Source organism: Vibrio hannami, from assembly GCF_029589055.1.
Taxonomy (GTDB): domain Bacteria; phylum Pseudomonadota; class Gammaproteobacteria; order Enterobacterales; family Vibrionaceae; genus Vibrio; species Vibrio hannami.
The window spans coordinates 1037536-1095206 of record NZ_JARQZP010000007.1 but is presented as its reverse complement, the minus strand read 5'-3'; the positions used below and the strand labels follow the sequence as shown (position 1 = coordinate 1095206).

The window sequence follows — 57671 nt, the reverse complement described above, 5'->3', positions numbered from 1 at the left end:
TTTGCATCGCTGATTGATGCCAGAAACTTCGCAATCATATCGACTTTATTTGCTTTAGTTATCTCCATCGCTATCTATTCTCTGGTTCTTAACTATGTATACCGACCAATACCTGTATTGCGCGAAACCATAAAAGGACTTTCTGAAGGGCAGATAGACCTAACTCAAAGGTTGGATGTGAAGGGCAACGATGATCTAACCCAGATTTCTAAAGGGGTAAATCAGTTCATCATCAACTTCCAGGCCATGATGAAAGATATCCAACAAGCATCGAAGCAAATGCAAGAAAACGTGACCCAATTAAGTCAAAGATCAGCAGAAAACGCCGATTATTTGCAAAAGCATGTATGCGAGACTGAGCAAGTAGTTGCAGCGATTGACGAGTTAAATTCTGCTGCAGAATCAATGGCATCTGACATTAACTACACAGCGCAAATTACACAGCAGGCGAATGATACCAGCATTCAATCTCAGCAAAATGTTGAAAGTGCTCAATCTATCGTTGAGTCTTTAATATCCGAAGTTTCAACTTCGTCTGAAAATGTACAGTTAATGAATTCAGAGACAGAGAATATCAATAGCATTTTAAACGTCATTGGCGGCATTGCAGAGCAAACGAATCTACTCGCACTAAATGCAGCAATCGAAGCAGCCAGAGCAGGAGAACAAGGTCGTGGCTTTGCGGTAGTTGCCGATGAAGTGAGAAGTCTTGCCAGCAGAACCAAAGAAAGTACTTCTGAAGTAGAAAGTGTTCTTGCTAGCTTGATAAGCAAATCAAACAACGTTGTAGATTCAATGAATACCACAAAATCACGCTGCGAAGATACGGCAATTAACGCCAGCGAAGTAGCTGAAAGCCTAGTTACCATGAACAACTTTGTGGACAAGATAAATAGTCTAAGTAGCCAGATTGCGACCGCAGCAGAACAGCAAAGCAGTGTAACCAATGAAGTAAGCAGCAACATGGCTGCAATAGGCAATATTGTTACCAAAGTTGAAGCCAACGGCAAAGAAGCACTTGATGACGTAGAGGACATCAGAAAAATCAACCAGAGGCTAGTGAACATCGTCGGACGATTTACGATTTAACAGGCAACCAAAATGGAAGCATTAGCCAGCGAAAACTCGCTGGCTTTTTTGTACAACACGCGAGGGGAAGAGCAAAAGGTTGGTATTGCCAGATTGATAGTAATCTCTTATACACATTTAACATAATATACCTTATCATGAATAACCTTTCTTACTAAAAAGCCCCTAAAAACAGGGGCTTATTTAATGTTTTCAGATTCTTAAATTGAGAAGACTAGGACGCAATTATCTTCATGAGGGCTTCTTTGGCTTTCTCACTATGCTGTCTTTCTGCAAGGTTAGAGAGAATCACTAGATCTTCATCCAGTTTTAAAATTCTTGCCATCATTATGGCGGTTTCTTCGCTCATAGCTTTGCCATTTCGCCAGTAAGAGACAGCTTGAGGACTAACATTCAATAATTTTGCAGCTGCATAGTCACTAGGCACGTCCATCTCTTCTTTGAACGCTTCTAAAAGTTCAATTGTAGTAATCATAACTACCTCCTAAAACAAGCATAAAACAGCCTCTTGAATGTTTCACTACTTAAGATGCCTCTTGAATAGGCTTTTTGATCCTCTATTCTGATCGGGTGTTTGCTCTTTTGGTCGGACGCGACGCTGGAATATTGGACAGGTCTTTTTATCTCAGTGCCGGCTAAAAGGGCGCCCTATTTTACATAGGGAGGCACAGGGTCATAACACAAGGAATCTACTCATGAACAGCAACCCTCAAAAACGTGATATCTCTTCAAACATTCACACCATCAATATAGTTCATAGATCTGCTCATTATCTGAACAACATCCATCTTACGCATGAAATACGCAGAAAATGTGGAGGTTTAGCATGAGTGAGTCATTCATGGTTGCCATTTACGCAGCAAGTTACACCTCAGAAAGTAGAGGTAAAATCTTTGTCAGTACCGTAGATGATGGAATCATTGGTGAAGGTCTAACCATTCTCTATGTGAAAAATACCTTAGATGCAAAAGAGATCTGCGATGAAGTCCAGGACATTAATGGAATGGAGATAGGAAAGCTAAGCCAAGCAATCGCTGAAATAGAAGATAGATGCAGAATGGTAAGGTTAGGGGGTTAATCATGAGAATCTCAGAATTTTTAGACCAGCTTTGGGACTATGACGACGATACGTTTATTGTATTTAACGGTATTGATTTTGATTTTGATGTTTACCATTCGGATACCGAAGAGGGTGACAACATTAAAGAGCCGTTTGTTGTACGCATCTGGATAGACCCTTGCATGTTTAAGATGAAAACCCGTTGGAAGGTTTCTACTGTCAAAAATAGACTGCGAATGCTACCTGGTGATATGGACATATCAGCTAATAACGACCAGACGTTTACGCTGGAATACTTATCGAATGCTGATGGTGACTGTCTCAACATCAAGGTTAGAGATTGAGGTTGCCTGAGTGAAAGACCTAACGCCATATCAGCAAGAACTCGTCAAATATAACCACCACTGTGAACAGAAGTGGAAGAACGGCGGCGTTCCTTCACTTCCTGCTGGCCTGTCGGATGTATTTAGAGTGTTCATGAAACATGGCGCACGGTCTAACATCGAAATCATTAGCCGTTTGGAGCGTAACCACGAAATATCTACATTTTTGCGTGGGAGCCGTCGCAAGAACTTTGATGCTGTAGCTATGTGGATTGTGGCTAACGTTGAAAAGGTAAACGGAACCTTCGCTAAGCAAGGAACTCAGCAACAAATAGCAGAACGCCTGGGCATTTCTCAGCCTACTGTCTCACGTATCTTAGAGCTAATGTGCAAGATGCGTGTTATTAAGCCTATATTCCCCAATCAAGAAGATCCAAGTTCAGGTAGTGCAGCTGTCGTAGGTGATAAGGGGGAATCCCTCTTAATCAGGTCTATGAAGTAACTACAGAGTTTGCGTATCTGGCAGGGACAACTGCAGGTAATAAGATGGTCGAGGCTATGTACAATGCAGACAAGGAAGCAGAAGCTCAAACAGGCTGGACACTTAAAGAACGCCAGCTGATTATCAGAAATACCGTATGGGAAAGCACCATAGCAAGGCGTTTGAGAGAGATTTCAACTAGTTGCTTCAATAAGGTCATTCAAAAGGCTACAGACCGCTCAAGGGCTGTACAGCTCATTTATCAGCGTATCAAGAAACACGAACCGGAGCTATTAAGGCCTGAGAACGTGCTCATAATGGAAAAACTCGTTAATGCACGGCTCGTATCGTGCGGATTCACCGCCAACTAAACTACCTTATCTGCTTCCTGCAGAGGCTCGCTAATATCCCCACTTAAGAATGTTAATAATATGTTTCATTTTGCTGAAGCATTTACCATATCTATAACCAAATATTGCCGTAAATGATGAATTAATGTGGCTCATGAGCTCCCTATGGTTATTTGGATTTAATGTACTGAATACAGAGTATGAGTGTTTACTGCATTGAACGAGATATATAGTGAATCTAACGGGGTATTAGCTGCATAACCTTACAGGTAATAAAAACAGAGAATCTATACATATAAATAGCTTTTAAAAGAAATAAGAATGAAGCGTCGCTTCTTGCTCGCGAGCGAGCTGGCTCCTTTGGACTGTAAGTCCAGGTGCAGAGCTCTATACATTCTCTGTGTGGTAAGTTCGGGGTCGTTTATCGCTTCGCGATGGTCTAGCAGAAAGAAGGGGCGAATTTTTAGCTATGGTGAATCGTTAATCTAATTGGATTAACTACATAACCTATTTAGGTTATAATTCAGGAAAGGGTCATAAAAAGTTAGAGTAGAGTATGCAAGCAGTAAGTGGAAACAAATTAACGGATTTTACCAGTCCACTGGTAAGTCTGTTTGGTGCAGCCAACTTTCTGTCCAGAGGGGCAAAGAAAGATGAATCTGTACAACTTGTATCTGATGGTTTTAACCAAATGTTCAACGGTCTTTTAACATTATTAAAAGGTGCGGAGCAAATATTGGATCAGAAGATTGACCAGGTACTTACTGAAGAACGCTCTGTTCTGACTGATGACGATATCGAAGGTTTCGCGCAGTTCAAAGAGCTTCTTAACGTAATGCGCCCAATGATTCTTGAAGATGAAGCTGGTTTACCAGAGGATTTCCGCCGTTCTATCGCAAAAGTCGTAGAGCGTGGTGAGATGCTCGCAAACCTTGAGAGGCAGTTTCGCGAGCAACCATCTGCAGATGTCGTTCCAATTGATATCGCAGCACTTCAAAAAGAGAATCAAGAAATAAAAGAAGATATCGGGGGTTGGACCGAAGCATGAGCCCGAAGTTTTTCCTCTCTAACCATGTAGACTGGACTACGCCCGAAAACAAAAAACTTGTCGAACAATTTAAACTCTACAAATCCGAAGGTGTTGTTCCGGACTCTTTTGGTAAAGATGCGTCTTTAACTAGACCTAGAGATGCGCTATATGCGGGAATTCAACATATGCACATCGGCCATTTCAACAAGGTTAATAACCAGTTTCATCGTACGTCGGATGATTGGCTTATCTATGCCGAAGGCCTATTTTCTGACTCATATCTGCTAATTGAAGTTCTATCTCCAGATGCGCATGATCGTTCCGAAAACTTAGAGGTTATGAGCCGATACATCAAGCTGGGTAACGCCTTTAGGAATAAATATTGATAGGTCTCACACAAAAGCTCTGTACCAGGGCTTTTGTGTGACTCATCTTTGATACAAACCCATTCTCACTTCTAATTCATAGAGTAATCACTTTACGTTGGGTATATATTAACCTCCGACCTGTCCATATTCCGGCACCAGTAGCTAGGTGACAATATGGAAATATCAAGAAATGCACTCAGAGAAGTGTTTGATAACCCTCCTCAAGGCTTTGGCTCCTTACTCAGAGAAAGAAAGTTATCTGTTGTTCTGGGGTCACTGCCATTTTTTCAGAAAAACATTTTTAATCAGTTACTCCCACCAGAAACCCGAATCCTTGCCTTTGATTACCAGGACAAAATTGATGGTGATTTTATTGCTGTACATACCTTACAGGCGTTAAACCTTCTTATCGATCGCACCGGTGCCAATACACCCGCCAAAATAGCGTTTAAAGCCTGCTCCGAAACGGAGTTCAAAGAGTTTATGAATGCTGCAGTTAAATGGGGTAATTGCGTTGTTATCGCAGAGCCTACCAATCTATTCCCTGAAATGGAGTTACCATCATGCGCTTAGGAATCTTACTGGGGCTGGCCGTTTGGTCAGCTGCTTTCGCATTTGCGTATTCTGCAGTCGCATTGATGCAGGAACGCGGCCACGAAACTGCTCAAAGAGTTGATGAGCAGCTAGGAACGAAGCACTGCAGCTGCTATTGCATCGACGAACTCGGCCAAGTGGAGTTGATACCGGCTCAACGTATCAACGAGTAAACCTAATCTTGCTAACGATGTGAATCAGGGGCAAGGCTTACCTACGGCGTGAGACAGGAGGGAATATGGGAATTATTAACGTGCAACGTGTTTGCCGTTGTCACGATGAAGAGTGTTACCGGAATTTTTGGATATCTCGCAATGCCTGGTCTGAGCCGTTTAACGGTTTTTGTCCTTTTTGTGGTGCAGATGCGAGTGAATTGCATGACCAAAATGATTTCCGGTTTGAGCAACGGCATTACCGCCTGGAGGATGAAACCAAAGAAGAGTACGAGCGTAGAACCAAGCGCAATACAACTGTTTTTGGGGATGTAACGCCCTAAACCAATACACCAACGTCGTGAGACAGGGGACTTATCATGGAATTATCCGAACTAAAGCCACTCATCAAAGAGGCAAACGAACTGGAATCTGAGCTTGATAAACTGCAGGCGCTTTTTCACAACGTGAGCATGAAACAGCTGTTAAAGAAACTGACTAAGCTCACTATGGCCGGTAACGTTAATCCCGAAACGCTCGGGCTTCCTGCAGACATCATGGATAAGGTGTCCAGGTATCAGCGATTAAACCGCACTATTCGCAATGTGATGGATCAGATTATTGAGGGTCAGTCTGATGCAAAATAGCCACAAACCTATCCAGGGCTATGCGCCTTGTCAGCATTGCGGAAAACCATCTCCAGTTTATCTACCAAGAGGTGGTCCACGTAAAAACACGTTTTACTACGTTTGCCCTGAGCACAGCAACGAGCAAGGCATAGGCGTACATGATTACTGCAAAACCTACATGACCAGCACGTTAGAAGAGTTTGCAGAGAAGTACGATGCTGAGCAAGAAAGCCAGGCATTAAAGACTGAGCTGGAGAACAGCGGAGCACTAATAACCGAAGTCGAAACAGCTTCAACCGATGAAACCAGTAATGACGCGGTTAAAGAGGAGATAACAGAGGAAAATCTACTCATAGATAACGATACCGGCGAAGCGGTTGAAACGGCTTCCCAAACCGATAAGAAAGACGGCTCAAACCAGTCTGCAAGTGGTATTGTGTTGGTTGTTATCTTTGGGTTGCTGCTTATTTGCGGTGGCGGTTATGCCCTTTACCGCAAACTGAAAAAGCCGGTTGAAAGTGTTAACACTTCCAACACCCCCAAACACCCGCCAAACCGCAGCCAGCAAAGCCTGAAACCGAACAGCCTAAAGGGGTTTTACTATGAGTGGAACGCTGGATATGAAGGGGATAGACATCCCCAAATTCATTCAGGTTGATGAAGACTTGTTGAGCGAAGCGGATGAACTGGACGGCGTAAAGGCAGAGGGCAGTGATTCAGACACAAATTCCGGTGGTTCTCCTGGTTCTGCAGTGCCATCTATTTTTGATGAAGACGAAGAAGACCTGGCAGGTGAGCTCATTGTCGAAGGCATAGAGATCGCCTTTCAGTTCTTTGGACATGAAAAATACGAAATAAGCGAAGGCAAGAAAGCCATGCTGGAAGGCTCTTATGCCAAGCTCGCGTCGAAGTATGGCAAGAAAGTACCTGGTTCGTTGGGTCGCTTTAAAGAAGAAATGGTGGTGATCCTTTTAACGCTGATTGTCTGCATTGGTGGGGCTCAGCAGTGTAAAAAGCTCAGAGAAGTCGATGCACTGGAAAAACCGGAGGCCGACAATGGCAATCAATCCTGATGATTCAATTAATGCTCGTCACGTTCTCTATTGTGCCGGTACTGGCGGCGGTAAAACCACAGCGATGCACCAGGCCGACAAACTCGGGCTTATTCCGCTAAACGAAGATGTGATGATATTCGACACGTACTCAACGTTTACACGCCTAGGTAAGCGCAAAGTATACCAGGCAGCCGGTGCAAAAGAGTTTATCAGCAAAATGGCGAAACTCAGGGCGCAGCCAAAACCTTTTGTTATTTCCTATGTTGGAAGGCGCACTCTGAGAGATTTTGAGTTTTTTCAGAAGTTAGCCTGGCAGTTCGCCGATGGTAAGCGGCCTTTGCACATCATCAATGAAGAGTTAATCCGCTTTGTCACCACCATTTCGAAGGCCGAAGGCCAGCTGGCAGAAAACTACCAGGGCGGACGTAAGTTTGGCCTGGTTTGTCATTCTATCTTTCAGCGGGGGCAGGAAGTACCCAAAACCATATTGAGAGGTTCGCAGATCAAGTGGGTTGGTAAGCAAGACGATTTCGCGGATGCCGAATACTGGTCTAAGCGCATTGATATCGCCACGGATGACATAGCGGGTCTGGTTGATTTGGAGTACTACATCAAGCGCCAGGGAATCAATAATGTGGTGCGCGGTAAGCTGGAGCCTATTTTCAGTTGAAACCGCGTCCTGCTTGGTTTGAGCGTTAACACCTCGGTTAACGCTCAACCAGTATCTAAACCGATTGCCAACCGATTAACTAACCGCATTCCATTGGGTTTAAACCGATTGGCAACCGATTCAAAACGGCCATTTTAACCAGATTTGTGTTGGTTCAATCACACTTCTAACGCAAGTTTTACCTAATAGGTTAACCGTTGAAATAGTGCTTTTCAGCCCTTTTTAGTGGTGGTTTATTGATGGTGTTTAAGCAATCAACAGCAAGTTGAGCAAGCAACTATGGCAGCAAAAAAAGCAGCCTGATCACTAAAGCACAGATGACTACAGCAGGAATTGCATTCGTGGTTGTCGTTCTTACGATTTGGGCATTAAACAACAATTCTTTCGTCAAAGATAACGCGGCGAAAGTAGGGGTATCGGTGTAATCATGGCAACTCAAACTGCAGCGCAAATGCGCCGATTAACCGCCGTCGCTCTGGGTGTTCTACGTGAAGTGAAAGGTGCTTACGCTCCTCGTTTAGAGCAGTGTGATCCATTCAAATCCGTAGGCTATTTTAAAAAAATGTATCCTGAATTTGACGAAGCTCAGACCATTGCCGGTCTGGAGATTGTCACTAACGTTCCTCGTGAATGTATTCAACGTATTTGGTTTGAATACACCGATGGCAGTGAGTTCTCAGGTTTTTACCCTGAGTTCCTGGTCGCGTCAGATGCCTATGATGGCAAATGGAGCGAAGAAGCCGTTGTAGCAGCTGAGGAAATATCGGGACAAACCCGCATCTTCATTGATTTTGCCAAAGAAGAACACCGTACCACTGATGGTATCCGTCGTGGTGAGCTGGTTGTTCTACCAGGTGAAAAAATCCGCATGGTGGTATTAACCGCTGGCAAGGGTGAATTTTATCCAGAAACATTGGAAATGTACGCGAATAAGCGTGTATTACCGGCTCAACCGGATCGCTATTTCGTGCCTCGTATCTGGCATGGTGAAATCAGCCAGACCGTAGCCGGTGAACAAACTCACAACTTCCCGCTAAAAGGTGCTAACCATCGTATCTGGCGTATGTGGCTTAAAACGTCCAATCTGCAGTCATTTGAGATCCTTCGTGACCGTAAGAAAGTGACCTGGGGCTATATCGACGACATCAAGTCGAACCTCCGCCGTCAGTCAGGGAAACAAATGCCTGATGGTTGGGTGGTGATTGACTTTGTTAACCACGGCTTTGCCACCGAAGGCGCTTTCGTACCGGTCTGTCTGGAGTCATTGCAGATTAAGCTAAGAACTGCAGCTGCAGAAGAAATACCGGTGTACTTCGAGTACGTCACTCAAAACAAAGAAATTCCAACTGGGGAATAAGGGCGGCGAGGTATGGAAGACGTATCAACCAACGAAGTTGAAACAGCTGTTTCCTCCTGGGACAAAATCGGGGGTGGTTTGGTCAGGCAGGAATGAACGTCATTGACGGTTATTTCGAAGTGGAGAAGGTGAAAGCGGAAAACGTCGAGCCTACCAAAGTGACCAATACTGCAAATCCGGCTCAGAGTCAGGTTGAAGCGGTTCAATCCTCGCAGACGATTAAAGAACAGGACAAAACCAAGCTGTATGCCGGTGGTGCCCTGGTCTTTATCGCCCTGGTTCTGGTGTTGATGTTCGCAACGCGGAGTAAATCATGATTTGGTTTTTGGCTCCAGTGGCGAGTCTGATTGGTGCAGCCGGTGGCTGGTATGTCACAAAAGAAACCGTGACAGATGTACTGGAAGCCAATCAGCAAGATACGCCACTTGTGAACGTGGGGAGCCAGAGCAATATGCAGACCAGTAGTGTCTTATTGGTGGTCGGTGTGGTGGTTCTGGCTTGGTACTTTTTTATCCGCAAAGGTAAAAAATAATGAGTAATTATCCTATTGCTGCCAATGGTGGCTATACAGGGAATGACAACTCTGCTTCTGATGGCGCGGTCAATATGAAGAACACGCAAAATCAGGTCATAGTGGCAAGTGAGAATAAAGCTTACGCCGTACTGTTCATTCTCTTGTGTGTGGGCGTTTGGTTCTGGAGAAAAGCATGATTGGTGCAGCAGCTGGAATGCTTGGTGGTGGTTTAAATACTGGCGGCGGGGCAGTGATGCCAAGCTCCAGTGCCACAGCAACAAATGGTGATTTTGGTGCAGCTGGACCAAATATCCAGGGCATGACCATCAACTCAGGCACCCCAACCGAAGATAAGGCCATTTATGGCGCTGTCATTGTCTTCATTGTTATTGCAGTGGCAATGGTATGGAAAAAATAGAGCGCATTTTCTGGTCTGCAGCACTGGAACGTAAACTCAGCATGGCGTTTGATAACATTCCAGCGCTGCGAGCTTCGCTCCGTAGTGGAGCAGAGCTATACGAGATAGACGATGAGCTTCATTATCATGATTCGTCCCGAAATCATGGCGGATGGTCAGGGCTGGGAAATGGTCTGGATGATCTCCTATGGCAAGAATCTCAATAAACACATCCCCGCCATATTAAGACGAATCAAAGAGAAAGATTTTAAGGCTGTTCGCTATCACTGTGCAGACACAGAGCGAGCAGTGGCAAGACTGGTACAACGTCATGGCGCTAGCGCTGTAGAAACCGTTTACCGATTTGAGTTAGAGGGGTTGAACCCAAATGGGCAGTAAATCGAATTCCAATCAAAGTACCACGTACAACACAACGACCAGCTACGAGTATAACCAGCTCGATGGCGGGGCGATTGAAGCATCGTTTGACTTTGCTGAACATGCCACAGACCGAGTGTTCGATTATGCCGAACTCAATACTCGTGAAAGTTTCGACTTTGCTGAAACCTTAGCCGAAGGTGCATTCAGTGCCATTGATGATGCGTATTCAAGAGCGAATCAAGCAACCAGTAGCTCTATCAGTCAAATGAGTGATTTGGTCAAGTCAACGCAAACACAGGGCGCAACTGACCTGATAGCGGCGAATCAGAAGACTACGTTGTACATGATGGCAGGTATGGCCGTGATGATAATCATGATCGCAGTGATATCGAGAGGCCGAAAATGAAGTCATTTTTTAAAGCCAATCAGCGACGAACTAACATACCTGGCAGTGGTGATTTTATCTATGTGGCTACTGCTCCAGGACAAATCACCATCCGTGTTGAAACCCGAAAGGGGCTCATTGAGTACGAACTGGGCGAACGAGATCAGGTATTGCTACCTAAAGGACTCGCGTTCTCGGAATACTCCGTTATCAATACCAGCGGCATTGATGGCGATATCGACATCATCACCGGCTACGGACAATTTGTCCCAAGTGGTGACAACATGCGCGTTGTTATTAAGAACGCCGACGGTACGCCTTTAGATGTTTCCGCGGTATTCGACGGCGCTCAGCCTGTTTATCAGAACCTGGGCTCGGTGTTTGTCGTTAAAGAAGAAGGTAAAAGCCTGGCAGCGCTACCAACCATCACCATTGATGGTAGCGCGCAGAGCATCCCTGAAAACAGCAGTCGTAAATCAATCATGCTGCAGGCTGGTGAAAGCAACGTCGAAGCCATTGTCATTGCAGGGTTCTACAAACTGCAGCCAGGCGAAGCCAAAGAGATAGAAGCGATTAACGAGCTCACGGTTACTGGTCATAACAATGACACTTTACGCGTGGGTGAGTTCAGTTAACGGAGGCAATCATGAGGCCTTATCAAATTGCCCTGGTATCGGTGCTTATTCTCTATCTCATGAGCCGAAATAAAGTCGTTAACAATGCTTTAAATAGCGACAGTGTAACAAGTGCATTGGAGAGTATTATGAGTTGGGTATTATCCCCAAGAAGCGAATCACGCATGGTTGGTGTAAAGGACGAACTCAAACAAGTGGTTCGCCTGGCACTGAAATATTCCCCTTATGATTTTGGGATCACCTCTGGCATGCGCACTGCAGCGCAGCAATATCAGTTATTTGTCAGTGGTAAATCCAATTGTGATGGGACAAACATCATTAGCCGTCACCAAACCGGACACGCCATTGATTTTGTAGTCTATGACGAAAACGGACAAGTTACCTGGGATATGGCGTATTACAAAGCCGTATCGGATGCCTTTAAGCGAGCAGCGAAAGAGCTCGACATTCAAATAACCTGGGGTGGCGATTGGGCTACTCTTCAGGATGGGCCACATGTAGAGCTCAAACAAGGCGTGTACGCATGATCACTTTTCTAACCGCTATTGGCACCGGAATTCTCAACCTGGTTAGCGCTAGACAGGCTGAAAAAAGCCGTAAAGCTGAACGTAAAGACCGTGTGGAAGAGGCCAAAGCGACAGCGCAAATAAAGCGCATTGAATCCGGTGATAACAATGCGGCCAGGCTGGACGAAATCAGCATGAAGGATAGGGGATGGAAGGATGATTACCTTCTATTGCTGACAACCATTCCAGTGCTGTTAGCGTTTGTGCCCGATTGGGCGCCATACATTCAACAAGGCTTTGATGCTCTGGAGGCGAGCGTTCCTGAGTATTACTGGTACGCACTAGGCATGATTTACATAGATACGTTTGGATTTAGACGAATGCTAAGAGTGGCCTTTGAACACTGGTTAAGTAAACGATTTGGAGGCGCAAATGGAAGTGTTAATTGACTCATTGATATCACGAGGCATTTCCCTGGATACCATTATCCTGGCGCTTTTCATGTGGAAGAGTATTTCATACCAGGCGAAAGTGAATCAGGCAGTGCTTGAGCGTTTAATTATCCTGGAAACTAAAGAGGAAATGAGTAATGGCCAAGAACCAGGACACCACAAATTACGCGTTAACTGACGCGGATTATTCACAGATTTCACAAGGTGAGTCGCAAGGCTCACTACGTCACATTAAAGGTGGTGCCATTTTATTGATAAAGGCAGCTGCCAAACCCGCCGTTGATGCTCCTTTCATGAGTATATTCAGACCAGGACAAGAAACGCCTTATTTTGGTTATAGCGACACTGTTCTCCTATGGGGTAAAGCTGTTTCTGGTAATGCAGAACTAACGGCCAGCGGAGCAGAGTAATATGCCAGTCGTTCGTCGAACCTTTGAAAGCATGATCCTGTTTTTTCAGAAGCTGTTTAGATGGGTGCTGTATTTTGATGGGAATACGCATATCAAATTCAAACCCATTACGTTATCAGGCGCTAATGGGTATTTCATTGAGTTTAAGTACAAAGGCACATCTATCGATTATCGTAGCGTGTTGATTAACTCCGCTACAGGCAAACGAATATGTCGCTTTAATCTAGGGGGGACATTTCGCTTTTACTCTCCGGATGAAGCATCAACCGTCACCGGTTCGATATCGGTAACGGATGATAAAGAGCATGTTATACGCCTTGAAGTATACAATGGAAGCGCCACGCTATTAATTGATGGTCAACTCGATCAACAGACCGCGAATGCGTCATGGAGTGAAGACCATGTGATTGACAGTAGTGCGCCAGCGGGACTAGCAGGTTACTTATACGACATTAACTTAAATGATGAGTATGAGTACATTATCGATGAAGGGGAAGGCGTAATTGCTTACAATTCCTTAGAGCCTGAGCTTCCGGAGCTCATTGACCTAAATAATTTAAATGCTCAGGTTCCGGCAGGGATGCAAGTGGTGCACATTGAAAACGGGATTGCGGTAGAGGTTGTGGACGAATCGGTTTGCCAGGCGTATCCGTCAGTGAAAGTTCCGGGTCTAACTTTAGCCGAGACTCACTTAGGTAAGGTGACTATCACAAGTAAAACTGATGGAATCAAAGGGTTCTACTCGGTTGGGCAAGTCACAGACACAAGCCAACGCCTAATTGGTGAAACAGTTGTCGATAAACCTGTCTACCTAGAAAAAGTAGTGTTTGATGCGGAAAGTACAGATATAAACTTCTACATCGACACGCCGACACCAACCAATGGAGATCGAATTGAGTTCACTCACATCAGCGCTAAACGGAGCACAGCTGGAAACATCGAAAACTCTCAATCTGGAAGCTGGCAAGAGGTGCAGCTATGAAAAACCTCTATTATAAATTCGTGAGCGCCCAGAACTACCTTGAGAGCTACCAGGAACGCTACCCACATGCACCGGCTAACCAGGATAAAACCGAATATTTAATTTGTGGGGAAGGGATGCTGAACGAAGACCAGATGAACGATTACAAGAAAAACAATGCCGGTTGGCAACCACAAGAAGAAACACCACTATAAAGCCCCGTTCTGGGGCTTTTACTTAGCTATCCACGCCTAAACTTATACAGACGCTTCTTATTGCGCATTATTAGCGCGTAACTGTCATTACTTGAAATCATCTTCGGAATATTGAGCTCACGCGCTGTAAACTCGCGGCCTGACGGCGTTATGAGCTTATCACCAACCACACGAAACCCAGACCAGGGCGAACTGGTAGGAAGATAACCACGATGCCGGATCATAAGCAGCCTGGCTTGCGCTACAGGCCATTTATTGATCGCTTTGTATCGATATAACGTTGGAACAGACACACCCAGGTAATCGGCTGCAGCTTCCATAGAATCGAACTCATAGAGCAGTATTTCGCTTAAATGTTCATTCAAATAGCCACACTGGTAGAGTTCGTCCCGCATTTTGATGCGTTGTAGTAGTTTTTTCATTGTGATCTACCTCTAAGAATCACGAATTTAGTTCAAAAAAATACAATTTTTTTGAGATTGATGATTTTGAGCGATACACACCACAAATGGTGCGAAAACGCCAAAATCAAGAGGTAGTAGAAAACGACTACTAAAATAATGAAAGATTTGAAGGGGATAGAAGGCTCTCGTTGATAATGAAATCAATAGAACCATATTTAACATAATATACCTAATACGCAGTAAGCATGTAGCGGCAAAGTTGTAATGTCTGGTTTGAGTAACCTTAAGAACATGTCCTAACAATAAAGGCAGCTTTCGCTGCCTTTATTGGTTTTGTTATTTAACTCTAAGCCTTTTTCTTTCCGAAACTCTTAAAACCCTGATGTGGGAATACGTTTCTTATGCGCTGCTGTATTTTGTTTGGTATTTCTTTCGAGAACTTAAGCTTCGCGCCGGAACGTGTCATGTAGACTTTCACCACACCGTCAAATGGTGTTCTGTGGCCAATTTCTTTGCAGTTGTGGCCAAAAGCATGAGGTAAATTTCCCTTATGGCCAACCAATGCTCCGTCTTTAAACGTCATTTTTAATACAGGCCTATCGACAGCAACCAACCAAATAACGACAACTGCGCCGATTAAAATTACGTACATCATAATATTTCTCCCTGACTAACTTGATAGCAGCTTGCTCAAATCTTCCTTTAAACTGCTTACAGTCTGATTAGCTTTTTCACTCTTAGAAGCTTCTGAAAGCAGATACTCAATAGCATCGGATAACGTACAATCCAGCTCATTCGCTCTGATAGAAAGCTTTTCCCAGACTCGGTAGTCCAGGTCGATAGATTTTTTCTTGGTATGCACTTGTTCGGCATTAAAGTGACGCTTCCGCTTTGCGCGAATGGCTTGTTTGAGCTTCTTATCCAACTCTTCGGACATGTGGTTCTCAATCCACTCAAGCACCTGAGTCGGTTCATGTTCGATTTGTTTTAAATGCTCTACGGCTTGAGAGTCTTCGCTGGTATCGATATATCTGGTAATGGTTTCTCCATCTCGCCACTTCTTCATGAGATATTGCCATTTCCAGCCACATTCAAGGTTTTCAAGTTGTTGATATTTCATCACAGATAGTCCATTAGCTCGCCTGGTGACAGCGTAACCCAAAACTAACATAAAGGACAGCACAAATATCAGCGATATGTCTCAAATTTATTATGTAGAGCTATGCTTTTTATATATAATCGCACTCTTTATCTGAACCCTAGCTAATTATGAACCAAGAAGACTGGCGCTCTGTCGTTCCTCAGTTTGCAGAATACAAAAACTCTATCGATCGTTTTGAAGAGTTAGATCCCCTATCCTTTATCGATTTACAACCAAGATTACGTTCTGCACTTGTTCGCTTTGAAGCACTACACAACTGGACAAAAGTACTTCTGGTTAACTCTCCCGATAACGCAATATATAGAAACGCTGTTATTGATGCATTGCACAGCGGGCACATTATTCCACCTGAAATCCCTGTAGTTAAAGCTGAAACGCTAGAGATCGAATCCATTCTTGGCCAATATAAAGTGCGTGATGGCGAAGTGGTGTCTACAACTCCTGGTTTGCTTAACAAGGCTAATGGTGGATATTTGGTTGTTTCAGCGAATTTGATTATGGCCAACCCATCTTCCTGGATGGTTCTTAAATCAGCGCTACTCGGTGAAGCCGTATCGCCTGTTAACGTAGATCCAAAACATATCGCACTGGAGCAACCTGCTCATCAGGTTGACGTAAAACTGATTGTTATCGGTGATCGTGAGCAAATGAGTGAACTGGATTATTTTGATTCAGATATTCAGTCGGGTTTTTGTATATTTAGTGAAATCGAGTTGGATCTAAAAATCGATACCAACGATATCGAGCGCTACTTAGGTTACGTAAAGTGGCTGTGTTCCAGTTTTAATCTACCGACGTTGTCCGAAGATGGCCTTCACCGGTTAATGACTGCAGGAGCACGCGAAACGGAAGAACAAAATTACATGCCGTTATCGTTGCAGTGGCATAACTCTATTCTTTCGGAAGCCGCATTAGAGTCAGAAAACCAGACTATTAACAGCGATCATATCGAAGCCGCTTTAGACAACAAATACTACCGCGAATCGTACCTTCCCCTTCGTGCCCTGGATGATATCTTTGATGGACAGGTAATCATTGAAACCGAAGGTGAGCAAGTTGGTCAGGTAAATGGCCTGACCGTTATTGATGTTCCCGGGCATCCGGTCTCTTATGGCGAACCTGCTCGAATCTCTTGTGTTATCCACTTTGGTGACGGTGATATCTCAGATGTAGAGAGAAAGGCTGAGCTTGGCGGAAACTTACATGCTAAAGGCATGATGATAATGCAGGCGTTTGTGAGTAGTGCCCTGAACCTGGATGAACCTCTACCCTATTCTGCCTCCATTGTATTTGAGCAATCGTACAGCGAGGTTGATGGAGATAGCGCATCGTTAGCGGAACTTTGCTCACTGGTCAGTGCTCTTTCCGAATGCCCAATTAATCAGCAAATTGCTGTTACTGGCGCTGTCGACCAGTTTGGTCGCGTTCAGGCTGTGGGTGGATTAAACGAAAAAATCGAAGGTTTTTATCATGTGTGTGAACATCAGGGCTTTACTGGTAACCAGGGTGTCATCATACCGAAATCAAACTTAAAGAATTTATCATTAAATAAAGAAGTTATAGAAAGCATTAAGGATAATGTGTTCCATATATGGTCTGTAGAAACCGTTGATGAAGCGGTCGAACTGATCACTGGAAAGGCACTACGTGGCGATAGTGAAGATACGATTCTGAACCGAATTTCAGAAAGAATCGATCACTTTGCTAATGGTGAGGTGAATGAAGGCTGGATTCAAAGAGTTAGAAGCTGGCTTTCATTTAACTGATCGGAGTTGTCTAGCTTACACCTGTTCACTAAGATGCACCTACTTACAATTGGAGTAATAAAATAATGCAAAACAGACGCAGTTCTTATAATCGTGAAGACCTTCTCGCATCTAGCCGTGGTGAACTATTTGGTCCTGGCTATCCACAGCTTCCAGCGCCTAACATGCTTATGATGGATCGTATTAATCTAATGAGCAAAACTGAAGGTGCATTCGGTAAAGGATATATTGAAGCCGAATTAGATATTACTCCAGATCTATGGTTCTTTGATTGCCACTTTCCAGGTGACCCTGTAATGCCTGGTTGTCTTGGCCTTGACGCAATGTGGCAACTTGTTGGTTTCTTCCTTGGCTGGATTGGTGGTGAAGGTAAAGGCCGTGCTCTTGGTGTAGGCGAAGTGAAGTTTACCGGTCAAATTCTTCCAACAGCGAAGAAAGTGACCTACCAAATAGATATGAAGCGTGTCGTTAACCGTAAGCTCGTAATGGGTTTAGCGGATGGTCGCGTACTAGTTGACGGCAAAGAGATCTACTCAGCAAAAGACTTAAAAGTAGGCCTTTTCCAGGACACGTCTTCGTTCTAAAGACTAATGATTTTACGAAGCGGCCTATCGAGGCTGCTTTTTTGTTAAGCATATATTTAGTTATAGTGCGCTAATGTATAAATATTTGACCCCTTTACGGGGTCATTCCTCATTAGTAGATTGTAGTATGGGGTTATTTATAGAGACCAGTGGCTTTATCATCTCTGGCTTCGCGCCATCCACCTAACCAAAACGACCTCGAATCAGATTGCTGATATGGACAATCATCCATAGATCTTCCATTTAAACCAGCTTTGTACCCCTGAGATTGAGCTCGTTCCAGGCGATCACGCTTCTGTCTCTTCATAGTGCAGTTCCTCATACATATGTGTTTCCTAACGTACTACTACGATACCGATATAGCCCTGTTAAGTTAGCTCGTATCGATATGACTTCCATATGGAGTTTTTGTTACTCCACGATTAAGAATGAGCGATCTGAAAATTGATCTCAAGCTTAAAAAAAAACAGGCTCACAATATGTGAGCCTGTTCCCTAATATGATGAAAAGTTATTTTCTTCGTCTAAAACCTAATAAACCAAGTAACGCGATAGACATTAAGCCAATACCGCCACCACTTCGACTTACGCTAGAACCATCATCAGATGCTCGTGCTGAAATATCGGCAGACGTAGCACCAGCAATCGGTACCAGTTTTACTGCAACAACAGTTTCTGTTTCGGTGCCACCACCACAGTAAGAGAAGTGAGCTGTGCTGTCGTAACCTGATGCACATTTAAGCGCTGTCGCTGAAATAACACCTGCGTCGTTAATTCCAGTCGCACTTACAACACGATATTTATTGTTATTGGTGTTGTACGTGCCACCGTTCGTCAGGTCATCAAGCCACCATGCACGGTTACTAAATACAGAACGACGGCTACTTTCTGAACCCGTTGCATCATATGGGTAGATATAGCCACGACGTTTACGAATCTTACCGTTTACTTCACGGTGGGTTTCCGCATCCACTTCACCAACGATTTCGTTATAGCTGTTGATAGCGTTGACTTCACCACCGGCACCAGAGAAGAAAATACTCTCCGACATATCATTGAAATACGAAGCAGTTGGGGTGTCTACATTTGCATCCGCTACAAACATCTTGTTAGCTGCCGCTCCATTTTCTGGAGTATCACCACGTAGTTTTGCTTCACCTACTACTATCAAGTTTTTGTTGATTGCTTTAGCTGTAGAATTGCTATATGTGTAGTCACCATTGATAGATACAGTTGCATTAGAGATACGTGTTGATGTCCAGGCATTCTGACCAACAGCAAACGTTGCAGTATTAGTATCCGTTGGACGGAAAACAGCCGCCTGCATCAGCATATTGTTACCATCACGATCGGTATTAAAGCCTGCCAATACAGGTAAAGTATCGTAGCTACTACCGCTTCGATCAGCTATAACCGCAGCTCGTACACTCGCCTGAGCGGTAGCTTCACTATAATTATCTACAGTCGGTTCGTTCCAGCTAGCTACAGAAAACTTGCTAGCAACTGCTAGTGGGCTGGTACCAAGTTCCCAGGCGAAAGCTCGAGTGGCAAATGCGAAGTTTTGACAGTTAGCTGATAATGCAGGATCTGCCTCACTAGTACAGGTACTTACGCTTCTGCCCCCATAGTTCTTATCACCATCGCCATAATTAAATGTAGCAACAGATGAACTACCAACTACGTAAGTTTTTGAATCGTAGGTAAATGAGTCGAACGCCATAGTACGACCCATTTGGTTAACTAGTTTCTGCTCAGCTGTATCGCTTGCCCAGGTCAAGCTAGTGTCAGGCTCCGGCTCAAGAACCAAGGTATCAGTACCATTGTTGAAGAAACCACGATGACGATATAATTGAACATAGTTTCCGGTATTGTAATAACCACTACTAGTGTTACCAATAAGGTTACCATCAGAATCAATTGTATTAACCACCTGGTCGATCGTACCGCTAACAGGAGTAGAAATACTGCTTGGCGCGCTTGAGCCTGCATCTGGTGTAAAACTAAAAGTAGAACCGTTTAAAAAAGCACTGTGATTCGACTTATAAGAGTTTAAATAAAATGCCTCTCGTTCGTTACGTAAACCACCAATGCCCGAATTTGTATCGCCATACCAATTTCGATTAGCCCAGCCTTCACACGTTGAATATTTCAACTGGTTATAACAGTATGACTCAAGATCGCCTAGATCCTGATAGTAAAAATGGTTGTCGATACCAAATGGTACTTCTTTCTTAAATGAAATACCTTCAGAGGCTTTTAATGTATCTCCCGCCAAATCGTACGCAGAACCAGTCCCACAGCTAGAACTAAAGCAGTTCGTCGAACCAGATGAAGCTTCAATAGCAGAAGCATGATATTCAGTACTCGTCGATGAAGGACTAACTTCCACAACTTGATAAAGGGCTGCATTAGCATTCGTGGCAGCAAGTACAACCGTTGCTACGGCAGACAATTTAAACGTTTTACTACTTTTCACTCTAAAATTCCTGTTGCATCGATTCAAGCTCTTCCCAGCGCTCAAAAGCGATTTCCAGCTCCTGTTCTAAGCTAGATAACTTATCTAATATTGGTTGCGTTTCATCTACCGGTTTAGCAAAGAAATCCGGCGTATTCACTGTCTCTTGCAGTGATTCTATCTCACTTTCCAGCGTCTCTAGCTTGTTTGGTAAAGCCTCAAGTTCGCGCTGTAGCTTATACGATAATTTGTTCGGTTTATTGCGAGGTTGGCTGTTTTTGGGACTTTCCTCAACCACTTTCTCTTTTTTTGCTGGCATTTCATCCAGACGAGAAAGCTTCACCTGCTCACGCTGTTGCTGAGCATCATGATAACCACCGACAAACTCTTCTATCTTACCATTGCCTTCAAATATCCAGCTTGTTGTAACGGTATTATCAACAAACTGCCTATCATGGCTTACTAATAAAAGAGTACCTTCATAGTTGGCAAGCAAATCCTCTAAAAGTTCCAAAGTTTCGATATCTAAATCATTGGTTGGTTCATCAAGAACCAATAAATTACTTGGTCGTAGGAAGATCCTTGCTAATAGAAGACGGTTTTTTCTCCCCCTGACAGTGCTTTTACCGGCGTTCTGGCTCTTTTAGGTGGAAATAGGAAGTCTTGCAGATACCCTAGTACATGGCGCTGTCTTCCACCAACCATCACTTCTTGCTTGCCATCAGCAAGGTTATCCATCACCGTTTTTTCAGGATCCAACTTTTCTCGGTACTGGTCAAAGTAAGCAATCTCAAGCTTAGTACCGCAGCGTAGCTTGCCAGAATCCGGCTGAAGTTGGTCTAGTAGAAGTTTCAATACGGTACTTTTCCCGCAGCCATTGGGGCCGATAAGCGCAATCTTGTCGCCACGCATGATGTTGAAGCTAAAATTTTCTACCAGATTTTTGTCGTCGATAGAATAGTTAACATTTTGGGCTTCAAAAACCATTTTTCCGCTTCGCATTGCGTTATCAAGGTTAATGTTGGCTTTACCCTGCACTTCTACCCGTTCTTTACGCTCGGTTCGTAGTTTTTTAAGTGCCCTAACTCGTCCTTCATTACGCGTCCGTCGGGCTTTAATGCCCTGACGAATCCAAACCTCTTCCTGAGCCAGTTTCTTATCAAACTCCGCGTTCTGCATTTCTTCAACACGCAGAGCTTCCTCTTTATCAACAAGGTACTGTTGGTAGTTCCCAGGGAAAGAAGACAGCTGACCTCGGTCAAGATCCACGATTCTGGTTGCCATAGACTGAATAAACGCACGGTCGTGCGAGATAAACACTATTGAGCCACGAAAATCTTTCAGAAACGTTTCCAACCACTCAATCGTAGTAACATCCAGGTGGTTAGTTGGCTCATCTAATAAAAGCACATCCGGGTCGCAAACCAGAGCTTTCGCTAAAGCCGCTTTTCTCTGCCAGCCTCCAGATAAATCCGTCAGCTGAGTATGGCCATCCAGTTTAAGGGCAGCCAAAACGTTCTTTATTCTATCTTCAAAGCGCCAGGCACCGCTGTGCTCTAGTTGCTCCTGAATCTTGGCTAACTTATTGATATTTGCTTCACTAGGATCAGTGGCAATAAGGTCGAGCTGGTCGTTATAAATCTTTAGTTGCTTCCCAACTTCTTGCAGCCCTTCTGAAACATAATCAAATACGGTACCTTCCTGATTACGTGGAGGATCTTGCTCCAGACGTGAAACAACCACATCCTGAGTGATCTGGAATTTGCCATCATCCATGACAATATCGCCAGACAGAACTTTTAACAGCGTAGATTTACCTGCGCCATTTCGGCCCACCAAGCACACTCGCTCATTTTCTTGTAGAGCAAAATCCGAATGATCTAATAAAGGATGGTCACCAAATGCAAGTTGACCGTTATTTATGGTAAGTAATGCCATTTTTCTTTAACCAATTTTGTAATTCTTCTATTTCGAAAGGCCACCCAAGCTCAGATTCTCCGCAACTCACGACGGGAATAGTGACCCCGTAACGAAAAAACAGGTCATCATCAAACGCTATATCCATAACCTGAACGTCCAGTTTCAACGAGTTCAACATCTTCAGAGCTTCTTCACACAGATGGCAGCCATCAGTACTGTATAAAATAAGTGATTTATCCGGCATGACTGATTAACCAGCAGTTGTGAATCTGTTTATTGCGCGAAAAGTCGAGCGGCAAGGTCTGAGACGATATATTCTGAGCCGTTAAGCCCAACTCTTTTAACGCATCCAGATCCATCTTAAAGTGTCTTTTATTATTAGAAAACACAATAGTACCACCAGCACGAAGCAATCTTTTTAAATTCTTCATCAGTTGGATATGGTCTCTTTGAACATCAAATGACTGTTCCATGCGCTTAGAGTTAGAAAACGTCGGTGGATCGATGAAAATCAGGTCATATGTTCCCTGCTCTTTCTCTAGCCACTGAAGACAATCAGCCTGAATAAACTGGTGTTGGCGTCCAACCTGACCGTTAAGCTTTAGGTTCTCTTTTGCCCACTCCAGATAAGTTTTTGACATATCTACTGTGGTAGTAGATTTTGCACCTCCGCAAGCAGCGTGCACGGTTGCCGAACCGGTATAGGCAAACAGATTGAGAAAATCTTTCCCTTGTGCCATTTCGCCAAGTTTGCGCCTTGTGATCTTATGATCTAGGAAAAGACCTGTATCAAGGTAGTCATGTAAGTTAACTAACAGTTCTACGCCATATTCTTTGACTTTAAGCGTATTGCTACCATCGTTAAGCTTTTCGTATTGTGCCTTACCCTTCTTTTTCTCTCGGGTTTTAAGAACAACATTGTTTGCAGGAGTATCTGTTACCTGAGTGGTCGCTCGAATCACATCGGTTAAACGACGCTTTGCTTTCTCTTCAGGGATGTTTTTCGGTGCCGCATACTCCTGTATAACGATATTGTCACCGTATACATCTATTGCCACATTGTATTCAGGTAAATCGGCATCATAAATTCGGTAGCACTCCAAATCTTCTTTTTTCGCCCACTTAGCAATCTTGCCGATGTTTTTCTTCAGTCGATTAGAGAAGTCAGGCGCGATAACAGCATCATTCTTTTGTCCCTGCTCATTTTCCTCAGCAGAACGAACGGCAATCGAGTAATTTTTTTGGTGACACTGTAATGCACCATTGTGCAACTTGTATTGCTTATCTGCTCGCATGCGCAAACAACTTAATAAGTCGTCAGAGCTCGAAAAGATTGACGCATTCCAGCCACCAAACTCATTTTTTAGCTGACCACCAAAGGAGGTGTATAAAGCAATCAAGCCCGGCTCTGTACCCAAGCGTTCACCGTATGGTGGGTTACAGACTATCGTGCCTTGTTCCAGATTATCTGGTTTGCGAGCTTTCGCTGCATCGCCAAGGTTGAATTCAATCAGTTCAGAAACACCGGCCCTACGTGCGTTTTCACGGGCAACAGAAAGCACTTTCTTATTGTTGTCGAAACCAAAAAACTTAGCGTCAACCTTTTTGACACCCCTTCTCGCTTGAACATTAGCTTCTGATTTAAGCTCTGCCCATACTTCAGGTTCAAAGTCATTTAGAGACTCAAAACACCACTTCTTGCGATTCACACCTGGTGCCATATTTGCTGCTATAAGTGCAGCCTCAATAAGTAGCGTTCCCGAACCACACATTGGATCAAGCAACGGTTTATCATTCTGCCAACCAGAGCGCATCACAATAGCTGCCGCCAGCGTTTCTCTCAAAGGTGCTTTCCCTGACTCGGTTCTGTAACCACGTTGGTGTAAGCCCGCACCTACCATATCAATTCCCAATATGGCCTTTTCTCTGTGCAAACGTACATGAACTCGAATATCAGGTTGCTCTTTGCTGATAGATGGTCTCGGTAAATCCTTCTTGTTGAAACTATCTACAATGGCATCTTTTACTTTCAACGCACCATACTGACTGTTGCGAATCTCACGGTTCGTACCGTTAAAGTCCACTACAAACTTATTAGATGCATCAAAATGAGACGGCCAGTTAACGGCCATAGTCGATAAATACAGATCCATGTCGTCCTGACAATTGAACTCTGACAATACTTTAACGAACCTGGAAGCGATACGGCTCCATAGACATACTCGATAAGCATCTCTATTGCTGGCTTTAAATTTAACACCCGCTTGTACAGGTTTAGGTTCGTTAATGCCTAGTGATTTGAGCTCTTCGACTAAGAGGTTCTCAAGTCCATTAGAAGTTATTGCTAAGTATTGATTCATATTCATCTACAGATGCTAAAAAAATGGGCTTGATTATACCTGAGAAACCGGCTGTTTAAGATATTTAAGTGCAATTTCCTCTCATACCACGACTAACCGTTCAAAGAATCATCTAATTTACCCTTCTACAGGGTCGAAATACTTATTTATGCAAATAAAATAAGTAAGCATTTACTTAGCCAGTATTTAAAGCACATATATTACACCCAGCTCGATAGTGAATACTTATTCGCGTTCATATTGGACTATACCAATGTGCATTTTCACTGTAATTTTCTTACCATTATTGCTTAAACAGGGAATAAATGAGTAATTATTGAGCTAGAAAGAGGATGAGCGAGATGAAAATAAAAGCTAAAAATGTTCAAATACCGAACAGAAATCACAGCCCTTTTTGGTATGAAAGCTCTATTTTTTACTGGGTGGGTATATTCCAGGCAAAAAAATCGACCAAACTGGTCGATAAACATACATCAAAGGAACGAATTACATCAAATGGAGGGAGGAAATTTCACAGCTTAACTAATCCTGGTTAGCTAAACCTTAACTTACCATTGCTACCGGTAGCTCTTGAAAGAGATGATTAACGCACTCCATCCGGTCGTGCATTACTTTTATCGTCTCTCCGAATCTCAGAGACTTAATACCATCCAGAGAGAACTCTGATAGCTCTACATAGGCACAGAGGCTTGCGTTCTCACACACCTCAACCACCATAAAATAACCACTGCTTAATCTATTCTGAAGGTGTACAAGGTCCCCTTCCTGCGGCTGATGCCCACTTCCCTGGGAATCAAAGAACCAACTTTTTGGCTGAACAGGCTTATGGAATCGTTTTGCTGCTACGCAATTGAGCACCAGTTCAGCCTGACGCGGCTCACACAGGTCTAACTTAGAGGCTTGCTCCTTGAATGTCTGAAACGCTGACGCATCGTCGACAGTAAAATCCGTCGCTGAATACGCGCAATCCACTAATAACTTTTGAGGAAGGTTGACACGAAACAGCATGTCATTTCCAAGATCCAGCATCAGAGTGCTTTCACACTCATCAAAGTACCAATTCCATGTATCTCTGGGTTTAAGCATCGTCCGTCTCTTAATTATTTATTTTGATCAATAAGTTAGGTAAAACGCTTAATTACCTTAGCCAACGTTTAAAATAATTTTACAAGCGGAAATCCAAAAAAAAGAGGAAAAGAATCTCTTCTTTTCCTCTACAAATCACTAATATATGTGACGCTTATTATTTAAATCACAAATTTTTAACAATATCTCTAACCAAACCAGGACCGTGATAGATGAATCCAGAGTAAACCTGAACAAGCTTAGCTCCTGCCATCATTTTCTCTTTCGCAGAAACGTATGAGTCAATGCCACCAACACCGATAATTGGTAGTTTGTCTCCTAGTTCATCATGAACAAGTCTGATAACTTCAGTACTTCGACTTTGCAACGGTCTGCCACTTAGGCCACCGGTTTCTTCTGCGTATTTCATTCCTTTAACGATGCTTCTATCAAGAGTTGTGTTAGTCGCAATAACACCATCGATCTTATATCGAACCAACGAATCACAGATCTGCACAATCTCTTCATCGCTAAGGTCTGGAGCTATCTTTAGAGCCAGTGGTACGTATTTACCAAACTTCTTCTCTAACTCAGCCTGTTTTACCTTAAGATCAGAAAGCAGAGAATCAAGCGCTTCACCATACTGAAGTGTTCTTAACCCAGGTGTGTTTGGAGAAGAAATATTGACAGCAATGTACCCTGCATGCTCATAAGTTTTCTCCATACAGATTAGGTAATCTTCACTACCATTTTCGATAGGAGTATCTTTGTTTTTGCCGATATTGATACCGATGATGCCGTCGTAGTTAGAACGCTTAACGTTCTCTACCAGTACATCCACCCCTTTATTATTGAATCCCATGCGGTTAATTAAAGCTTCCGCCTCGGTGATTCGGAATAAACGAGGTTTGTCGTTACCTGGCTGAGGTCTAGGTGTTACTGTACCTACCTCAACAAAACCAAAACCCATTGCACCAAACGCGTCAATACATTCAGCATTCTTATCAAGACCAGCAGCTAAACCCACTGGGTTTTTGAAAGTGAGCCCCATGCACTCAACTTCTCTGACAGGCAGATTTTGTCTATAAAAAAGATCTACAGGTGTACCCTGAAAACGTTTGAAGTTATCGATTGCTAAATCATGTGCCTTTTCAGCATCGAGTTGAAATAAGCCAGTTCTGGCAAGACGGTAGAGCATTTATGCCTCCGAAAGAAAAGCCCCGTGTAAACGGGGGTGTATTATTACCGATTTCAGGAATAATTCAATTCAAATGCTCAAATAATTACTTAATTTATTGTTTTATATGTTTTCTTAATGGATATGGATACCAAGTTAATAAAGCGAATGATTTAATGTGTTACATTGTCACCTAAACATGTAGATACAAACTAAAAGGGACACTCTACATTAGCGTCCCTTTCATATCTGTTTCGCCGACTACCTACCCTGTTAGATTTTTCCGGAAGAGCAGTTCAGGTTAAGTAACATTAGCTCCCGAAGTGCGACAGAAAATTTAGCAAATTCATGGATCGAACCCACCTTGAACTCTTTGAGAATACTCTCCCACCTTTGAAGTGAGACGGTATTAACATCCATCCAGTCTTCCAGCGCTTTAACGGGATCAAATTCATCTATTGAACAGCTACAGGTCAATACTTGTGCTGCAAGTTGACGCTGCTGCCAATCGAGATCTTCCCGGAAAGCCGCTCTTGCCAGGGCTTGCCAGTGGTTTTCTGTTGCCTGAGCGTTTATCTGCTTCAGGAACCAATGCAATGAAAGTCGATCACCTAACGTAAAATAGAGTTTTGCTGCACTTTCTACTGATTTTCCGCTTTCTTTTGCTATTGATGATATATCAAGAGCAGAGTTCAAGCTTGATAGACGCGACACATGGTTAGCAAGATCTATCGACACCCCCTGCTCGATCCAATTTTGAGCTAACTCGTTGTGCTCCTCTACTTCGGACTTAACCAAAGAAGCATCAAGGTGATCCTTAACAACCTGTACATCATCGTTGTAGCGCTCAATAAGATCGTTAACCGATGTTTGAGCAGGGCAATTCCTGATCATCCAGCGAGTTAAGCGCCTCATTGTTCTTCTGACCGTAAACAACAGATCATATTGAGCACCTGAGGTCGCAATATTATCCAGTTCACGAATTCCTTTGAACAATGAGTCAAAGCTATACACTTCCCTGGCTGCTGCATATGAATTGGCGATAGATATAACCGTTGCTCCAGTCTCTTCCTCGAGTCTGGTAACAAAGTTGCAGCCCATTTCATTAACCATTTGATTAGCGAGCGCCGTTGCTATAATTTCTGACTTAAGCGGATGATTTTTAAATGAATCAGAATAGTTACGTCGTAACTCTGATGGAAAATAATTGACCAACAGCTGCTTGTGATACTCATCATTTGCGATTTCATCGTCAACAAGTTGCTCTTTTAATAACATCTTGCCGTAAGCAACCAACACTGATATTTCTGGTCGGGTAAAGGCTAACCCCTGCTTTTCTCTTTCTAAAAGCGTTTCATCATCGGGAATATATTCTAATGCCCGGTCCAGATAACCACTCTTTTCCAGTGTATGAACAAAGCGAATTTGCTCTTTAACCAGTGAAACTCCCTGCTGTTCACTAACGGATATCGATTCAGCCTGACAATACGCATCGTCGAGTACGATCTCGCCGACTTCATCTTCCATCTTATCGAGAATCTCATTGCGTTGTTTCACCGTTAGATCGCCATTAGCGACTAGGGTGTTAAGCAAAATCTTGATGTTAACCTCATTGTCAGAGCAATCTACGCCGCCAACATTGTCTATAAAGTCGGTATTAACCCTGCCACCAGCAAGTGCATACTCTATGCGACCAAGCTGGGTCATACCAAGGTTACCGCCCTCGCCGACAATTTTTGCTTTTAGATCTTTACCATTAATCCTTAGTACATCATTGGCTCTGTCACCAACCTCGGTATTCGATTCAGACTCCGACTTCACATATGTCCCGATCCCGCCATTCCATAGAAGATCCACTTCCATCTGCAATAACATCTTGACGAGATCATTTGGTGCAACGCTAGATCTTCTTGTTGCCAGCATTTTCTGAATTTCAGGCGTCAACTTGATCGACTTAGATCTTCTGGAGAAAACACCACCGCCTTTTGAGATCAGCTTTGAATTATAATCTTCCCAACTTGATCCAGGTTGTTCAAACAGGCGCTTTCTCTCTTTCCAGCTTTTTGCTGAGTCCGGATTCGGGTCGATAAAGATGTGCATATGGTTAAATGCTGCCTGAAGCCGGATATGTTTTGACAGCAACATACCATTACCAAACACATCCCCTGCCATGTCGCCAATACCAACACAAGTAAAGTCCGTTTCCTGGCAATTAATGCCCATTTCACGGAAATGACGCTTAACAGATTCCCAGCCACCTTTGGCCGTAATTCCCATAGCTTTATGGTCGTAGCCATTTGAACCACCAGAAGCAAAAGCATCTCCCAACCAAAAGTTGTACTCTTCAGATACCGAGTTGGCTGAGATCAGAAAAAGTTGCCGTACCTTTATCGGCAGCCACCACCAGATACGGGTCATCGTCATCATGGCGCACTACGTTAACTGGATGAACAAGATTTCCTTCAACAATGTTGTCCGATACATCAAGCAGTGCTCTGATAAAGCGTTTATAACAGCGTTTTCCTTCGGCGAATATTTCATCCCGGCCCGATAAAGATGGCTGCCTTTTGCATATAAAGCCACCTTTTGCACCAACAGGAACAATTACGGTATTTTTTACCTGTTGTGCTTTTACTAATCCAAGAATCTCAGTACGGAAATCTTCTTGCCTGTCAGACCAGCGAAGCCCGCCTCTCGCAACCTTGCCTCCTCGCAGATGTACACCTTCGATATCCGGCGCATATACAAAGATTTCGAATGCAGGTACTGGTGCCGGTATTTCAGGAATGTCCGATGGTTTAAGCTTCAAAGCTAACCAGGGTTTAGGTTGCTTATTATTATCTAGCTGGAAGTAGTTTGTTCGTAGCGTAGCACTGATCATTTCCATGTAGCGCCGGATGATCCTGTCATCATCCAGGCTTTCTACATGATCCAGTTTTTCCATTATTGAACTAATAATATCACTTTGCCCTTTCTGACCACCTTTATATTTAGGATCAAAACGACGCGTGAACAGATCCACCAGCGCTTTAGCCAGGTGCGGATGATCACTTAAGGTTTCTTCAATGTAGCTCTGACTAAATGGGAATCCGACCTGGCGCATATAACGCGCATAGGCTCTTAAAATCGTGATTTCTCGTCCGCTTAAGCCCGCTCCCAGAACTAGCCTGTTAAATCCATCGCTTTCTAGTCCGCCAGACCAGATAGAAGCAAAGGCCCGTTGAAATCTATCTCTTGCTTCACGAAGATCAACAGCACTATTGCTCCTATGCAGCATCGAGAAATCAAGAATCCAGTAAACAACACCGTTAGATTTTCTCACTTCATACGGTGACTCACCCACTACCCGCAACCCAAGGTTTTCCAGCATTGGCATTACATCAGAAAGGTGTATCGGCTCATCGCGGTGATAAAGTTTTAAATGAACAACTTTCGAATCAGCCGCTTCCTCTTGTGGACGATAGAACAGCATACCCAATTTATTGTCATCACTTAGCGACTCTAACCTTTCTATATCTGCCACGGCGGAGCCCGGCATTACATCACCTTTATAAGCACCAGGAAACGCGCGCATATATTCTTTAGCTAATGATAACCCTCTGCTTTCACCAAAATTCGCTATAATCGCGCTAGCAAGACGGTCATCCCAGGTTGAAGAAGCTTCCATTAAATTCTGCTCTATGGTTCTTGCGTCATAATTGACGTTGTTGTTGTCTACACGAACAATGTAGTGAGTTCTTGCTAAAGGGCTTTCAGAAAAATACGTCGTAAATTCAACATCCTGATCGGAATTAAAATGTTGCTTTAGTATCTTTTGTGTATCTTTTCTAAGTTGAGTGTTGTAGCGCTCTTTGGTTACGTAAACCATACAACTAAAGAAACGACCGAACGGGTCTTTACGTACGAACAACCGAACAAGATCACGATCCTGCATCTGCACGACACCAGTGCCTACTTCCAGCAACTCTTCTTCTGTTGCCTGAAGTAACTCATCTCGTGGATAGTTTTCCAGTATATTATTCAGCGCTTTGTAGGAGTATGAACCTAAACGGTAACCACTGGATTCGAGGATGCGTTCAACCTTCTGTCCTATCAGAGGAATATTAAAAACACTTTGGTTGTATACGGCCGAGGTATATAAACCAGTAAACCGATGCTCACCGATAACATTACCGTCAGAATCAAAACGTTTGATTCCTATATAGTCGGTATAGGCCGGTCGGTGAATCCGAGATGCATTCTGACCTTTTGTCAGTATCAGCAGATAAGGTTTGGTGGCTTCTAACCGCGCGGATTCGGCAAAATCCGCAAACTTTACAGTTCGGACCCTACGTTCTACTGAAAACAGGCCAAGCCCTTTTTCTTTAGTAGGCTGTAACTGTAGCTCTTCATCAACTTTGGTTACATCGAAGGATTTGTATCCCATAAAAGTAAAGTTATGATCACCGAGCCACCTCAGGAACTGCAATGTTTCTTCAAGGCGTTTACTCTCAACCGGGATTGTATCTACCTGTTGTTCAACCTCTTTGATCACATCGGAGAGCTTATCAGACATAATTTTCCAGTCAGATACAACTCGTTGAGTATCTTCGAGGACGCTTACGATCTCTTTCTTGAGAGCGGATCTCGCATCGGCGCTTCCTAAGCGATCTACTTCTATATGAAATAAGGATCGGTAACCACCTTTACCACTATTGATCCCTTCAATACCATTACCATTGATCTCAATTTGAGTTGGACCATGCAACATAAAATGGCATGTTAACTCCAGTCGGGTTAATGCCATCTTTATTGAGTCAACAAGAAATGGAGAGTCAGGAATAACAATTTCTACAACCGTGTGGGTCGATTGCCAACCATGACGGCTAACTGTCGGATTAAATACCTCAACAGAAACACCATCGCTCTTGGTTTCAGAAATGTGGTGCCACAGACTCACTATCGCCCCATAAAGATCAGAGTCATTCCTGTGTAATAAATCATCTTGTGAGATATGGTTAAAAAGATGTTTAGCAAGTTTAATGACCAATGGTTGTTGAGCTGGTTCAAGCTTGCTTTCTATTAATTGGTATACCTTCTCTAGCAGGACCGGAACTACGGTTTCACGTACTGTCATGCTTACGCTCCGTTATTGGAATATTTTTATATATTGTAGGGGGTTGCTTTACTTTATTGTAAAAGCTTTATTGATAAATCGTTAATTATTTAGAGGAAATTAAAGGAGAAAAATATGATTTTGTGATGGGAGCAAAGAATTAAACCGCTGCAATAACAGAACACTATAGCGCTTCTAACTTTACAAACTTATTATTTTGGTCAGTTATGAGCCTGAACCGCCCTTTCACACCGATTTGTGTCAAAAATGGACGAAAACGAGATGCCGGTAGCTGTATCTTTAAACCTTGATCCGAGTACACCATTACGTTACTCGCCGCACCAGAATAATGTTGTAAAAACGTCTGATACGAGATGTTAAGTCTAAAAGTATATTGATTCATGTCGGCGTAAAATAGTTGAAGAAAACGTTGGCCGGCTAAACAGCCGGCCAAACAACAAGTTACGATTCTAATGCCTTAGTCACTTTTTCGTAAAGATCTTTAGCCAGATTCTCCATCGAAGCAAGCTTCTCAAGCTCAGCTTTCATAAGAACCTGACGCTGCTCATCGTAGTTTTTAAATTTCAGTAGAGGATCAATTAACCTTGATGCCACCTGTGGATTGCTATCATTAAGCTCTTTTAGGATTTCACCTGCAAACAGGTATCCGGAACCATCTTTAGCATGGAAGTTTACCGGGTTGTTGTTAAGGAAAGAACCGATAAGGCTTCGCGTTCTATTTGGATTCTTTAAGCTAAACGTAGGATGCGCCATCGTTTCACGCACTAAATCAAGGGCATTGTCCACCGGACTTGTACCCTGTAGTGCAAACCACTTATCCATTACCAGCCCGTCTTTTTCCCATTTGGCACTGAAGTCTTCCATTAACTCACCACGACAAGCAAGTTTGGCCTGATTTGCTGAACTCATCGCTGCCATGGTATCGGTCATATTGTTGGCAGTTTTATATTGAGCGTGTACAAGCTCGTTGCCATGTTCCAGACACGCCAAATAACTCAGGCATCGGTTACGAAGTGCCCTTTTGCCAATGGCATCATGGTTAATCGAATAATCTTTCTGTGCAAGTACCGCGTACGATGCTGCTAATTCATCCGCCAGGCTTTGCGCAATAGCTTGTTTGATATTGTGCAGCACACTATCAATCGCATCTACATCGACAGGCTTAAACCAACCCGCCACTTCATTCGCTCCCGGCAACGACAATACTTCTGCAACAAATGCAGGCTCAAGCTTGTCATTTAATAGTACACCTCTGAATGCATCCTGCACGTCATCAGAAAATTCAAAAGGTTTACCCGACTGAAGATTAGATACATTTAGCTTGATGTATTTCGCCAGCAATATCTGGCTCGCATCCCAACGTGCAAAATCATTTTGAGCATGAACCATCAGGAACATCAACTCTTGATCACTGTAGTCATATTCAAGTTTTACCGGAGCAGAAAATTCTCTAAGTAAAGAAACAACCGGTTTTTCACTTACATTTACAAATATATAAGTCTTGTTCTCTTCCTTAATGTCGAGAACATTCCCTACTTTTTCACCGTTACATTGTAACTCAATGATGGTTCCGTCAGCGGCATATAACTCGATATCCAGAGGGATATGTAGAGGCAGTTTTTCTACTTGCTCCTGAGTTGGCGGTGTCGCTTGCTCAACTTTTAGTGCAAAGGTTTTGTCAGACTCATTATACTCACCCACTACTTTTAACGTTGGTGTTCCCGATTGACTATACCAACGCTTAAACAGAGTAAGGTCGATGCCTGAAGCATCTTGCATCGCCGCGACAAAATCATCACACGTAGCAGCAGTACCATCGTGGCGCTCAAAGTAAAGCTTCATGCCCTTCTGGAAGTTCTCTTCTCCAAGAAGCGTGTGCATCATGCGAATAACTTCACTGCCTTTTTCATACACGGTTAAGGTGTAAAAGTTATTCATCTCGATCACTTTATCCGGACGGATAGGATGAGACATCGGGCTGGCATCTTCTGCAAATTGAGGACCACGGATAATGCGTACATTGTTGATACGATTTACAGCTCGGGAACCCAGATCAGAGGAAAACTCCTGATCACGAAATACCGTCAGGCCCTCTTTTAAACTCAGCTGGAACCAGTCGCGACAAGTAACGCGGTTACCGGTCCAGTTATGGAAATATTCATGACCGATTACGGCTTCGATTCCAAGATAGTCGGTATCGGTTGCCGTCTCTTCGTTGGCTAGAACAAACTTTGAGTTAAATACGTTAAGACCCTTGTTCTCCATCGCGCCCATATTAAAGAAATCAACGGCAACAATCATATAAATATCAAGGTCATATTCCAAACCAAAGCGCTCTTCGTCCCACTTCATAGAGTTGATAAGTGAAACCATGGCGTGATTGGCACGATTCAGATTTCCTTTATCGACAAAGATTTCTAACGCAACTTCCCTGCCCGACTTTGTTACGTACTTGTCTTTCAGCACATCAAAATCGCCGGCAACCAATGCAAACAGGTATGCCGGTTTAGGGTGAGGATCCTGCCACTTAACAAAATGGCGGCCATTGTCCAGGTCACCTTCATCAACACGGTTACCGTTGCTTAACAAGAACGGATACTCCGATTTGTCTGCAATCACCGTTGAACTGAATACTGCAAGGACGTCTGGTCGATCAAGGTAGTAGGTAATTCTTCTAAAACCTTCCGCTTCACACTGTGTGCAATATGCACCGCCTGACTTGTATAAACCTTCAAGTGCGGTGTTATCTTCAGGGTTGATCTCTGTTTCGATCTGTAACTCGAACTCTTCTGGTAACTCAGAGATTGAAAGCTTCCCTTCCGCTTCCTCAAACTTATCCCATTCTTTGCCGTCTACTTTTACTGACAGTAATTTAAGTTGTTCACCATCGAGATCCAGAGTCGTACTCTCTTTTAGCTGCTTAACCTTCGAAATCGCGGTTACGACTGTGTTTTTGTCGTGAAGATCAAAGGTAAGGTCGATTTGCGTGATGGTATGGCTTGGTGATTGGTAGTCTTTACGATATTTTGCTTGTGGGTTTTGGGACATTGTCTAATCCTTTTAACATCGCTCCGGGTCGTTCCAGATTGAATTCAAATCATGTCACTTGATTATAGAATAAAGAAAGGTGCCTAATACGACACCTTATTTAAATCCAACATATCACAATCAACCAAAATATAAAGATGACCTGGATTGATCGCTGAGATTTTGTTCTAAATATCAGCTTGATAACTCAGTTAAGGTTCCACCCTGTTTAGAACCGCATACATATCAAAACCTTCGCTCTTAAGTGTGAGGGTATTGTTGTCAACGGTGTAGCGAGAATCTTGTTCACCATCTTCATACATTAACACCAGATGATCGTTCTCGTAGTAATAGACACCTTCCCGGACGGCGTGTGAGCCATCGTCGGATTCAACCATAAACATAAATACGAAATCGGGCTGCAGCGTTAATGCCATCCGAGAGACTTCACTAGCAAGAATATCATCTCCAGTTATGGCTTCGCTGGCCCAGCTACCCACCAGATCTTTTGGTAACCCTTTGATAAACGCAACGCCGTTTAAGATAAGCTGGTTATGATTAACCAGGTAGTTGTAATACTGTGGCGTATCGCTGTTCATGCCTAACACTAGTGTAGAATTGCTGGCGGTATATTGGCCTTCCCACTGTTCGATACTGAAATCGGTTTTTTGAATCTCAATAAAAAAGGTGTAATTGGAGACTATAGACAGCCGAATAGTAAGGAAGTCCTGCTTTTCGATATCAGGATTTGGATTCACTAGGTACCAGTTACCCAACAAAAATGGATAATCAAAAGAAGTCAGATCACTTTTAGCTCTGGGCTCAGAAGCTCCAATCTGGAAAGCGAAACAAGCTAGTAATGTTATCAGCCATTTCATAAGACATTCCTCACGCTTTTCTTTAAGCGTAGGAACGTTTTTTAGATAAAGCTAAATTTATTGACCCAAATCATAGAAGTTTCTCAAAAACAAAAAGCGAGCATTTCTGCTCGCTTTCATCATAAACCTGGAATATTCCACTAGTTTGCTTTTATCATATCAACCATGATAGCAACAGATTCATCAAGATAAGCATCCGGTGCCTCGTAGTCTGTTGGAACATCGTCAAGAGATTCAAACTCTGGTTCACCACTGATTTTCTGACGAACATTGATTCGAGTAAGGCGTCGAAGATCTTTCTCATCACTCTCTTTTTGACGAACTTTTTCGTTTAATGACAGTGTTGTATCGTCTTTTTCAGCCCGATATCTTGCGATATCTTCTTTGATAAAGCCAAACTCTAAGTCTTCTTGAACTCGTTTTTCATGGTTCAGAGTTAACTTCGCAATCTGAGCCTTGCGATCTCCAAGCTCGTTATAGTTTGCTCTATCGATGCTATCCCAAGGCAGTGCATTATCCTCTACACTCTCTCCAGTTTCAGATGGTTCAACTGCTGTAGGATAGGCAATATCAGGAACAACACCTTTGTTTTGCGTACTGCCACCATCAATTCGGTAGAACTTCTGGATAGTGTACTGGACGTAACCTAGCTCTTTATCAAACAAATCGTAGATGTGATTCAAAGAGCGGTGTTGCTGAACCGTACCTTTACCAAAAGAGTTTTCACCCAATATTATCGCTCTGCCATAATCCTGCATCGCTGCAGCAAAAATTTCAGAAGCGGATGCACTGTATCTATTCTGCAGTACAGCCATTGGGCCGGTGTAACTAATTTGACCATCGGTATCAGCATTCACGTTTACACGACCATAACTGTCACGAACCTGAACAACCGGGCCGCTTTCAATAAACAAACCCGATAAAGCCGTCGCTTCTGTTAGTGCACCACCACCGTTGTTCCTTAGATCAACGATAATGCCATCAACATTTTGCTCTTTTAATTCAGTGATCAGTTTGTCGGTATCCTTTGACAGACCAACATAAAAACTAGGCACTTCAAGCACACCAATTTTTTTACCCGACTTTTCAATTACTTCCGACTTAACTGCACGGTCTTCGAGTCGAATCTTATCCCGTGTAATTGTTACGTTGTGACTTTTAGCATTCTTTCCTTCCGGAAGAATTTCTAAGGTTACCTTTGTTCCCTTAGGGCCTTTAATCAGTTGCACGACATCATCCAGTCGCCAACCGATAATATCAACCATCTTTTCCCCATCCTGAGCGACACCGATAATTCGGTCTCCTTCAGAAAGAGATTTACTGTTCGACGCAGGGCCACCGGCTACTAGAGATCGAATCACTGTGTAATCATCGGTGATTTGCAACACAGCACCGATACCTTCCAGCGACAAGTTCATTTCTGACTGGAACTGTTCGGCGTTACGCGGTGACAAATAGCTGGTATGCGGGTCAACCTCTCGGGCAAACGCGTTCATATATAACTGAAATGCGTCTTCACTATGAGACTGAGTTAAGCGCTTTATTGCGTTATTATAACGCTTCGCAAGTGTCTCTTTGATCTCATCCCAATCTTTATCAGCAAGTTTCAGGCTCAGCGCATCATACTTAACACGTTTACGCCAGAGTTCGTTTAACTCATCAACATCTTTTGCCCAATCTGCTTCAGATCGGTCTAACTCAATTGACTCGTCAGTATCAAACTTAATTTCTTCATCCAGTAGCTTTAAGGCATAAGCATAACGCTCAAATCGTCTTTGAACAGACAGGTTATACACATCAAAAGCGATTTGTGTATTACCAGATTTAAGTTGGTCATCAATCTGAACAGCCCAGTCATTAAACGAGTCAATATCTGCTTGAGTAAAGATATTTCTGTTGAAGTCAAGCATCTCCAGATAACGCTGGAAAATTGCTTGAGAAAACTCATCATTTAAACTGAAGTGTTTGTAATGCGAACGGGTGAATCGGGAAGTAACTCTTTTACTCGCAGTTTGATGCTGAACTTCAGGAGCCAGAGTTGGGAGATCGTCTTTAGAGATATTTGCTTCTAAAGCATTAACAGAAGCTGCTAGCATTAAGCCAGCAGCAACTAAAGTGATTTTAAAACGGCATTTCATGCGTAGGATATTCTCCTTTATGCGCGCAGATGCTCCACTTTAACAACCATTTGTAAACCGTTGCCTAGTTGAACACGCACATCATCCTTATTGATTTCAACAACTGTCGCAGCCATGTTGCCCTTGCCCATGTTTACGTTAACCGCTTTACCAACGATCACTTCTTCTGAGCTTAGTGCGCGCGTTTCAGTTGCTGCTGGCTTATTATTTGCCTTTTGTTGTTTAGCTGGCTTAGCACGACGCGGCTGCTGAGGCTTCTTCGCCTTAGGTTTCGCTTTGCCTTCTTCACGTGCTTTTTCAGCCTGTTCTTTACGACGAGCCTGCACACGAGCTTTGCTCTCTGCAAGCGCCTTTTTCGCGTGTTCTACGTGTTCTTCCTCAAGAACACCACACTCATTACCATCAAGGTCAACCCTAACAGCACCTGGTTTTACACCGTGCAGGTAACGCCAGGATGAAGTGTATTGTCTTAAAGCTGCTCTTAGCTGAGTCTTACTTACCTTTTCATCTTCGGCCAGACGTTCAGCTAGATCTTGAAAAATACCGATTTTTAACGGCTTAGCTTCACCTTCTAAAGTAAAGCATTTAGGGAAACATTCAGCAATATATGCAATAACTTCTTTGCTGTTTTTTAACTTTTCAGTGTTTTCCATGTGGATTCCTGGTTTGCGCGGCCTTTTCCGCGACTCGTACTGACAAATATCTGGGCTATTATAGAGAGATGCTAATTAAAAACCACACTCAAATCATATTTTATGCGTTGTTAGCGTGCGAATTGAGCAGCTTTTCGATTTCTTGAACCAAATATGAAAGACCTTCTTCATCTTCTTCACTAAAGCGTCCGACTACAGGGCTATCGATATCCAGTACTCCAGCCCAATCAGAGCCTATCTTGAAAGGCAGAACAATTTCAGAATTACTTTCTGCATCACATGCGATATGCCCTTCAAATTGATGAACATCGTACACACGCTGTATCTCACCGGTAGAGATAGCTGTGCCACATACGCCTTTCCCTACCGGAATGCGAACGCACGCAGGTTTACCCTGAAATGGACCAAGCACCAGCTCTTCACCTTTCATCAGGTAAAATCCGGCCCAATTAAGGTTATCCAGCTCCATATATAAAAGAGAGCTAATATTTGCCAGATTTGCGATCAGATCCGGTTCATCTTCAATTAATGCTACCGCTTGCTTGGTAAGTCTTTGATACTCTTTTAAAGTCATTTTGTTCGTTAATTTCTTGTTCTTTGAAAGCTGAATTATAGAATCTATGTGTATATGGCGGAATGTACAAGTAAAAAATCTTTTATCTTAATAGTTTTTGTCACTTTTCAAGTGATTGAATATGTTCTATAAATGACAAGCATGAACACAACAAAATTGCCCCCTGCTGAAAATAACCCCTTACATACAACCAGAGTAAGTAAAGTACGGTTATGTCAGGGGTGCGAGCTCCCAGTTGAGATACATCGATTACCTGATGGTAAAAGCGCGTTTTGCCCACGGTGTGGTACAAAGCTCTATAGAGGTGGAATTCAACCATTATCCGGCAACCTGGCTCTTGCCATCACTTGCCTGTTTCTATTTATACCCTCTCACTTTTTTCCGTTTATCAGTATACGACTATTTGGCGTGATGATTCCGGCTACACTTCCTTCTGGCACTTTTACCCTGATGCAAGAAGGATTCGTGTTACTAGGCCTACTCGTTTTCTTCTGCAGCACTATCGCACCTTTATTAGTGTGTTTTTCAACTGTGGTCGCCCACATCGCTATGAACCGGCGCTGGTTTAAGGCTTTTCGATGGTCACTTATCACAATAAAAAAACTAAAACACTGGATGATGCTGGACGTCTTCCTGGTGAGCATCGGTATCTCCTGCTTTAAATTACAGGATTATTCTGAAATATATGTTGGCACCGGTCTGGCTGGGTTGGTTCTCTTGCAGATTTTTTCTCTTATGCTTATTGCCAGATTCAGGGTCAGACGATATTGGGAAGCATGGCAAAAAGAGGACGAATACCATTTCAGTAAAAAGAAGTCCATTGTCACAATTGCCGCCTATCACAACCCGAAGGAGAAAAATGTGTCAGATGCAGTAATTCGCTGCACCATAGAAAACCCAAATCGATGCAAAAGGCCTGGGCATGTTTAATCGCTGCTACGGTGTCTATCTTCCCTGCGAACCTTTATTCAATTTCGATACTGTTTAGTAATGGTCAGAGGCTGGAAGATACTATTTTATCGGGTGTGGCTACCTTGATAAATATGGAAATGCACGGCATCGCCCTCATCATATTTGTTGCCAGTATTTTAGTGCCCGCAGCCAAGATTATCGGTTTAGGTTTTATTCTGATCACAATTCACCTAAAACAGACTATATACCGGAGACAAAGAATGTTTATCTACTTTGTAATCAAATGGATTGGTAAATGGTCGGTTATGGATTTGTTTGTCATTTCTATAATGATGACCTTGGTTGATCGTGGAAGAATTCTTAACTTCAGCCCAGGTTATGGCGCTGTCGCATTTGGCATGGTTGTTGTTTTTACCATGCTGGCAACAGAAGCATTCGATCCCAGACTAATTTGGGATGAACCAATTAAAAATAAAAACCGAAAGTCAGTTGAGTCGGAACAATAGAATTAGAAGAGTTCTTATATGAACAATATGGAAAAAACGCAGAGATCGCATTCGCCAAAAGTAAAAAGGGATTTGGGCATATCTCCTCTCTGGATATTGCCCTTAGTCACTATTGCGTTGGCAAGCTGGCTAGTGGTTAAAGCCATCAATGATGCGGGACAAAGAATTCAGATTTATTTTTCCGATGCACAGGGGCTTATAGCAGGCAGAACCACCATCCAGTATCAGGGTCTGGAAGTTGGTATGGTTCGAAACATCACGCTTTCTCCTGACCTTGAGAGTATCTATGTAGATGCGGATATTTACCCGGAGGCCACTAAACTGCTGGGCGACAACACCCGCTTCTGGCTGGTAAAGCCAACAGCAAGCATCTCCGGTATTTCAGGCCTGGATGCCCTCGTTTCCGGTAACTACATATCTATCCAGCCAGGCATAGAAACTGGCAGAGAAGAGCTAAAAACCGTTTACACTGCATTAGATAATCGCCCTGCTGACTTACAGGCGGCTCAAGGGTTAAACATAACACTCAGGTCAAAGAACCTGGGTTCTATCTCTATTGGCTCTCAGATTATTTACCGAAAAATACCCATTGGCGAAGTCTACAGCTACAAACTGGATGATAAAGCCGAAAATGTGTTGATCAAAGCCTATATTAAGAACGAGTTCTCTCATATCATTACCAACAAAAGCCGTTTCTGGAACGTGAGTGGTATTGGTGCAAATATTGGATTTGATGGCATTGATGTGCAGTTTGAAAGCCTGAGTGCTCTGCTTGTCGGCGCTATAGCTGTAGATTCCCCGGATGAAGGAGAACCTGTAGATCAGAACCGAGAGTTCAAGCTTTACCCAGACCTAAAAACAGCGGGCAGAGGTATTCCTATACAGATCATTCTTCCTGACGACAGTGGAATTGGCTCTAATGGTGCACCAATTATGTATAGAGGTCTTCGTATTGGGGAGATCAATCAGCTTTCGTTTAGTGAAGAGCGCGAACATGTTATCGCATCAGCGGCTATCCAACCTGCGTTCGCAGACACATTAACAACCGGTTCTAAATTTGTACTGGAAGAAGCAAAACTCGCACTTTCCGGTGTTGAAAATCTAGCGAATATCGTCAAAGGCAACTTCCTGACTCTGATACCTGGTGAAGGAGAAAAATCACGCTCTTTCACTGTTATTCACAAAGATGAATTACTGATACAACAACCAGACTCCGTTACCATTAAACTGATATCTGAAGATTCCTACGCGATAACAGAGGGCGCGCTGGTGTTGTATCGTGGACTTACCGTGGGGAAAATTACTGCTGTCGAACTAGAGGATGATAAAGTCCTCTTCACTCTTCTTGTCGACGCTAAATACAGGCATCTGGTGAAATCTAACAACCGCTTTTTCGTCACTGGCGTGGTTTCAGCAAACACTAATGAAGGCGAAATAAATATCGACCTTCCCCCAATTAAGCGGCTAATTACCGAATCTGTAAGCTTTATTAGTGAAGGTAAAGTTATCGCAGATGAAAGCAATATCGAGTATCCGCTTCACGCCAATAAATCCCAAGCGCAACTAGCCCGATACAATCAATCTGGCACGAGCAACCTGCGCCTGTTCGCAGAAGCCCTTCCTTCTATCAGCAAGGGGACCCCTCTTTTATATAAGAATATTCCGGTGGGTAAAGTTGCGGATTATGCCCTCACCAGCAAGGGCGTAAATATTCTTGTAAAGATAGAGAATCGATATAAGCATCTGGTAAAAAGTGACACTGTATTCTGGAACCGTTCGGGAGTAGAAGTGGATGCTAGCCTGAGTGGAGTGAAAATCAAAGCATCCCCCATTCAAAGCTTAATCAAAGGTGGCATTGAGTTTGACTCCATTCCAGGTGTTGAAAACAAGACCAACAACCGTTGGAAGCTTTATGATGACTTAAATCAGGCGAGCAAGTACGGAAAAGAAATAACGCTATTGACCGAAGAAAATGCCCCGGTGTCAAAAGGCACTCCTATTAAGTTTCAGGGCGTCAATATAGGCGAGGTGTCTCAGGTCATTCCTGATTTTGATTCTAGCCAGATAAAGATAAAGGCTCGTGTTCAACCTGAATACATTGAAACCATCGCCACAAGCAACAGCTATTTCTGGTTGGTCTCTCCTGAGGTTGGACTAAGCGGAATTAAAAACCTCGACTCTATCGTCGCTAATTACATTTCGGTGAAGCCACACAAGGGCAAACCAAGCTATAACTTTGAGTTGCATTCTCTTCCATACCAGCCTCGTGGTGTACAGTTCACCTTGCAAAGTGAAACCAGAGATTCTATCGATATCGGAACGCCAGTACTGTTCAGGGACTTTGAAGTCGGTAAAGTAGTAAAAGTTGAGTTAGGAACCTTCGCCGACCGCGTTGTTTCAACTATCGAGATTAAGAAGCAATATGCCTACCTTGTCAGAAATAACACCGTATTCTGGAATACCTCTGGATTGGATGTATCTGTCGGACTTTCTGGGGCTCAGGTAAAATCCGGTACAGTAGATAGTCTTCTTCGAGGAGGTATCGCGTTTGCGACTCCAGAGTCTACTTCATTAGCACCTATCGCTAAAGAAAACCGCTCTTTTTACCTCTACCCTGAAGCAGAATCTGACTGGAAAAACTGGCGCACCGCCATACCTAAGCCATAAGTGATTTTAATGGCTGCATTTTTCTAGAATGGGCTGCATTTTTCTTGATTTCGTATAGAATGTGCAGCCTCTGATCAGTCACCCCAGGTAATTAGTCGTGCACCAGAACATTAAGCTGCCAGAAGGATTTCTTACTCAAATCCAGGAAATCATGCCCTCTCACCTTAGCATGGATGAGTTTACTGACGCTTGTAAGCGTCCTCTTCGTCGCAGTATCCGCGTAAATACTCTGAAAATATCAGTCGAAGATTTTAAGACTCGCGCATCCGCATACGGCTGGGAACTGACACCAGTACCCTGGTGTGGTACAGGTTTCTGGATAGAAAGAAAAGAAGACGATAAAACCCCACTAGGGAACACTATCGAGCATATGTCTGGCCTGTTCTATATTCAGGAAGCAAGCTCAATGATGCCTGTTACCGCACTATTGTTTGAACAACAAGGCGAGTTCGATACCGTGTTAGATGTTGCAGCGGCTCCAGGTTCAAAAACCACGCAAATCGCTGCTGCAATGAACAATAACGGTGCATTAGTTGCCAACGAATTCTCTGCCAGCCGCATTAAGGGGCTGTATTCAAATATCCAGCGTTGTGGTGTAAGAAACGTCGCTCTAACCAACTTCGATGGCCGCGTATTCGGTGGTTGGCTACCAGAACAGTTTGATGCGATATTGCTTGATGCACCATGTTCCGGGGAAGGTACGATCCGTAAAGACCCGGATGCAATGAACAACTGGAGCAAGGAATCAATCAATGAAATCTCGGAAACGCAAAAGGATCTGATTGAAAGCGCTTTTCATGCACTAAAGCCAGGTGGTGTTCTGGTTTATTCAACCTGTACACTCAACCTGGAAGAAAACCAGCAAGTGTGTCACCACCTTAAAGATAAGTTTGGTGATAAAGTTGAGTTTGAACGTTTAGATAACCTTTTCACCAATGCACAAGCCGCGATCACTAAAGAAGGCTTTTTGCATATCTACCCTCAGATATTCGATAGCGAAGGATTTTTCGTTGCCAGATTACGTAAACTGGCTTCTGCTGAAGCACCGGTTGTAAAGAAACGCTTGGGTAAATTCCCATTCGAGAAAGCGTCTCGTAAAGTCGTAACTGATGTCGCGTCTCAGTTAAATTCCATTCTTGAGATATCGCTCCCAGATTCAACAGCTATCTGGCTCAGAGATAAAGAAGTCTGGCTATTCCCTGAATCTCTGGAAAGCATGATTGGAGAGATCCGATTCGATCGAATGGGCATCAAACTAGCAGAGGCTCATAAGAAAGGTTACCGATGGCAGCATGAAGCTATCATGGCACTTGCTACCGGCGATGAAAAAAATTCTTTCGAATTTTCAATAGATCAGGCTCGCGAATGGTTTATGGGAAGAGACGTCAGACCTGAAGACGTGACCGGAAAAGGCGAAGTTATTATCACTCATTCTGGCGTTGTTATCGGCCTTGGAAAGTGGGTTGGAAACCGAATCAAGAACGGTCTTCCAAGAGAGCTGGTCCGAGACGGCAATCTATTTTAACTGAGTAATCACTCAATATAAGAGCTACGTTAGTGGGAAAACAACTTACTAAAGTTTGTAATACAAAAAGCCTGTACTACACTTTATTTATTGATTAGCGCAGGCTCTGTAGATGGAGCCTTTCCCCTAAGCCCAGCATTGAGAAGCTGGGCTCTTTTTGTTTAGAGGGCTTGCTCTAGTTAATTCAGCCCAAGTTAGTTTAGGCGAATACCATCCTTCTCAATAGTAATCTTACCGCTCTTATATAAACCACCAATCGTCTTCTTGAATGTGCCTTTACTGGTACGGAAAACCGCAAAAATCGCGTCAGGTGTGGATTTGTCGTTTAATGGCAGGAAGCCACCCTTCTTCTCAAGTACATCGAGAATTTTCTGGCTCAGATCATCCATTTTTGCTGTACCGACTTTCTGCAGCGACAGGTCAATTTTGCCATCTCCTCGAATATTCTTAATGTAGCCTTTAAGACGTTTGCCAATAAACAGCTTACCGAATACGTCTGATGAGAATATCATTCCCCAGTGTTCACCATTCACAATGGCTTTATACCCCAGGTCACTTCTTTCTGCGATGATAAGATCTACCTGCTGATTGTTTGTATAGTTAGCCGGTGTTTTATCCAGTAGTTTATTGAACTTTGTAGTACCTACGATGCGCCCGGAAGCACGGTCTGTGTATACATAAACCAGGATTTCCTGACCCGCTCGGAATCGGGTGCGCTGCTCGCTAAATGGCACCAAAAGGTCTTTTTTTCGATGCCCCAGTTAACGAAGGCTCCAGTAGCATTGACACCTTCCACTCGCATCAATCCCCATTGGCCAACCTGTGCAATGGGTTTTTCAGTTGTCGCTGTTAGTTGGCTGTCTGAATCAAAATACAGAAATACTTCAATAGACTTACCCACCTCAACATTTTCAGGCGCATATTTGCCTGGCAGCAAAACGCTACCATAATCATCCGCATCCAGAAAAACGCCAAAGCTCTCTATCTTTGTTACTTCCAGATTATTAATTTGACCAACTTTAATCATCAACATCTATTCCAAGGAAAATTCAGGCGGTGATTATACCCAAAGATTCCTTTTTCTGCTTGTTGAAATAAAGGCGTTCTCTAACTTTTTAGCACTTTTACCGAGAGTATTAGGTCAAACTCCGCCATCACTTCATCGCCATTAATGGATGGACAGGTTGCTACAATCCGGATAGGTTCGTTTACGCGCTCTCCACTCTCTGCACTTCGGGTTAAAACTTGATCAATTAAATCCCCCTGATCGCAGGTGAACAGCACGTCGGCTTCTGGCCTTTTGAGAAAGCGTCCCTCTACACCTTTAAAAGCCATCGAAATTTTCATTTTCCTCTGATCGGCTTTGTACAGTGCAAAATAACCACCGGCAAGATCGGCACCAATGGCCAACGCACCAAAATACATACTCTTCAGATGATTTTTGGTTCTGCGCTTTAGAGGAATATTAATCTCCAGCTTTTGGCTTTCTAATACCATGATTTTTGGCCGGCATAGCCAAACGAGTGGAACATTAAAAAATGCGAAAACATTTAAACCGAGGTTGGCTTTGGTCAGTGGGCTAAACATAACACGTCATATCTTCCGTAATATACTGATTAGACCAGTTAACCGAACAAGCTTTTAAATGTCAAATAATTGTTAATTTAGAGTTTCATTTAATGGTGTTTGATTTAAATTACGCTACACTGTCACGCTCACATCTCATTGTTAAAGCCAGTTAGTGTAATTAACTGTTAAACAAGTTTATTCCTTACGCCATTTCCGTTATCTTTACCGCGTCGAAATTAGAACAGCAGGCGAACAAATGCCATTAAAAACAGATGAATTAAGAACTCAGCCATTAGGGCCAATGCCAACACCCGCTGAGTTGGTCGCGCAGTACCCTATTACTGATGATGTTGCTGAGAGAATCGAGTCCTCACGCCGCCAAATCGAAAAAATACTAAAAGGCGAAGATAGCAGACTATTAGTTATCGTTGGTCCATGTTCAGTGCATGACACTGATGCCGCGCTAGATTACGCGAAAAGATTGGCTGACGTTCAATCAAAGTACAGCGATGAACTGTTCATCGTGATGCGTACTTACTTTGAAAAACCACGTACTGTGGTTGGCTGGAAAGGTCTGATTACCGATCCTAACCTCGATGGTACATACGCACTTGAAGCAGGCCTTGGCAAAGCGCGTAAGCTACTGCTTGATATCAACAAGCTTGGGCTTGCGACAGCGACAGAGTTCCTAGATATGATCACTGGCCAGTACATCGCCGATCTTATCACCTGGGGTGCTATTGGCGCTCGTACAACAGAATCTCAGATCCACAGAGAGATGGCGTCTGCACTTTCATGCCCGGTAGGCTTCAAAAACGGCACCAATGGTAATATCAAGATCGCTATTGACGCTATTCGCGCTTCTAAAGCGTCTCACTACTTCTACTCTCCTGATAAAAATGGCCGAATGACAGTATACCGTACCAGTGGCAACCCGTTTGGTCATGTTATCCTGAGAGGTGGTGACAAAGGACCAAACTTTGAAGCTAAGTACGTTGAAGAAGCGTGTGCGCAACTCGCTGAGTTTGATCTACCAGAACGCTTAATTGTGGATTTTAGCCATGCTAACTGCCAGAAGCAGCACCGTAAGCAGCTAGAAGTTGCACAAAATATCTGTGACCAAATCAAAGCTGGCAGTACATATGTAGCGGGCATTATGGCAGAAAGCTTTATTGAAGAAGGCAATCAGCCAATGACAGATATCCATAACCTTAAGTATGGTCAGTCTATTACCGATCCTTGCCTGAGCTGGGAACACACTGAAGAAATGCTTGAAATGTTATCAAGTGCTATTAAAGATAGCCGCAAGTAGGGAGAATAAACTATGCCTTCATTCGATATTGTTTCTGAAATCGATACTGTTGAACTGAAAAATGCAGTGGACAACGCTAACCGTGAAATCGCAACCCGTTTCGATTTTCGTGGTGTAGAAGCCAGTTTTGAGATAAAAGATGAAACCGTAAAACTCTCTGCAGAGGGTGATTTTCAACTAAAACAGATGCGCGATATGCTTCGCAGTAACCTGACTAAGCGCGGTGTCGATCCAAACTCTATGGATGTAAAAACACCTAGCCAGTCAGGAAAAAACTGGCATCAGGAAATCCAGTTTATGCAGGGCATCGAAACACCAATGGCCAAAAACATCGTTAAGAAGATCAAGGATGCAAAAATTAAAGTCCAGTCTTCAATTCAAGGCGATAAAGTTCGAGTTACTGGTAAAAAGCGTGATGATCTGCAACAAGCGATTGCTCTGATTAAAGAAGCCGAGCTAGGGCAGCCTTTCCAGTTTAATAACTTCCGGGATTAATAGCTCGCCTGAATGTAGTTATAAGAGTGTACTTATAAGGGAGCTCATTGATGAAGCTCCCTTTTGTTTTTTACGGTAATCACTCGACAATTTTCAGTAGTTGTCCCTTGGAAACTAGCTCTTCCATTCCTGGTTCATTTCGCCATTTATCTTTTTGAATAAAAATGCATATAGAATTGTAACACTCCGCCAACCTTTGGTTCATTTTTGTGTTCAAATCTACCGAATCGGCGTATTGGACTCGCTCTGCATCTCTACGACATAGGTCAACAAATTCAAACGGACAGCCAGAGGTAAAAAGAACCAGTTCCGTTTTCTGCATTTCTCTCAATGCCTTGATGGACAACATCTCAACGTCGTTTGAATATTCAATAAAACATAGTGACAACGTCACCTTTTCGCTATCAGCTAGGCCGTTGTTATATAACTCGTCGAGTGCTGTTACTGTTGTTACCTGTTCAATCTCAGGGCGAAAAAAAAACCTTTCCCAAAATAAACGCCGTTCTTCGACAGTTGCATAATTTTTCTTAATCTCGTCTCTTTTTAACTGGGCAAAATCCGCAAGCATAGCGATATTTTGTGGAAGAGAAACTTCTAATTGTTCCCTAATCTTTCTGACTAAAACCGGCGATGCTCCACCACTGGAAATAGCGACCTGTATCTTGCCCCGATTTATCATCGACGGAGTAATAAAATCGCAATAGGGTTTATCGTCTACGACATTCACCAGGATGTTTTTCTGCTTGGCATCCTGATAAACCTTATGATTCAGATCTGAATTATTCGTTGTTGCCCATACCTGAACAAATTTCGTCACTACTTCTGATTGGTATTTGCGCTTTTGCCAATCACATTTTTCATCCTTCACCAACTGTTTCAAAGTCTCAGAGATGACAGGCGAAACTATCGTAACATTGGCTCCCGCTCTTACTAACGATTCCACCTTACGGGAAGCGACCTCTCCTCCTCCGACAACAAGTACAGGTTTGTTATTTAGGTCCATAAATAGCGGAAAGTATTGCATCTTAATCCTTCTTTAATAGATCGAACTTTTTGGCACGCCGCACCACAATCGTGCATACGTGTAACATTAAATACACAAAAATAACTATTTACTGTCAAATTTAATAATCAGTCCAGTTTATATATCTTACTTTACTCATTATTTCGGTATTATGTATTGCATATTTTGTATTTTACATACAATAAACTCGAATTCACCATATTAGTGCAAGGTTGCACTATTTACAAACGAGCAACAATTGTTCATTCTTACATGTGTTCGGTTTTTGATTCTTTTTTAATTTACTTGTTTATGAACAAATATTTTTCGAGTTTCTAAAGCCTTACAAATGGATATGACTGAGAGTACGAATAACTTTAGCATTAAAAACTCTCAACAAAAACACAACAAAATAAAGAATATTGTATCAGGTGTCACCTGGTTCAACATGGATCATACAGGAAGGATACAAATGGCAAATAAACTAACAGTTCTTGCTTCTGTCGTAGCGGCTTCTACTGCACTTATGTCAAACACTGCATCTGCTGCAGACGGCACTCTAGACAAAGTAATGAAAGACGGTGTGCTAACTTGTGGTGTTAGTACTGGTCTACCAGGCTTCTCTAACCCTAACTCTAAAGGTGAGTGGGAAGGCATCGACGTTGTATACTGTCAGGCTCTCGCTGCTGCCGTGCTAGGCGACAAGTCTAAAGTTAAGTACGTACCACTAACAGCTAAAGAAAGATTTACTGCGCTTCAGTCTGGTGAGATCGACATCCTTTCTCGTAACACAACCTGGACTCTACACCGTGATACAGCGCTTGGTCTGAACTTCGTTGGCGTTACTTACTACGATGGCCAGGGCTTTATGGTCAACAAAGATCTAGGTCTGACAAGCGCAAAAGAATTAGATGGCGCATCAGTATGTGTTCAGTCAGGTACAACAACAGAGCTTAACCTTGCAGACTACTTCCGTAACAACGGTATGTCATACAAGCCAGTGGTATTTGATACAGCTGCTCAGACTTCAGCGGGCTTCGACTCAGGTCGTTGTGACGTGCTAACAACTGACCAGTCTGGTCTGTACGCACTACGTCTGAACCTGAAAGATCCTACATCCGCTGTCGTTCTTCCTGAAATCATTTCAAAGGAACCTCTAGGTCCTGTTGTTCGTCAGGGTGATGATCAGTGGTTCAACATCGCTAAGTGGACGCTAAACGCGATGATCAACGCAGAAGAGTACGGCATTACTCAGGCGAATGCTGATGAGATGCTGAAGTCTACTGATCCAAATATCAAACGTATCCTTGGTGTTGACGGACCTAAAGGTAAAGGTCTTGGTATACGTGATGACTGGGGTTACCAGGTAGTTAAACAAGTTGGTAACTACGGTGAAGTATTTGAAGCAACAGTAGGTGAAGGTTCGCCTCTACAAATTTCACGTGGCGTGAACGCGCTGTGGAATGCGGGTGGCTTCATGTACGCTCCACCAATCCGCTAATTTAAGTATTACAACTACTATATGTACAGGGCGGTTTTGCCGCCCTTTTTTGGATTTTGAGGTTATAGCGGTATGAAACCTGACAATACAAGCGCCCTCGCTTCGGGTAAACCCAAGCCGAAAAGCGCAAACCTTTTATATAATCCCACTTTTAGGGCAATCGCCTTTCAGGCAGTAGCAATTTTAGCTCTGGTCTACTTTTTCTATTCAATAGTCAACAATGCATTAACTAACCTTGACGCACGTGGTATTGCCACTGGGTTTGACTTTCTATCACAAGAAGCTGGCTTTGGGATTGGCTTGACTCTTGTTGAATATGATGAAACCTTCTCGTATGGCAGAACCTTTGTCGTCGGACTTTTAAACACAGCACTCGTCTCTGTACTTGGTATCTTCTTAGCTACCATTCTGGGTTTTACTATCGGTGTTGCAAGACTATCGTCAAACTGGCTGGTAAGCCGCTTGGCAGCAGTCTATATCGAGACGTTCCGAAATGTTCCTTTGCTTCTACAGATCTTTTTCTGGTACTTCGCTGTACTACAGGCTCTACCTTCCCCTCGCCAAAGTATCAGCATAGGTGAAGCGATATTCCTGAATGTTCGTGGTTTATACTTTCCCTCTCCGGTGTTTGAAGACGGCAGTAACATAGTTATTGGAACGTTTTTATTTGGAATCATTCTTACCGTTATCATCGGCATCTGGGCTAAAAACAAACAGCAGCTAACTGGTCAGCAGACACCAATGCTGAAAATTGGTTTAGGGCTTATCGTTGCCGTACCATTAGTCGTTTACCTACTGGCTGGTGCACCGATTTCTGGTGAGTATCCAGTACTTAAAGGATTTAACTTCCGTGGTGGTGTCAACATCATTCCTGAACTTGGTGCCTTGTTACTGGCACTTAGTATTTATACAGCTGCCTTTATCGCCGAAATTGTTCGTTCAGGTATAAACGCGGTAAGTCACGGTCAGACTGAAGCTGCAATGTCACTTGGTTTACCTAAGACCCGTACGCTGAAACTTATTATTATCCCTCAGGCACTGAGGATTATCATTCCGCCACTTACAAGCCAGTACCTTAACCTGACCAAGAACTCCTCTCTTGCGATGGCAATTGGCTACCCGGATTTGGTATCGGTGTTCGCAGGTACAACCCTCAACCAGACTGGCCAGGCGATTGAAATTATCGCAATGACCATGGGTGTATACCTCGGATTAAGCTTGCTTACGTCGCTGTTGATGAACATCTATAACCGTAAAGTTGCATTGGTGGAGAGATAATATGGCAGTACATCAGTTTAAAGAAGATCTCCCACCACCGGCAAATACCGTAGGTGTCGTTGGCTGGCTTCGCAAAAATTTGTTTAACAGTCCTGTAAATACTGTTTTAACCTTTGTTTTAGGCTATTTCGCACTTTCCCTAATCTGGGCTATCGCCGACTGGGCACTACTGAAAGCAGATTGGGTTGGAACCACACGCGATGCATGTAGCCGTGATGGTGCTTGCTGGGTATTTATCAGCGTACGTTGGGAGCAGTTTATGTACGGCTTCTATCCAGAAGCTGAACTGTGGCGCCCTCGCCTGTTCTACGCAACGCTTGCTATTTTTATTGCCGCCTTGATGTATGAGAAGACACCAAAGCGTACCTGGATCTGGTTGTTCTTTGTAAACATCTACCCGTTCATTATTGCAGCGCTTTTATACGGTGGTGTGTTTGGACTGGAAGTGGTTGAAACCCATAAATGGGGTGGCCTACTGGTTACACTGATCATTGCACTGGTTGGTATTGTCGTATCGTTGCCAATAGGTATTGCTTTGGCATTAGGACGTCGTTCTGAAATGCCAATCATCCGAAGTATGTGTACTGTCTATATCGAAGTATGGCGTGGCGTACCACTGATTACCGTACTGTTTATGGCCTCAGTTATGCTACCTCTGTTCCTTTCTGAAGGTTCAGAAACCGATAAGTTACTTCGTGCACTTATCGGTGTGGTTATGTTCAGTGCAGCCTATATGGCAGAGGTTATCCGTGGTGGCCTTCAGGCGATTTCAAAAGGACAGTATGAAGCAGCAGACGCTTTAGGGCTTTCCTACTGGCAAAAAACCCGTCTGATTATTCTGCCTCAGGCATTAAAGATCACAATTCCTTCTATCGTAAACACCTTTATAGGTTTGTTTAAAGATACCAGTCTGGTACTGATCATCGGTATGTTTGATGTACTGGGTATTGGTCAGGCAGCAAACACCGACCCTGAATGGTTAGGCTTTGCTATCGAAAGTTATGTATTTGTCGCGTTAGTGTTCTGGGTGTTCTGTTTTGGTATGTCGAGATACTCGATTTACCTAGAGAATAAACTGCACACCGGCCACAAACGTTAATTAGAGGTTCAAGGACGTATTATGACGCAACAGAATGAACACGTAATCAAAATCAAAGATATGAACAAGTGGTACGGTGAGTTCCACGTTCTTAAAGACATAAACCTTAAAGTAAAAAAGGGTGAGAAAATCGTTATCTGTGGCCCTTCTGGTTCTGGTAAATCAACGATGATTCGTTGTATTAACCGACTTGAGGAACATCAGCGCGGACACATCTATGTTGAAGGTAATGAACTTACAGAAGACCTGAAAGATATCGAGGCAGTACGTAAAGAAGTTGGCATGTGTTTCCAGCACTTTAACCTGTTTCCTCACCTGACCGTTCTGGAAAACTGTACTCTGGCTCCGATTTGGGTAAAGAAAATGCCTAAGGAAGAAGCTGAAGAGATCGCAATGAAATACCTTGAGCGCGTTAAGATCCCTCAGCAGGCGCATAAATACCCTGGTCAGCTTTCTGGTGGTCAGCAACAGCGTGTAGCGATCGCTCGTTCACTCTGTATGAACCCAAGTATTATGTTGTTCGATGAGCCAACTTCCGCTCTTGACCCAGAGATGGTTCGCGAAGTACTGGATGTTATGGTAGAGCTAGCCAACGAAGGTATGACGATGCTTTGTGTGACTCACGAGATGGGTTTTGCAAAGGAAGTGGCAGACAGAGTTATCTTTATGGATGCGGGCGAAATCATTGAGGAAAACAACCCAGTCGACTTCTTTGAGAACCCTCAGTCTGATCGAACTCAAAACTTCCTGAGCCAGATCTTGAGTCACTAAGGGTTTTGCATAACAATAGGTTCTATAAAGGCGGCTTGTCCGCCTTTATTTTTAGAAATTATTCGGTATAACATTTTGTTACACCTTTCGAAAAAGTTATCTTTTTGATTAAACAAACTTTTCGCTATTATTAATTTCTAACATGGCTTGAAATTTGAAACTTCTAGCCAAATATATAAACTAAGTAATAAATAAGTCAGTTACCTTTTGAGGAAGAATATGAACAGTCCAATGGTATCACGCAGTTCTACTGAGCAGAGCGTGCTGCAAACAAACAAAGTATTACGTAATACATACTTTTTGCTTTCAATGACACTAATCTGGTCTGCTGTGGTAGCCGGCGTATCTATGGCTCTTAACCTACCACATCCTGGCCTTATCATTATGTTGGTTGGTTTCTATGGCTTGCTTTTCCTGACTGAAAAGAACCGTAACAACAGCATGGGTATCGTATTTACCTTCCTATTCACTGGTTTCCTTGGTTACACATTAGGTCCAATCTTAAGTATGTACCTTGGTGCGGGTATGGGTGATGTTGTAATGACCGCGCTTGGCGGTACGGCTCTAGCGTTTATGTCTGCTTCAGCATACGCACTTACTACAAAACGCAATCTTTCATTCCTGAACGGTATGATGATGGCTGGCTTCGTAGTGATCCTTGTTGGCTTCATTGCTAACCTGTTCCTACAGATGCCTGCACTTTCACTGGCGATGAGCGGTATGTTCATCCTGTTCTCAACGGGTGCAATCCTGCTGACGACTCAAGCGATTGTTCGCGGTGGTGAAACTAACTACATCTCTGCAACTGTGACTCTGTATGTATCTATCTATAACATGTTCATCAGCCTGCTAAGCATTCTAGGTGTTATGAACGACGATTAATCCATACGTTGTCAAAAATTCTAAGGGCCCGGATTCAAATCCGGGCTTTTTTGTTTCTGACAAAAGGAGTATCCTTTTTCGAAAATAACAAGCAAGACACGTTTATGTTTGAATTCAACGGAAAAACAATAGAAACAGATAAAGAAGGATACCTACTAAACCACGAAGAATGGCAAGAAGGTATGATAGCAATCCTGGCAGAAGATGAGGGCATTGAACTTACCGATGACCATCTGGAAATCATCTTCTTTGTGCGTAAGTTCTATGAAGAGTTTAATACTTCCCCGGCAGTTCGCATGTTAGTAAAAGCCGTAGAGAAAGAACACGGCCCAGAGAAAGGCAACAGTAAATACCTGTTTAAGCTATTCAAGAAAGGTCCTGCGAAACAAGCGACCAAGCTAGCTGGACTGCCAAAACCGGCAAAATGCCTGTAGCGATTAGCCCATCGTCCCGGATGAGACTCAGCAACATTCGGGATCTATTTTCTGCCTGCTCTAAAAGGCCACGTTTTCCTGACTCTACAAATCAGTATGTTATTTGAAATCCTTTATACGCTTTAAAAGGAACTTCATCCCAGGTGAGTTTGGTAACTCTGGACATTCTGGGTCCAATCTTTAACCACTCAATAAAATCTTCTAGCTGAGACTCACTCCCGCAAGCGACAACCTCGACATCACCGTTATCAAGATTCATTGCATACCCGGTCAGCCCTCTCTTCAGCCCTTCATGACATGTATGGTAACGAAACCCAACGCCCTGAACCGTACCTTCCACCGTGAACTTATAACTGATTTTATCCATCTGTAAGCTCCTTTACTCTATCTTTTACAATCTTAGCGCAACACCTATAACTTACTGTGACATAAGAATTGATTTTGCTTTCTTCATCAAGGACAATACCGCCCCATTTAACATATTCTGGTACATCTTATGACTGCTTCTATTTATCTTGCAAAAGGTCGCGACAAATCACTTCGCAGAAAACACCCGTGGATTTTCTCCCGTGGTATTGAAAAAGTAGAAGGCAGCCCAGAAAGTGGTGAAACCGTAGATGTTTTTGCACAAAACGGGCAATGGCTTGCAAAAGCAGCCTACTCTCCTACTTCCCAAATTCGCGCCCGCGTATGGTCGTTTGATAAAAAGAACATAGACAAAGCCTTCTTCGTTGAACGCATTCAGCAAGCACAACTATTACGTGAAGACTGCATCGAACGTGATGGCCTCACAGGTTACCGTTTAATCGCAGCAGAGTCGGATGGCTTACCAGGCATCACGATCGACCGTTATCAGAACTATCTGGTCTGTCAGCTACTAAGCGCTGGTGCTGAATATCAGAAGCAGATACTGGTAGAAGCTCTGAATGAAGTATTCCCTGATAGCAATATCTATGAGCGTTCTGATGTAGCGGTACGCAAAAAAGAAGGCTTAAAAGAAACAGTAGGCGTTCTTTATGGTGAAGAGCCACCTGAATCAGTTGTCATTGAAGAAAACGGTGTAAAGATCTCGGTTGATATTAAGAATGGCCATAAAACGGGTTTCTACCTCGATCAGCGCGACAGTCGTGAACAATCAACAAAGTATTTGAAAGACAAAGAAGTACTTAACTGTTTCTCTTACACTGGCGGATTTGGTTTATACGCACTTAAAGGCGGAGCAAAACGCGTAATCAACGCTGATGTATCACAACCTGCATTGGATACGGCAAAGCACAATGCGGAGCTAAACGAATTTGATATATCTAAAAAACGTGCGGTATTCCTGAATGCAGACGTATTTAAGCTACTACGTGAATATCGTGATCAGGGCACAAAGTTCGATGTTGTGATCATGGATCCACCAAAGTTTGTATCCAGCAAAAACAACCTAACCTCAGGCGCTAACGGCTATAAAGACATCAATATGCTAGCCATGCAAATCCTGAAGCCAGGCGGGACTCTACTCACCTACTCCTGCTCAGGTCTAATGAGCGCAGACCTATTCCAGAAAGTGATTGCCGATGCAGCAGTAGATTCAGGACGTCAGGTGAAGTTTGTAGAACGTTTTGAGCAAGCAGCAGATCACCCTGTGGATAGCGCATATCCAGAAGGGTTTTATCTGAAAGGATTTGCTTGTCGGGTGTTTTAAGGTACAGAGCAACGAAAAGAGCTGAGCTTAGCCAACCAACTCTAACAAGACACAAAAAAACCGGGATTTTTCAATCCCGGTTTTTTAATTTGCCTAGCTGTTAGTCTTTGATAATGAACATGTCAGTCAAATGAGCGGTAATATCCGTAGTAGATAATCCATCCAATTCAATCGTAACGTGTTCGTTAGCACTATTTCTAACCTCGATAGCTACACCATCATCAGTATTCCTGGCAGATTGCTCGATACCGCTAAGAATAGTACTTATATCAGTATCTGTAGCGTCACCGAACAGGTCGCTTAGATCAATCTTGTCACCCTTATACCCCGTTACATCTTCACTTACGTCGAAGTCTTTAATGGTATCGGTGCTACCATCTAGAATCGCCATCTACCCACTTGAAGATATCGGCATCAGCTCCACCAACAAGGATATCGTTGCCTAGGCCACCAACAAGCGTATCGGAACCACCCTGTCCATATAGGATGTCATCACCTTCACCACCATATAAGGTATCGTCTCCACCTCGAGTATCACCATCAACATTAAATAACTCATGGTTCTCTTTAATGTATTCGTATACTTGTAGTTCGCTAGGGGCAACACCATGCTTCAGCTCTAAGAACGTTTCAAGCGCATCTAAACCAGCTCCGTCTTCTAGATCTGCCGGTTTAGCTGGGTTGCCACTTTCACCCCACGGTAGATTGTCAGTGTTTATACTATCGCCAAATAAT

General features: G+C 43.3%; 61 protein-coding genes and 4 pseudogenes (2 of these 65 only partly in view). 41 read left to right on the top strand and 24 right to left on the bottom strand.

Annotated elements, in window-relative coordinates; genetic code table 11:
- Positions 1-1089, top strand: partial view of a methyl-accepting chemotaxis protein gene (locus P7F88_RS19435; protein WP_277827457.1) — the 3' portion only. The gene continues 714 nt to the left of window position 1, outside the view; 1089 of the gene's 1803 nt are visible here — the last part of the coding sequence; the start codon falls outside the window, past its left edge; it ends in the stop codon at positions 1087-1089.
- A 214-nt stretch (positions 1090-1303) separates the two neighbouring features.
- On the opposite strand, the gene P7F88_RS19430 is transcribed toward P7F88_RS19435, so the two are convergent.
- A complete protein-coding gene (locus P7F88_RS19430) occupies positions 1304-1564 on the bottom strand; it encodes a helix-turn-helix domain-containing protein (protein ID WP_277827455.1) in 261 nt (86 codons plus the stop codon).
- A 351-nt stretch (positions 1565-1915) separates the two neighbouring features.
- On the opposite strand from P7F88_RS19430, the gene P7F88_RS19425 reads away from it, so the two are divergent.
- From P7F88_RS19425 to P7F88_RS19300, 26 genes are all read left to right on the top strand, one after another.
- Entirely contained in the window at positions 1916-2167 is a 252-nt protein-coding gene (locus tag P7F88_RS19425; protein WP_277827454.1) for a hypothetical protein, read from the top strand.
- A gap of 2 nt (positions 2168-2169) precedes the next feature.
- Positions 2170-2493, top strand: coding sequence for a hypothetical protein (locus tag P7F88_RS19420; protein ID WP_277827452.1), 324 nt, complete (start codon positions 2170-2172; stop codon positions 2491-2493).
- Positions 2494-2503: 10 nt separating this feature from the next.
- Positions 2504-2974, top strand: a complete 471-nt coding sequence (locus tag P7F88_RS19415) for a winged helix-turn-helix transcriptional regulator (RefSeq protein WP_277827450.1) — start codon at positions 2504-2506, stop codon at positions 2972-2974.
- Positions 2975-3018: 44 nt separating this feature from the next.
- A complete protein-coding gene (locus P7F88_RS19410; protein WP_277827448.1) occupies positions 3019-3324 on the top strand; it encodes a hypothetical protein in 306 nt (101 codons plus the stop codon).
- Positions 3325-3859: 535 nt separating this feature from the next.
- A complete protein-coding gene (locus P7F88_RS19405; protein ID WP_277827446.1) occupies positions 3860-4351 on the top strand; it encodes a hypothetical protein in 492 nt (163 codons plus the stop codon).
- Positions 4348-4719 (top strand): type II toxin-antitoxin system YafO family toxin, encoded by a 372-nt coding sequence (locus P7F88_RS19400; RefSeq protein WP_277827444.1) that lies wholly within the window; start codon positions 4348-4350, stop codon positions 4717-4719. The genes P7F88_RS19405 and P7F88_RS19400 overlap by 4 nt, the downstream gene beginning before the upstream one ends.
- Before the next feature lie 156 nt (positions 4720-4875).
- Positions 4876-5274 (top strand): hypothetical protein, encoded by a 399-nt coding sequence (locus tag P7F88_RS19395; protein WP_277827442.1) that lies wholly within the window; start codon positions 4876-4878, stop codon positions 5272-5274.
- A gap of 259 nt (positions 5275-5533) precedes the next feature.
- Positions 5534-5791 (top strand): hypothetical protein, encoded by a 258-nt coding sequence (locus tag P7F88_RS19390; protein ID WP_277827440.1) that lies wholly within the window; start codon positions 5534-5536, stop codon positions 5789-5791.
- A gap of 36 nt (positions 5792-5827) precedes the next feature.
- Positions 5828-6094 carry a hypothetical protein gene (locus P7F88_RS19385; RefSeq protein ID WP_277827438.1) on the top strand — a complete coding sequence of 89 codons (267 nt, stop codon included), beginning with the start codon at positions 5828-5830 and terminating at the stop codon, positions 6092-6094.
- On the top strand, positions 6084-6734 hold the full coding sequence (locus tag P7F88_RS19380; protein ID WP_277827436.1) for a hypothetical protein: 651 nt from the start codon (positions 6084-6086) through the stop codon (positions 6732-6734). The genes P7F88_RS19385 and P7F88_RS19380 overlap by 11 nt, the downstream gene beginning before the upstream one ends.
- Positions 6679-7149, top strand: coding sequence for a hypothetical protein (locus P7F88_RS19375; protein WP_277827434.1), 471 nt, complete (start codon positions 6679-6681; stop codon positions 7147-7149). The genes P7F88_RS19380 and P7F88_RS19375 overlap by 56 nt, the downstream gene beginning before the upstream one ends.
- Positions 7133-7801 carry a hypothetical protein gene (locus P7F88_RS19370; RefSeq protein ID WP_277827432.1) on the top strand — a complete coding sequence of 223 codons (669 nt, stop codon included), beginning with the start codon at positions 7133-7135 and terminating at the stop codon, positions 7799-7801. Before P7F88_RS19375 ends, P7F88_RS19370 begins: the two co-directional genes overlap by 17 nt.
- A gap of 427 nt (positions 7802-8228) precedes the next feature.
- The gene (locus P7F88_RS19365; protein WP_277827430.1) at positions 8229-9158 is read left to right on the top strand and encodes a hypothetical protein; all 930 of its coding nucleotides are present in this window, start codon (positions 8229-8231) and stop codon (positions 9156-9158) included.
- A gap of 92 nt (positions 9159-9250) precedes the next feature.
- A complete protein-coding gene (locus P7F88_RS19360; RefSeq protein WP_277827428.1) occupies positions 9251-9475 on the top strand; it encodes a hypothetical protein in 225 nt (74 codons plus the stop codon).
- Positions 9472-9690, top strand: a complete 219-nt coding sequence (locus P7F88_RS19355) for a hypothetical protein (protein WP_277827426.1) — start codon at positions 9472-9474, stop codon at positions 9688-9690. Before P7F88_RS19360 ends, P7F88_RS19355 begins: the two co-directional genes overlap by 4 nt.
- The gene (locus P7F88_RS19350; RefSeq protein WP_277827424.1) at positions 9690-9869 is read left to right on the top strand and encodes a hypothetical protein; all 180 of its coding nucleotides are present in this window, start codon (positions 9690-9692) and stop codon (positions 9867-9869) included. The genes P7F88_RS19355 and P7F88_RS19350 overlap by 1 nt, the downstream gene beginning before the upstream one ends.
- Positions 9866-10090, top strand: coding sequence for a hypothetical protein (locus P7F88_RS19345; RefSeq protein ID WP_277827422.1), 225 nt, complete (start codon positions 9866-9868; stop codon positions 10088-10090). Before P7F88_RS19350 ends, P7F88_RS19345 begins: the two co-directional genes overlap by 4 nt.
- Positions 10091-10201: 111 nt before the next feature.
- Positions 10202-10468, top strand: coding sequence for a hypothetical protein (locus P7F88_RS19340; RefSeq protein WP_277827420.1), 267 nt, complete (start codon positions 10202-10204; stop codon positions 10466-10468).
- Positions 10458-10856: a hypothetical protein gene (locus P7F88_RS19335; RefSeq protein ID WP_277827418.1), complete on the top strand. Its 399-nt coding sequence runs from the start codon at positions 10458-10460 to the stop codon at positions 10854-10856. Before P7F88_RS19340 ends, P7F88_RS19335 begins: the two co-directional genes overlap by 11 nt.
- A complete protein-coding gene (locus P7F88_RS19330) occupies positions 10853-11470 on the top strand; it encodes a hypothetical protein (RefSeq protein WP_277827416.1) in 618 nt (205 codons plus the stop codon). The genes P7F88_RS19335 and P7F88_RS19330 overlap by 4 nt, the downstream gene beginning before the upstream one ends.
- A gap of 59 nt (positions 11471-11529) precedes the next feature.
- Positions 11530-11997 (top strand): M15 family metallopeptidase, encoded by a 468-nt coding sequence (locus P7F88_RS19325; RefSeq protein ID WP_422128571.1) that lies wholly within the window; start codon positions 11530-11532, stop codon positions 11995-11997.
- Entirely contained in the window at positions 11994-12425 is a 432-nt protein-coding gene (locus P7F88_RS19320) for a hypothetical protein (RefSeq protein WP_277827414.1), read from the top strand. The genes P7F88_RS19325 and P7F88_RS19320 overlap by 4 nt, the downstream gene beginning before the upstream one ends.
- Positions 12409-12606, top strand: a complete 198-nt coding sequence (locus P7F88_RS19315; RefSeq protein WP_277827412.1) for a hypothetical protein — start codon at positions 12409-12411, stop codon at positions 12604-12606. Before P7F88_RS19320 ends, P7F88_RS19315 begins: the two co-directional genes overlap by 17 nt.
- The gene (locus tag P7F88_RS19310; protein ID WP_277827410.1) at positions 12566-12838 is read left to right on the top strand and encodes a hypothetical protein; all 273 of its coding nucleotides are present in this window, start codon (positions 12566-12568) and stop codon (positions 12836-12838) included. Before P7F88_RS19315 ends, P7F88_RS19310 begins: the two co-directional genes overlap by 41 nt.
- Before the next feature lies 1 nt (position 12839).
- Positions 12840-13820, top strand: coding sequence for a LamG domain-containing protein (locus P7F88_RS19305; protein ID WP_277827408.1), 981 nt, complete (start codon positions 12840-12842; stop codon positions 13818-13820).
- Entirely contained in the window at positions 13817-14014 is a 198-nt protein-coding gene (locus P7F88_RS19300) for a hypothetical protein (protein WP_277827405.1), read from the top strand. Before P7F88_RS19305 ends, P7F88_RS19300 begins: the two co-directional genes overlap by 4 nt.
- A 26-nt stretch (positions 14015-14040) precedes the next feature.
- Here P7F88_RS19300 and P7F88_RS19295 read toward each other — a convergent pair whose 3' ends face one another.
- The 3 genes from P7F88_RS19295 to matP all read right to left on the bottom strand — a co-directional run bounded on the left by P7F88_RS19295 (position 14041) and on the right by matP (position 15538).
- A complete protein-coding gene (locus tag P7F88_RS19295; protein WP_277827403.1) occupies positions 14041-14436 on the bottom strand; it encodes a DUF3653 domain-containing protein in 396 nt (131 codons plus the stop codon).
- 328 nt (positions 14437-14764) lie between these two features.
- Positions 14765-15073, bottom strand: coding sequence for a DUF3634 family protein (locus P7F88_RS19290; RefSeq protein WP_277827401.1), 309 nt, complete (start codon positions 15071-15073; stop codon positions 14765-14767).
- Positions 15074-15088: 15 nt separating this feature from the next.
- Positions 15089-15538, bottom strand: a complete 450-nt coding sequence (matP, locus tag P7F88_RS19285; RefSeq protein WP_277827400.1) for a macrodomain Ter protein MatP — start codon at positions 15536-15538, stop codon at positions 15089-15091.
- 149 nt (positions 15539-15687) lie between these two features.
- On the opposite strand from matP, the gene P7F88_RS19280 reads away from it, so the two are divergent.
- Together P7F88_RS19280 and fabA are read left to right on the top strand one after the other, a co-directional pair.
- Positions 15688-17346, top strand: coding sequence for a Lon protease family protein (locus P7F88_RS19280; protein ID WP_277827398.1), 1659 nt, complete (start codon positions 15688-15690; stop codon positions 17344-17346).
- Positions 17347-17411: 65 nt separating this feature from the next.
- Positions 17412-17930, top strand: coding sequence for a bifunctional 3-hydroxydecanoyl-ACP dehydratase/trans-2-decenoyl-ACP isomerase (gene fabA / locus P7F88_RS19275; protein WP_277827396.1), 519 nt, complete (start codon positions 17412-17414; stop codon positions 17928-17930).
- Between the two features lie 133 nt (positions 17931-18063).
- On the opposite strand, the gene rmf is transcribed toward fabA, so the two are convergent.
- The 14 genes and pseudogenes from rmf to P7F88_RS19205 all read right to left on the bottom strand — a co-directional run bounded on the left by rmf (position 18064) and on the right by P7F88_RS19205 (position 39292).
- Complete coding sequence (rmf, locus tag P7F88_RS19270; RefSeq protein ID WP_277827394.1) at positions 18064-18237, bottom strand: ribosome modulation factor; 174 nt, start codon at positions 18235-18237, stop codon at positions 18064-18066.
- Positions 18238-18440: 203 nt separating this feature from the next.
- Complete coding sequence (locus P7F88_RS19265) at positions 18441-20405, bottom strand: DUF3466 family protein (protein WP_277827392.1); 1965 nt, start codon at positions 20403-20405, stop codon at positions 18441-18443.
- 1 nt (position 20406) lies between these two features.
- Positions 20407-22322, bottom strand: a pseudogene (locus tag P7F88_RS19260) (ABC transporter ATP-binding protein).
- A complete protein-coding gene (locus P7F88_RS19255) occupies positions 22300-22548 on the bottom strand; it encodes a glutaredoxin family protein (RefSeq protein ID WP_277827390.1) in 249 nt (82 codons plus the stop codon). The pseudogene P7F88_RS19260 and the gene P7F88_RS19255 overlap by 23 nt, the downstream one beginning before the upstream one ends.
- Positions 22538-24664 carry a bifunctional 23S rRNA (guanine(2069)-N(7))-methyltransferase RlmK/23S rRNA (guanine(2445)-N(2))-methyltransferase RlmL gene (gene rlmKL / locus P7F88_RS19250; protein WP_277827388.1) on the bottom strand — a complete coding sequence of 709 codons (2127 nt, stop codon included), beginning with the start codon at positions 24662-24664 and terminating at the stop codon, positions 22538-22540. The genes P7F88_RS19255 and rlmKL overlap by 11 nt, the downstream gene beginning before the upstream one ends.
- Before the next feature lie 543 nt (positions 24665-25207).
- Positions 25208-25750, bottom strand: coding sequence for a cell division protein ZapC (locus P7F88_RS19245; RefSeq protein ID WP_277827386.1), 543 nt, complete (start codon positions 25748-25750; stop codon positions 25208-25210).
- A gap of 166 nt (positions 25751-25916) precedes the next feature.
- On the bottom strand, positions 25917-26927 hold the full coding sequence (gene pyrD, locus P7F88_RS19240) for a quinone-dependent dihydroorotate dehydrogenase (RefSeq protein WP_277827384.1): 1011 nt from the start codon (positions 26925-26927) through the stop codon (positions 25917-25919).
- A gap of 252 nt (positions 26928-27179) precedes the next feature.
- Positions 27180-32022: pseudogene (locus P7F88_RS19235) on the bottom strand (NAD-glutamate dehydrogenase).
- Between the two features lie 163 nt (positions 32023-32185).
- Positions 32186-32404: a DUF2835 domain-containing protein gene (locus tag P7F88_RS19230; protein ID WP_277829230.1), complete on the bottom strand. Its 219-nt coding sequence runs from the start codon at positions 32402-32404 to the stop codon at positions 32186-32188.
- A gap of 59 nt (positions 32405-32463) precedes the next feature.
- Positions 32464-35070, bottom strand: a complete 2607-nt coding sequence (pepN, locus tag P7F88_RS19225) for an aminopeptidase N (RefSeq protein ID WP_277827382.1) — start codon at positions 35068-35070, stop codon at positions 32464-32466.
- A 191-nt stretch (positions 35071-35261) separates the two neighbouring features.
- Positions 35262-35927, bottom strand: coding sequence for a hypothetical protein (locus P7F88_RS19220; RefSeq protein WP_277827380.1), 666 nt, complete (start codon positions 35925-35927; stop codon positions 35262-35264).
- A 140-nt stretch (positions 35928-36067) separates the two neighbouring features.
- Positions 36068-38065, bottom strand: a complete 1998-nt coding sequence (prc, locus tag P7F88_RS19215; RefSeq protein WP_277827378.1) for a carboxy terminal-processing peptidase — start codon at positions 38063-38065, stop codon at positions 36068-36070.
- Positions 38066-38082: 17 nt separating this feature from the next.
- A complete protein-coding gene (gene proQ / locus P7F88_RS19210) occupies positions 38083-38718 on the bottom strand; it encodes an RNA chaperone ProQ (RefSeq protein WP_277827376.1) in 636 nt (211 codons plus the stop codon).
- 100 nt (positions 38719-38818) lie between these two features.
- Positions 38819-39292, bottom strand: coding sequence for a GAF domain-containing protein (locus tag P7F88_RS19205; RefSeq protein WP_277827374.1), 474 nt, complete (start codon positions 39290-39292; stop codon positions 38819-38821).
- Between the two features lie 141 nt (positions 39293-39433).
- On the opposite strand from P7F88_RS19205, the pseudogene P7F88_RS19200 reads away from it, so the two are divergent.
- The 3 genes and pseudogenes from P7F88_RS19200 to rsmF all read left to right on the top strand — a co-directional run bounded on the left by P7F88_RS19200 (position 39434) and on the right by rsmF (position 44902).
- Positions 39434-40710, top strand: a pseudogene (locus P7F88_RS19200) (PqiA/YebS family transporter subunit).
- A gap of 18 nt (positions 40711-40728) precedes the next feature.
- On the top strand, positions 40729-43377 hold the full coding sequence (locus P7F88_RS19195) for an MlaD family protein (protein ID WP_277827372.1): 2649 nt from the start codon (positions 40729-40731) through the stop codon (positions 43375-43377).
- Between the two features lie 97 nt (positions 43378-43474).
- Complete coding sequence (rsmF, locus tag P7F88_RS19190; RefSeq protein ID WP_277827370.1) at positions 43475-44902, top strand: 16S rRNA (cytosine(1407)-C(5))-methyltransferase RsmF; 1428 nt, start codon at positions 43475-43477, stop codon at positions 44900-44902.
- Positions 44903-45096: 194 nt separating this feature from the next.
- On the opposite strand, the pseudogene P7F88_RS19185 reads toward rsmF, so the two are convergent.
- Together P7F88_RS19185 and P7F88_RS19180 are read right to left on the bottom strand one after the other, a co-directional pair.
- Positions 45097-45929, bottom strand: a pseudogene (locus tag P7F88_RS19185) (CvfB family protein).
- A gap of 80 nt (positions 45930-46009) precedes the next feature.
- Complete coding sequence (locus tag P7F88_RS19180; RefSeq protein WP_277827368.1) at positions 46010-46489, bottom strand: DUF4442 domain-containing protein; 480 nt, start codon at positions 46487-46489, stop codon at positions 46010-46012.
- 238 nt (positions 46490-46727) lie between these two features.
- Here P7F88_RS19180 and P7F88_RS19175 point away from each other — a divergent pair, with 238 nt between their 5' ends.
- Both P7F88_RS19175 and P7F88_RS19170 read left to right on the top strand, forming a co-directional pair.
- A complete protein-coding gene (locus P7F88_RS19175; RefSeq protein WP_277827366.1) occupies positions 46728-47783 on the top strand; it encodes a 3-deoxy-7-phosphoheptulonate synthase in 1056 nt (351 codons plus the stop codon).
- A gap of 12 nt (positions 47784-47795) precedes the next feature.
- Positions 47796-48278, top strand: a complete 483-nt coding sequence (locus P7F88_RS19170) for a YajQ family cyclic di-GMP-binding protein (RefSeq protein ID WP_277827364.1) — start codon at positions 47796-47798, stop codon at positions 48276-48278.
- A 79-nt stretch (positions 48279-48357) separates the two neighbouring features.
- Here P7F88_RS19170 and P7F88_RS19165 read toward each other — a convergent pair whose 3' ends face one another.
- On the bottom strand, positions 48358-49302 hold the full coding sequence (locus P7F88_RS19165) for a precorrin-2 dehydrogenase/sirohydrochlorin ferrochelatase family protein (RefSeq protein WP_277827362.1): 945 nt from the start codon (positions 49300-49302) through the stop codon (positions 48358-48360).
- A 451-nt stretch (positions 49303-49753) separates the two neighbouring features.
- Between P7F88_RS19165 and P7F88_RS19160 the strand changes: the two genes are divergently transcribed.
- The 6 genes from P7F88_RS19160 to P7F88_RS19135 all read left to right on the top strand — a co-directional run bounded on the left by P7F88_RS19160 (position 49754) and on the right by P7F88_RS19135 (position 55246).
- Positions 49754-50782: an amino acid ABC transporter substrate-binding protein gene (locus P7F88_RS19160; protein ID WP_277827360.1), complete on the top strand. Its 1029-nt coding sequence runs from the start codon at positions 49754-49756 to the stop codon at positions 50780-50782.
- A gap of 72 nt (positions 50783-50854) precedes the next feature.
- Positions 50855-52060, top strand: a complete 1206-nt coding sequence (locus tag P7F88_RS19155; protein ID WP_277827358.1) for an amino acid ABC transporter permease — start codon at positions 50855-50857, stop codon at positions 52058-52060.
- A gap of 1 nt (position 52061) precedes the next feature.
- Positions 52062-53159, top strand: coding sequence for an amino acid ABC transporter permease (locus P7F88_RS19150; RefSeq protein ID WP_277827356.1), 1098 nt, complete (start codon positions 52062-52064; stop codon positions 53157-53159).
- A 21-nt stretch (positions 53160-53180) separates the two neighbouring features.
- Positions 53181-53930 carry an amino acid ABC transporter ATP-binding protein gene (locus P7F88_RS19145; RefSeq protein ID WP_277827354.1) on the top strand — a complete coding sequence of 250 codons (750 nt, stop codon included), beginning with the start codon at positions 53181-53183 and terminating at the stop codon, positions 53928-53930.
- Positions 53931-54149: 219 nt separating this feature from the next.
- Complete coding sequence (locus tag P7F88_RS19140; RefSeq protein WP_277827352.1) at positions 54150-54812, top strand: Bax inhibitor-1/YccA family protein; 663 nt, start codon at positions 54150-54152, stop codon at positions 54810-54812.
- Between the two features lie 104 nt (positions 54813-54916).
- Entirely contained in the window at positions 54917-55246 is a 330-nt protein-coding gene (locus P7F88_RS19135) for a TusE/DsrC/DsvC family sulfur relay protein (RefSeq protein ID WP_277827350.1), read from the top strand.
- A 91-nt stretch (positions 55247-55337) separates the two neighbouring features.
- Here P7F88_RS19135 and yccX read toward each other — a convergent pair whose 3' ends face one another.
- A complete protein-coding gene (gene yccX, locus P7F88_RS19130) occupies positions 55338-55613 on the bottom strand; it encodes an acylphosphatase (protein ID WP_277827348.1) in 276 nt (91 codons plus the stop codon).
- 129 nt (positions 55614-55742) lie between these two features.
- Here yccX and P7F88_RS19125 point away from each other — a divergent pair, with 129 nt between their 5' ends.
- Positions 55743-56936: a class I SAM-dependent methyltransferase gene (locus P7F88_RS19125; RefSeq protein ID WP_277827346.1), complete on the top strand. Its 1194-nt coding sequence runs from the start codon at positions 55743-55745 to the stop codon at positions 56934-56936.
- A gap of 100 nt (positions 56937-57036) precedes the next feature.
- Here P7F88_RS19125 and P7F88_RS19120 read toward each other — a convergent pair whose 3' ends face one another.
- Positions 57037-57327 (bottom strand): type I secretion C-terminal target domain-containing protein, encoded by a 291-nt coding sequence (locus P7F88_RS19120; RefSeq protein ID WP_277827344.1) that lies wholly within the window; start codon positions 57325-57327, stop codon positions 57037-57039.
- A protein-coding gene (locus P7F88_RS19115) for an Ig-like domain-containing protein (protein WP_277827343.1) crosses the window boundary here: on the bottom strand, positions 57308-57671 show its end. The gene runs 12944 nt beyond the window's last position; 364 of the gene's 13308 nt are visible here — the last part of the coding sequence; the start codon falls outside the window, past its right edge; its stop codon occupies positions 57308-57310. The genes P7F88_RS19120 and P7F88_RS19115 overlap by 20 nt, the downstream gene beginning before the upstream one ends.

Bases quoted from the DNA above. Each gene is read 5' to 3' on its own strand.
- pyrD (WP_277827384.1), bottom strand. From the start codon at position 26,927: ATGCTCTACCGTCTTGCCAGAACTGGCTTATTTCAACTCGATGCTGAA.
- P7F88_RS19370 (WP_277827432.1), top strand. From the start codon at position 7,133: ATGGCAATCAATCCTGATGATTCAATTAATGCTCGTCACGTTCTCTAT.
- matP (WP_277827400.1), bottom strand. From the start codon at position 15,538: ATGAAATATCAACAACTTGAAAACCTTGAATGTGGCTGGAAATGGCAA.
- proQ (WP_277827376.1), bottom strand. From the start codon at position 38,718: ATGGAAAACACTGAAAAGTTAAAAAACAGCAAAGAAGTTATTGCATAT.
- P7F88_RS19120 (WP_277827344.1), bottom strand. From the start codon at position 57,327: ATGGCGATTCTAGATGGTAGCACCGATACCATTAAAGACTTCGACGTA.
- P7F88_RS19355 (WP_277827426.1), top strand. From the start codon at position 9,472: ATGATTTGGTTTTTGGCTCCAGTGGCGAGTCTGATTGGTGCAGCCGGT.
- P7F88_RS19305 (WP_277827408.1), top strand. From the start codon at position 12,840: ATGCCAGTCGTTCGTCGAACCTTTGAAAGCATGATCCTGTTTTTTCAG.
- P7F88_RS19255 (WP_277827390.1), bottom strand. From the start codon at position 22,548: ATGCCGGATAAATCACTTATTTTATACAGTACTGATGGCTGCCATCTG.
- P7F88_RS19290 (WP_277827401.1), bottom strand. From the start codon at position 15,073: ATGATGTACGTAATTTTAATCGGCGCAGTTGTCGTTATTTGGTTGGTT.
- P7F88_RS19140 (WP_277827352.1), top strand. From the start codon at position 54,150: ATGAACAGTCCAATGGTATCACGCAGTTCTACTGAGCAGAGCGTGCTG.
- P7F88_RS19365 (WP_277827430.1), top strand. From the start codon at position 8,229: ATGGCAACTCAAACTGCAGCGCAAATGCGCCGATTAACCGCCGTCGCT.
- P7F88_RS19375 (WP_277827434.1), top strand. From the start codon at position 6,679: ATGAGTGGAACGCTGGATATGAAGGGGATAGACATCCCCAAATTCATT.
- P7F88_RS19430 (WP_277827455.1), bottom strand. From the start codon at position 1,564: ATGATTACTACAATTGAACTTTTAGAAGCGTTCAAAGAAGAGATGGAC.
- fabA (WP_277827396.1), top strand. From the start codon at position 17,412: ATGCAAAACAGACGCAGTTCTTATAATCGTGAAGACCTTCTCGCATCT.
- P7F88_RS19400 (WP_277827444.1), top strand. From the start codon at position 4,348: ATGAGCCCGAAGTTTTTCCTCTCTAACCATGTAGACTGGACTACGCCC.
- P7F88_RS19330 (WP_277827416.1), top strand. From the start codon at position 10,853: ATGAAGTCATTTTTTAAAGCCAATCAGCGACGAACTAACATACCTGGC.
- P7F88_RS19385 (WP_277827438.1), top strand. From the start codon at position 5,828: ATGGAATTATCCGAACTAAAGCCACTCATCAAAGAGGCAAACGAACTG.
- P7F88_RS19230 (WP_277829230.1), bottom strand. From the start codon at position 32,404: ATGAATCAATATACTTTTAGACTTAACATCTCGTATCAGACGTTTTTA.
- prc (WP_277827378.1), bottom strand. From the start codon at position 38,065: ATGAAATGCCGTTTTAAAATCACTTTAGTTGCTGCTGGCTTAATGCTA.
- P7F88_RS19395 (WP_277827442.1), top strand. From the start codon at position 4,876: ATGGAAATATCAAGAAATGCACTCAGAGAAGTGTTTGATAACCCTCCT.
- P7F88_RS19340 (WP_277827420.1), top strand. From the start codon at position 10,202: ATGAGCTTCATTATCATGATTCGTCCCGAAATCATGGCGGATGGTCAG.
- P7F88_RS19420 (WP_277827452.1), top strand. From the start codon at position 2,170: ATGAGAATCTCAGAATTTTTAGACCAGCTTTGGGACTATGACGACGAT.
- P7F88_RS19300 (WP_277827405.1), top strand. From the start codon at position 13,817: ATGAAAAACCTCTATTATAAATTCGTGAGCGCCCAGAACTACCTTGAG.
- P7F88_RS19335 (WP_277827418.1), top strand. From the start codon at position 10,458: ATGGGCAGTAAATCGAATTCCAATCAAAGTACCACGTACAACACAACG.
- P7F88_RS19410 (WP_277827448.1), top strand. From the start codon at position 3,019: ATGGTCGAGGCTATGTACAATGCAGACAAGGAAGCAGAAGCTCAAACA.
- P7F88_RS19175 (WP_277827366.1), top strand. From the start codon at position 46,728: ATGCCATTAAAAACAGATGAATTAAGAACTCAGCCATTAGGGCCAATG.
- P7F88_RS19220 (WP_277827380.1), bottom strand. From the start codon at position 35,927: ATGAAATGGCTGATAACATTACTAGCTTGTTTCGCTTTCCAGATTGGA.
- P7F88_RS19150 (WP_277827356.1), top strand. From the start codon at position 52,062: ATGGCAGTACATCAGTTTAAAGAAGATCTCCCACCACCGGCAAATACC.
- pepN (WP_277827382.1), bottom strand. From the start codon at position 35,070: ATGTCCCAAAACCCACAAGCAAAATATCGTAAAGACTACCAATCACCA.
- P7F88_RS19195 (WP_277827372.1), top strand. From the start codon at position 40,729: ATGAACAATATGGAAAAAACGCAGAGATCGCATTCGCCAAAAGTAAAA.
- P7F88_RS19320 (WP_277827414.1), top strand. From the start codon at position 11,994: ATGATCACTTTTCTAACCGCTATTGGCACCGGAATTCTCAACCTGGTT.
- P7F88_RS19280 (WP_277827398.1), top strand. From the start codon at position 15,688: ATGAACCAAGAAGACTGGCGCTCTGTCGTTCCTCAGTTTGCAGAATAC.
- rmf (WP_277827394.1), bottom strand. From the start codon at position 18,237: ATGAAGAGACAGAAGCGTGATCGCCTGGAACGAGCTCAATCTCAGGGG.
- P7F88_RS19165 (WP_277827362.1), bottom strand. From the start codon at position 49,302: ATGCAATACTTTCCGCTATTTATGGACCTAAATAACAAACCTGTACTT.
- P7F88_RS19350 (WP_277827424.1), top strand. From the start codon at position 9,690: ATGAGTAATTATCCTATTGCTGCCAATGGTGGCTATACAGGGAATGAC.
- P7F88_RS19125 (WP_277827346.1), top strand. From the start codon at position 55,743: ATGACTGCTTCTATTTATCTTGCAAAAGGTCGCGACAAATCACTTCGC.
- P7F88_RS19360 (WP_277827428.1), top strand. From the start codon at position 9,251: ATGAACGTCATTGACGGTTATTTCGAAGTGGAGAAGGTGAAAGCGGAA.
- P7F88_RS19170 (WP_277827364.1), top strand. From the start codon at position 47,796: ATGCCTTCATTCGATATTGTTTCTGAAATCGATACTGTTGAACTGAAA.
- P7F88_RS19390 (WP_277827440.1), top strand. From the start codon at position 5,534: ATGGGAATTATTAACGTGCAACGTGTTTGCCGTTGTCACGATGAAGAG.
- P7F88_RS19160 (WP_277827360.1), top strand. From the start codon at position 49,754: ATGGCAAATAAACTAACAGTTCTTGCTTCTGTCGTAGCGGCTTCTACT.
- P7F88_RS19405 (WP_277827446.1), top strand. From the start codon at position 3,860: ATGCAAGCAGTAAGTGGAAACAAATTAACGGATTTTACCAGTCCACTG.
- P7F88_RS19310 (WP_277827410.1), top strand. From the start codon at position 12,566: ATGGCCAAGAACCAGGACACCACAAATTACGCGTTAACTGACGCGGAT.
- P7F88_RS19245 (WP_277827386.1), bottom strand. From the start codon at position 25,750: ATGCTTAAACCCAGAGATACATGGAATTGGTACTTTGATGAGTGTGAA.
- P7F88_RS19155 (WP_277827358.1), top strand. From the start codon at position 50,855: ATGAAACCTGACAATACAAGCGCCCTCGCTTCGGGTAAACCCAAGCCG.
- rlmKL (WP_277827388.1), bottom strand. From the start codon at position 24,664: ATGAATCAATACTTAGCAATAACTTCTAATGGACTTGAGAACCTCTTA.
- P7F88_RS19145 (WP_277827354.1), top strand. From the start codon at position 53,181: ATGACGCAACAGAATGAACACGTAATCAAAATCAAAGATATGAACAAG.
- P7F88_RS19345 (WP_277827422.1), top strand. From the start codon at position 9,866: ATGATTGGTGCAGCAGCTGGAATGCTTGGTGGTGGTTTAAATACTGGC.
- P7F88_RS19315 (WP_277827412.1), top strand. From the start codon at position 12,409: ATGGAAGTGTTAATTGACTCATTGATATCACGAGGCATTTCCCTGGAT.
- P7F88_RS19135 (WP_277827350.1), top strand. From the start codon at position 54,917: ATGTTTGAATTCAACGGAAAAACAATAGAAACAGATAAAGAAGGATAC.
- P7F88_RS19205 (WP_277827374.1), bottom strand. From the start codon at position 39,292: ATGACTTTAAAAGAGTATCAAAGACTTACCAAGCAAGCGGTAGCATTA.
- P7F88_RS19325 (WP_422128571.1), top strand. From the start codon at position 11,530: ATGAGCCGAAATAAAGTCGTTAACAATGCTTTAAATAGCGACAGTGTA.
- yccX (WP_277827348.1), bottom strand. From the start codon at position 55,613: ATGGATAAAATCAGTTATAAGTTCACGGTGGAAGGTACGGTTCAGGGC.
- P7F88_RS19180 (WP_277827368.1), bottom strand. From the start codon at position 46,489: ATGTTTAGCCCACTGACCAAAGCCAACCTCGGTTTAAATGTTTTCGCA.
- P7F88_RS19295 (WP_277827403.1), bottom strand. From the start codon at position 14,436: ATGAAAAAACTACTACAACGCATCAAAATGCGGGACGAACTCTACCAG.
- P7F88_RS19425 (WP_277827454.1), top strand. From the start codon at position 1,916: ATGAGTGAGTCATTCATGGTTGCCATTTACGCAGCAAGTTACACCTCA.
- P7F88_RS19380 (WP_277827436.1), top strand. From the start codon at position 6,084: ATGCAAAATAGCCACAAACCTATCCAGGGCTATGCGCCTTGTCAGCAT.